Annotated in this window: 51 protein-coding genes and 1 riboswitch (2 of these 52 running past the window's edge); of the genes, 29 read left to right on the top strand and 22 right to left on the bottom strand. The window is 56.9% G+C overall.

Features of this window, described 5'->3' with window-relative positions; genetic code table 11:
- Positions 1-581: the 5' portion of a ketopantoate/pantoate/pantothenate transporter PanS gene (gene panS / locus KHQ24_RS14680; RefSeq protein ID WP_017900130.1), read on the bottom strand. Its footprint begins 349 nt before the window's first position; 581 of the gene's 930 nt are visible here — the first part of the coding sequence; the start codon lies at positions 579-581; its stop codon lies off the left edge, out of view.
- Between the two features lie 138 nt (positions 582-719).
- On the bottom strand, positions 720-2069 hold the full coding sequence (gene lysC / locus KHQ24_RS14675) for a lysine-sensitive aspartokinase 3 (RefSeq protein ID WP_048293997.1): 1350 nt from the start codon (positions 2067-2069) through the stop codon (positions 720-722).
- Positions 2070-2248: 179 nt separating this feature from the next.
- Positions 2249-2484, bottom strand: a riboswitch (Lysine riboswitch).
- Between the two features lie 348 nt (positions 2485-2832).
- On the opposite strand from lysC, the gene pgi reads away from it, so the two are divergent.
- Complete coding sequence (gene pgi / locus KHQ24_RS14670; RefSeq protein WP_004206271.1) at positions 2833-4482, top strand: glucose-6-phosphate isomerase; 1650 nt, start codon at positions 2833-2835, stop codon at positions 4480-4482.
- Between the two features lie 47 nt (positions 4483-4529).
- On the opposite strand, the gene KHQ24_RS14665 is transcribed toward pgi, so the two are convergent.
- From KHQ24_RS14665 to KHQ24_RS14640, 6 genes are all read right to left on the bottom strand, one after another.
- Positions 4530-4985 carry an acyltransferase gene (locus tag KHQ24_RS14665; RefSeq protein ID WP_032454553.1) on the bottom strand — a complete coding sequence of 152 codons (456 nt, stop codon included), beginning with the start codon at positions 4983-4985 and terminating at the stop codon, positions 4530-4532.
- A gap of 8 nt (positions 4986-4993) precedes the next feature.
- The gene (locus KHQ24_RS14660) at positions 4994-5503 is read right to left on the bottom strand and encodes a GNAT family N-acetyltransferase (RefSeq protein ID WP_044525125.1); all 510 of its coding nucleotides are present in this window, start codon (positions 5501-5503) and stop codon (positions 4994-4996) included.
- Between the two features lie 108 nt (positions 5504-5611).
- Positions 5612-5992: a RidA family protein gene (locus tag KHQ24_RS14655; protein ID WP_043519204.1), complete on the bottom strand. Its 381-nt coding sequence runs from the start codon at positions 5990-5992 to the stop codon at positions 5612-5614.
- Between the two features lie 19 nt (positions 5993-6011).
- Entirely contained in the window at positions 6012-6332 is a 321-nt protein-coding gene (locus tag KHQ24_RS14650) for an AzlD domain-containing protein (RefSeq protein WP_004206276.1), read from the bottom strand.
- Positions 6325-7065 carry an AzlC family ABC transporter permease gene (locus KHQ24_RS14645; RefSeq protein WP_004206277.1) on the bottom strand — a complete coding sequence of 247 codons (741 nt, stop codon included), beginning with the start codon at positions 7063-7065 and terminating at the stop codon, positions 6325-6327. The genes KHQ24_RS14650 and KHQ24_RS14645 overlap by 8 nt, the downstream gene beginning before the upstream one ends.
- A gap of 62 nt (positions 7066-7127) precedes the next feature.
- The gene (locus tag KHQ24_RS14640) at positions 7128-8405 is read right to left on the bottom strand and encodes a serine dehydratase subunit alpha family protein (protein WP_004206279.1); all 1278 of its coding nucleotides are present in this window, start codon (positions 8403-8405) and stop codon (positions 7128-7130) included.
- A 370-nt stretch (positions 8406-8775) separates the two neighbouring features.
- On the opposite strand from KHQ24_RS14640, the gene psiE reads away from it, so the two are divergent.
- Positions 8776-9186, top strand: coding sequence for a phosphate-starvation-inducible protein PsiE (gene psiE / locus KHQ24_RS14635; protein WP_004206282.1), 411 nt, complete (start codon positions 8776-8778; stop codon positions 9184-9186).
- A 191-nt stretch (positions 9187-9377) separates the two neighbouring features.
- Here psiE and malG read toward each other — a convergent pair whose 3' ends face one another.
- From malG to malE, 3 genes are all read right to left on the bottom strand, one after another.
- A complete protein-coding gene (malG, locus tag KHQ24_RS14630) occupies positions 9378-10268 on the bottom strand; it encodes a maltose ABC transporter permease MalG (protein WP_002884725.1) in 891 nt (296 codons plus the stop codon).
- A gap of 156 nt (positions 10269-10424) precedes the next feature.
- Positions 10425-11969, bottom strand: coding sequence for a maltose ABC transporter permease MalF (gene malF / locus KHQ24_RS14625; RefSeq protein ID WP_017900124.1), 1545 nt, complete (start codon positions 11967-11969; stop codon positions 10425-10427).
- A gap of 117 nt (positions 11970-12086) precedes the next feature.
- Complete coding sequence (gene malE / locus KHQ24_RS14620; protein WP_085841368.1) at positions 12087-13277, bottom strand: maltose/maltodextrin ABC transporter substrate-binding protein MalE; 1191 nt, start codon at positions 13275-13277, stop codon at positions 12087-12089.
- A 370-nt stretch (positions 13278-13647) separates the two neighbouring features.
- Between malE and malK the strand changes: the two genes are divergently transcribed.
- The 5 genes from malK to ubiA all read left to right on the top strand — a co-directional run bounded on the left by malK (position 13648) and on the right by ubiA (position 18740).
- A complete protein-coding gene (gene malK / locus KHQ24_RS14615; protein ID WP_002884743.1) occupies positions 13648-14757 on the top strand; it encodes a maltose/maltodextrin ABC transporter ATP-binding protein MalK in 1110 nt (369 codons plus the stop codon).
- Positions 14758-14842: 85 nt separating this feature from the next.
- The gene (locus KHQ24_RS14610) at positions 14843-16132 is read left to right on the top strand and encodes a maltoporin (RefSeq protein ID WP_002884747.1); all 1290 of its coding nucleotides are present in this window, start codon (positions 14843-14845) and stop codon (positions 16130-16132) included.
- Positions 16133-16246: 114 nt separating this feature from the next.
- On the top strand, positions 16247-17176 hold the full coding sequence (gene malM, locus KHQ24_RS14605) for a maltose operon protein MalM (protein ID WP_004206287.1): 930 nt from the start codon (positions 16247-16249) through the stop codon (positions 17174-17176).
- Positions 17177-17363: 187 nt separating this feature from the next.
- A complete protein-coding gene (gene ubiC / locus KHQ24_RS14600; protein WP_017900123.1) occupies positions 17364-17861 on the top strand; it encodes a chorismate lyase in 498 nt (165 codons plus the stop codon).
- A 12-nt stretch (positions 17862-17873) separates the two neighbouring features.
- Positions 17874-18740 carry a 4-hydroxybenzoate octaprenyltransferase gene (gene ubiA, locus KHQ24_RS14595; protein ID WP_002884808.1) on the top strand — a complete coding sequence of 289 codons (867 nt, stop codon included), beginning with the start codon at positions 17874-17876 and terminating at the stop codon, positions 18738-18740.
- A gap of 58 nt (positions 18741-18798) precedes the next feature.
- On the opposite strand, the gene plsB is transcribed toward ubiA, so the two are convergent.
- Positions 18799-21222 (bottom strand): glycerol-3-phosphate 1-O-acyltransferase PlsB, encoded by a 2424-nt coding sequence (gene plsB / locus KHQ24_RS14590; RefSeq protein ID WP_004206289.1) that lies wholly within the window; start codon positions 21220-21222, stop codon positions 18799-18801.
- 129 nt (positions 21223-21351) lie between these two features.
- On the opposite strand from plsB, the gene KHQ24_RS14585 reads away from it, so the two are divergent.
- The 4 genes from KHQ24_RS14585 to KHQ24_RS14570 all read left to right on the top strand — a co-directional run bounded on the left by KHQ24_RS14585 (position 21352) and on the right by KHQ24_RS14570 (position 24282).
- A complete protein-coding gene (locus tag KHQ24_RS14585) occupies positions 21352-21720 on the top strand; it encodes a diacylglycerol kinase (RefSeq protein ID WP_004206290.1) in 369 nt (122 codons plus the stop codon).
- 122 nt (positions 21721-21842) lie between these two features.
- The gene (lexA, locus tag KHQ24_RS14580) at positions 21843-22451 is read left to right on the top strand and encodes a transcriptional repressor LexA (RefSeq protein ID WP_004206291.1); all 609 of its coding nucleotides are present in this window, start codon (positions 21843-21845) and stop codon (positions 22449-22451) included.
- A 69-nt stretch (positions 22452-22520) separates the two neighbouring features.
- Positions 22521-23837 (top strand): MATE family efflux transporter DinF, encoded by a 1317-nt coding sequence (dinF, locus tag KHQ24_RS14575; protein ID WP_004206292.1) that lies wholly within the window; start codon positions 22521-22523, stop codon positions 23835-23837.
- A 235-nt stretch (positions 23838-24072) separates the two neighbouring features.
- Positions 24073-24282: a CsbD family protein gene (locus KHQ24_RS14570; protein WP_032456811.1), complete on the top strand. Its 210-nt coding sequence runs from the start codon at positions 24073-24075 to the stop codon at positions 24280-24282.
- Positions 24283-24377: 95 nt separating this feature from the next.
- On the opposite strand, the gene zur is transcribed toward KHQ24_RS14570, so the two are convergent.
- Positions 24378-24893 carry a zinc uptake transcriptional repressor Zur gene (gene zur / locus KHQ24_RS14565; protein ID WP_004206294.1) on the bottom strand — a complete coding sequence of 172 codons (516 nt, stop codon included), beginning with the start codon at positions 24891-24893 and terminating at the stop codon, positions 24378-24380.
- A 248-nt stretch (positions 24894-25141) separates the two neighbouring features.
- Here zur and KHQ24_RS14560 point away from each other — a divergent pair, with 248 nt between their 5' ends.
- From KHQ24_RS14560 to pspG, 3 genes are all read left to right on the top strand, one after another.
- Entirely contained in the window at positions 25142-25630 is a 489-nt protein-coding gene (locus KHQ24_RS14560; protein WP_004206295.1) for a cupin domain-containing protein, read from the top strand.
- Between the two features lie 100 nt (positions 25631-25730).
- Entirely contained in the window at positions 25731-26729 is a 999-nt protein-coding gene (gene dusA, locus KHQ24_RS14555) for a tRNA dihydrouridine(20/20a) synthase DusA (RefSeq protein WP_048322675.1), read from the top strand.
- Positions 26730-26869: 140 nt separating this feature from the next.
- Entirely contained in the window at positions 26870-27112 is a 243-nt protein-coding gene (gene pspG, locus KHQ24_RS14550; RefSeq protein ID WP_017900119.1) for an envelope stress response protein PspG, read from the top strand.
- A 173-nt stretch (positions 27113-27285) separates the two neighbouring features.
- On the opposite strand, the gene KHQ24_RS14545 is transcribed toward pspG, so the two are convergent.
- On the bottom strand, positions 27286-28269 hold the full coding sequence (locus KHQ24_RS14545) for a quinone oxidoreductase (protein WP_043519214.1): 984 nt from the start codon (positions 28267-28269) through the stop codon (positions 27286-27288).
- Between the two features lie 169 nt (positions 28270-28438).
- Between KHQ24_RS14545 and dnaB the strand changes: the two genes are divergently transcribed.
- The 6 genes from dnaB to KHQ24_RS14515 all read left to right on the top strand — a co-directional run bounded on the left by dnaB (position 28439) and on the right by KHQ24_RS14515 (position 34149).
- Positions 28439-29854, top strand: a complete 1416-nt coding sequence (dnaB, locus tag KHQ24_RS14540; protein ID WP_002884942.1) for a replicative DNA helicase — start codon at positions 28439-28441, stop codon at positions 29852-29854.
- 31 nt (positions 29855-29885) lie between these two features.
- On the top strand, positions 29886-30965 hold the full coding sequence (alr, locus tag KHQ24_RS14535) for an alanine racemase (protein WP_048294005.1): 1080 nt from the start codon (positions 29886-29888) through the stop codon (positions 30963-30965).
- A gap of 177 nt (positions 30966-31142) precedes the next feature.
- On the top strand, positions 31143-32336 hold the full coding sequence (tyrB, locus tag KHQ24_RS14530) for an aromatic amino acid transaminase (protein ID WP_043519217.1): 1194 nt from the start codon (positions 31143-31145) through the stop codon (positions 32334-32336).
- Between the two features lie 191 nt (positions 32337-32527).
- Positions 32528-33241 (top strand): acid phosphatase AphA, encoded by a 714-nt coding sequence (aphA, locus tag KHQ24_RS14525; protein ID WP_004206302.1) that lies wholly within the window; start codon positions 32528-32530, stop codon positions 33239-33241.
- 131 nt (positions 33242-33372) lie between these two features.
- Positions 33373-33789 (top strand): secondary thiamine-phosphate synthase enzyme YjbQ, encoded by a 417-nt coding sequence (locus KHQ24_RS14520; RefSeq protein ID WP_004206303.1) that lies wholly within the window; start codon positions 33373-33375, stop codon positions 33787-33789.
- A 3-nt stretch (positions 33790-33792) separates the two neighbouring features.
- On the top strand, positions 33793-34149 hold the full coding sequence (locus KHQ24_RS14515) for an MmcQ/YjbR family DNA-binding protein (protein ID WP_211777336.1): 357 nt from the start codon (positions 33793-33795) through the stop codon (positions 34147-34149).
- Here the strand turns inward: KHQ24_RS14515 and uvrA are convergent, their stop codons facing one another.
- Positions 34150-36975 (bottom strand): excinuclease ABC subunit UvrA, encoded by a 2826-nt coding sequence (gene uvrA / locus KHQ24_RS14510; RefSeq protein ID WP_023291635.1) that lies wholly within the window; start codon positions 36973-36975, stop codon positions 34150-34152.
- A gap of 251 nt (positions 36976-37226) precedes the next feature.
- Here uvrA and ssb1 point away from each other — a divergent pair, with 251 nt between their 5' ends.
- The gene (gene ssb1, locus KHQ24_RS14505) at positions 37227-37751 is read left to right on the top strand and encodes a single-stranded DNA-binding protein SSB1 (protein WP_004151744.1); all 525 of its coding nucleotides are present in this window, start codon (positions 37227-37229) and stop codon (positions 37749-37751) included.
- Positions 37752-37872: 121 nt separating this feature from the next.
- Here the strand turns inward: ssb1 and KHQ24_RS14500 are convergent, their stop codons facing one another.
- Complete coding sequence (locus tag KHQ24_RS14500) at positions 37873-39453, bottom strand: lytic transglycosylase F (RefSeq protein WP_211777335.1); 1581 nt, start codon at positions 39451-39453, stop codon at positions 37873-37875.
- Between the two features lie 588 nt (positions 39454-40041).
- Here KHQ24_RS14500 and KHQ24_RS14495 point away from each other — a divergent pair.
- Positions 40042-42300 carry a TonB-dependent siderophore receptor gene (locus KHQ24_RS14495; RefSeq protein WP_043519224.1) on the top strand — a complete coding sequence of 753 codons (2259 nt, stop codon included), beginning with the start codon at positions 40042-40044 and terminating at the stop codon, positions 42298-42300.
- A 264-nt stretch (positions 42301-42564) separates the two neighbouring features.
- Here KHQ24_RS14495 and KHQ24_RS14490 read toward each other — a convergent pair whose 3' ends face one another.
- Complete coding sequence (locus KHQ24_RS14490) at positions 42565-42933, bottom strand: helix-turn-helix transcriptional regulator (protein ID WP_017900112.1); 369 nt, start codon at positions 42931-42933, stop codon at positions 42565-42567.
- Between the two features lie 33 nt (positions 42934-42966).
- The gene (locus tag KHQ24_RS14485) at positions 42967-44727 is read right to left on the bottom strand and encodes a tannase/feruloyl esterase family alpha/beta hydrolase (protein ID WP_064151096.1); all 1761 of its coding nucleotides are present in this window, start codon (positions 44725-44727) and stop codon (positions 42967-42969) included.
- Between the two features lie 624 nt (positions 44728-45351).
- Between KHQ24_RS14485 and bamA the strand changes: the two genes are divergently transcribed.
- Positions 45352-47775: an outer membrane protein assembly factor BamA gene (bamA, locus tag KHQ24_RS14480; RefSeq protein ID WP_064151097.1), complete on the top strand. Its 2424-nt coding sequence runs from the start codon at positions 45352-45354 to the stop codon at positions 47773-47775.
- A 510-nt stretch (positions 47776-48285) separates the two neighbouring features.
- Positions 48286-48639 (top strand): anti-adapter protein IraM, encoded by a 354-nt coding sequence (iraM, locus tag KHQ24_RS14475; RefSeq protein ID WP_004206315.1) that lies wholly within the window; start codon positions 48286-48288, stop codon positions 48637-48639.
- 38 nt (positions 48640-48677) lie between these two features.
- Here iraM and KHQ24_RS14470 read toward each other — a convergent pair whose 3' ends face one another.
- The 3 genes from KHQ24_RS14470 to KHQ24_RS14460 are packed head-to-tail and all read right to left on the bottom strand — an operon-like array spanning position 48678 to position 51236.
- Positions 48678-49439 carry an inositol monophosphatase family protein gene (locus KHQ24_RS14470; protein ID WP_211777334.1) on the bottom strand — a complete coding sequence of 254 codons (762 nt, stop codon included), beginning with the start codon at positions 49437-49439 and terminating at the stop codon, positions 48678-48680.
- Between the two features lie 10 nt (positions 49440-49449).
- Positions 49450-50469 carry a LacI family DNA-binding transcriptional regulator gene (locus tag KHQ24_RS14465; protein WP_043519228.1) on the bottom strand — a complete coding sequence of 340 codons (1020 nt, stop codon included), beginning with the start codon at positions 50467-50469 and terminating at the stop codon, positions 49450-49452.
- Positions 50466-51236, bottom strand: coding sequence for an MBL fold metallo-hydrolase (locus KHQ24_RS14460; RefSeq protein ID WP_004206319.1), 771 nt, complete (start codon positions 51234-51236; stop codon positions 50466-50468). The genes KHQ24_RS14465 and KHQ24_RS14460 overlap by 4 nt, the downstream gene beginning before the upstream one ends.
- Before the next feature lie 162 nt (positions 51237-51398).
- On the opposite strand from KHQ24_RS14460, the gene KHQ24_RS14455 reads away from it, so the two are divergent.
- From KHQ24_RS14455 to KHQ24_RS14440, 4 genes are read left to right on the top strand one after another with little or no spacing between them, the layout of a single operon-like run.
- Positions 51399-52430, top strand: coding sequence for an ABC transporter ATP-binding protein (locus KHQ24_RS14455; protein ID WP_211777333.1), 1032 nt, complete (start codon positions 51399-51401; stop codon positions 52428-52430).
- 29 nt (positions 52431-52459) lie between these two features.
- A complete protein-coding gene (locus tag KHQ24_RS14450; protein ID WP_043519229.1) occupies positions 52460-53599 on the top strand; it encodes an extracellular solute-binding protein in 1140 nt (379 codons plus the stop codon).
- 60 nt (positions 53600-53659) lie between these two features.
- On the top strand, positions 53660-54490 hold the full coding sequence (locus tag KHQ24_RS14445) for an ABC transporter permease (protein ID WP_004206325.1): 831 nt from the start codon (positions 53660-53662) through the stop codon (positions 54488-54490).
- Positions 54490-55347, top strand: coding sequence for an ABC transporter permease (locus KHQ24_RS14440; RefSeq protein WP_053810870.1), 858 nt, complete (start codon positions 54490-54492; stop codon positions 55345-55347). The genes KHQ24_RS14445 and KHQ24_RS14440 overlap by 1 nt, the downstream gene beginning before the upstream one ends.
- Before the next feature lie 46 nt (positions 55348-55393).
- Here the strand turns inward: KHQ24_RS14440 and KHQ24_RS14435 are convergent, their stop codons facing one another.
- Complete coding sequence (locus KHQ24_RS14435; protein ID WP_002885064.1) at positions 55394-55675, bottom strand: YjcB family protein; 282 nt, start codon at positions 55673-55675, stop codon at positions 55394-55396.
- 509 nt (positions 55676-56184) lie between these two features.
- Here KHQ24_RS14435 and KHQ24_RS14430 point away from each other — a divergent pair.
- Positions 56185-57671: the 5' portion of an EAL domain-containing protein gene (locus KHQ24_RS14430; RefSeq protein WP_017900108.1), read on the top strand. Its footprint extends 118 nt past the window's final position; only the first 1487 of its 1605 coding nucleotides appear in the window; its start codon is at positions 56185-56187; its stop codon lies off the right edge, out of view.

Below are 57671 nucleotides of genomic sequence, written 5' to 3'. Positions count from 1 at the left end.
ATCGAGAAAGCGGGGAGGAACGGTTCCACCGCTTTCACCACCTTCGGCAGCAGATGATGGACAATCAGCCCCAGGGCGATGGGAATGACCACAATCTGCAGAATGCTCAGCAACATCCCCATGACGTCGACCTGAATGTGCGCGTCGACGTACAGACGGGTCAGCAGCGGCGTCGCGATGACGCCGACCAGGGTGGAGACCGAGGAGATAGTCACCGACAGCGCCACGTCCCCTTTGGCCAGAAAGATCATCACGTTGGAGGCCGTCCCGCTGGCGACGCTGCCCACCAGCACCATCCCGGCGGAGAGCTCCGGCGGCATATGAAACAGCAGCGCCAGCAGCCAGGCGGCGAGCGGCATCACCAGATAGTGCAGAAATATCCCTGCAGCGACCGGCGCCGGACGCGACAGGACGCGTTTGAAATCCGCCAGCTTTAGATGTACCCCCATACCGAACATAATCAGCATCAGCAGGGTGGTAACCCACGGGCCGATCGGGGTGAAAGTGGTGGGGGTGTAATAGGCCAGAACGGAGAGCAGCAGTGCCCATAACGGGAACAGCCGCGTCAGAGTTGCGAGCATGTTGTGTTCCTTGCGATACGCAAACCGGCCGCGCCGAACCGGTAGGGCGGCGAGCTGGTCAGCTGGTTGTGTTGATGTTGTTATAAAAAAGCCGGGTTCGAGCCCGGCTATAGGTATTGTTTATCGTGCTAAGGAATTTTATTCAAACAAATTATGATGCAACGTCTGCACCACCTTCTCCGCATCGGCGCCAGGGACCAGGAAGCAGAGGTTGTGGCTGGATGCGCCATAGCAGATCATGCGGATGTTAAACGGATCAAGGACGCCAAACACCTCTTTGCCGACGCCGCAGGCTTTCGACAGCTCGTTGCCGATCAGGGCAACCAGCGCCAGGTCTTCTTCCACTTCCACGCGACACAGCGAGGAGAGCTCGGTCAGCAGCGCCTGGGTCAACAGGGTATCGCCCGCAGAGGTTGAGCCAGTGGTGTCCATGGTCAGGGCCACGCTCACTTCGGAGGTGGTGATCAAATCGACGGAGATGTTATGGCGCGCCAGAATACCGAACACTTCGGCGAGGAAGCCGCGGGAGTGCAGCATATTCAGGCTATGTAGCGTCAGCAGCGTCTGGCGGCGACGCAGCGCCAGCGCGCGGAACAGCGGCGGGTTCTCGGTGGTTTTACACACCAGCGTACCGCCCGCTTTCGGTTCTTTACTGGAGCCGACAAATACCGGGATATCGCTGCGCACGGCAGGCAGCAGGGTCGCCGGGTGCAGCACTTTGGCGCCAAAGGTGGCCATTTCCGCCGCCTCTTCAAAGGCGATGACGTCGATGCGTTTCGCCGCTGGCGCGACGCGCGGGTCGGTCGTATAGATCCCGGGCACATCGGTCCAGATATCGACGCGGGTGGCATTCAGCGCTTCGCCGAGCAGAGCGGCGGTATAATCGCTGCCGCCGCGGCCGAGGGTGGTGGTGCGGCCCTTCGCTTCGCTGCCGATAAAGCCCTGCGTCACCACCAGGCCTTCCGCCAGACGCGGCGTCAGCTGCTGCTGGGTCAGTTCGGCGACAGCGGCGATATCCGGTTCGGCGCGGCCAAAGCGATCGTTAGTGCGCAGCACTTTACGGGCGTCAAACCATTGCGCCTGAATTCCGCGTTCACGCAGAATCTCCACAAACAGCAGGGTGGACATCAGTTCGCCATGGCTGACCAGTTCGTCAGTCAGCGCGCTAGAGGAGGCGAGCGCGGCGGCTTCTGCCAGCGTGGTGATATTTTCCAGCAGGCGCTCAATCTCTTCGCGGATCACGTTGGGATAGCGCAAACGCTCCAGAATATTGAACTGGATCTGGCGCAGAGCGTCCAGCTGGGAAAAACGTTCGGCGGGTTCCAGCCCTTCCGCTAAGGCCACCAGAATGTTGGTCACGCCGGCAGAGGCGGAGAGCACAACAATACGGGTATTGGCATCAAGCAGCGCCACATCAATGCTGCGGTTCATCGCGTCAAAATCAGCAACGCTGGTGCCGCCAAATTTGGCGACGACTAAATCTGTCATAACAACCTCGTGTCAGGGGGCCTGACTTATTAAAACGATTCCTGAACACCGATCCTGGCAGGGGCTGGATGCCGCCGGATCGCAACAAAATGTCTTAATAAGCCAGGCCAAATTATTCAGCCATGGCACAAGGGAAGAGCGATAAACAGGGTGGCGCAGAATGATAAACAACTACGATGTCACCCAGAAGTGCTCCACCTTGTAGACCCGACTCACCGCTCTGGGCGCTGAAGTGTTCGGGTATGAAACGCCCGACTGCGAACGTTTCTGGTGACAACCCAGGGGATTCAGCCCCTGTGGCCGGTGAGGAGCGTAACCAGACGCTCTTTCACCTCGGCGTTGCTCCCCCTCACGTATTTTCGCCGGACTGGTTCCTCCAATACGGTTACCTGGGCAACGCACCTCTTCTGGCAATTACCGACGTCTTTCACCTGGCCGGGGGAATAAGGACATTATATCCCCCGCGAATACCCTTTCGCTGTAGCGTGAAATGCGCGAGCAATAGATACTTACAATACGTAAGCACTGCGGATATATAAAGGCTTAACGCCAGCTATGTCAACGCTGCGGTTATGCGGATTTTTCATGCCCCTGCGGCTAACAGAAAAAAGCCTTATGATAGCTATACTAATGGGGCTTTTTACTCCGTTTTGACCCGATTCCTGACCGGCGTCAGGGACAAGTCACAAAAATCATCACAATTTTCCGTCACCGGCGCTACAATCGACCGAAGTCACAATCTCAAATCAGAAGAGTATTGCTAATGAAAAACATCAACCCAACGCAGACCTCTGCCTGGCAGGCATTACAGAAACACTTCGACGAAATGAAAGATGTCACTATCAGCGAGCTGTTCGCCAAAGATAGCGACCGTTTTTCTAAGTTTTCCGCGACGTTTGACGATCTGATGCTGGTGGACTTCTCCAAAAACCGCATCACCGAAGAGACGCTGGCTAAACTGCAGGATCTGGCGAAAGAGACCGACCTGGCGGGCGCCATCAAGTCGATGTTCTCCGGTGAAAAGATCAACCGCACCGAAGATCGCGCGGTACTCCACGTCGCGCTGCGCAACCGCAGCAACACGCCGATTGTGGTTGATGGCAAAGATGTGATGCCGGAAGTGAACGCTGTGCTGGAGAAGATGAAAACCTTCTCTGAAGCGATTATCTCCGGTAGCTGGAAAGGCTACACCGGCAAACCGATCACCGACGTGGTCAACATTGGTATTGGCGGTTCCGATCTCGGTCCGTTCATGGTCACCGAAGCGCTGCGCCCGTATAAAAACCACCTCAACATGCACTTTGTCTCCAACGTCGATGGCACCCACATTGCCGAAGTGCTGAAGAGCGTCAATCCGGAAACCACCCTGTTCCTGGTCGCGTCCAAAACCTTCACCACCCAGGAGACCATGACCAACGCCCACAGCGCGCGCGACTGGTTCCTGGCGACCGCGGGCGACGACAAGCACGTGGCTAAACACTTCGCGGCGCTCTCCACCAACGCGAAAGCGGTTGGCGAGTTCGGCATCGACACCGCCAACATGTTCGAATTCTGGGACTGGGTTGGCGGCCGTTACTCCCTGTGGTCGGCGATTGGCCTGTCCATCATTCTCTCCGTGGGCTTCGACAACTTCGTTGAGCTGCTGTCCGGCGCGCATGCGATGGATAAACACTTCTCCACCACCCCGGCGGAGAAAAACCTGCCGGTACTGCTGGCGCTGATCGGTATCTGGTACAACAACTTCTTCGGGGCAGAAACCGAAGCGATTCTGCCGTACGACCAGTACATGCACCGTTTTGCCGCCTACTTCCAGCAGGGCAACATGGAGTCCAATGGTAAGTATGTTGACCGTAATGGCCACGCCGTGGACTACCAGACGGGTCCGATCATCTGGGGCGAGCCGGGCACCAACGGTCAGCACGCGTTCTACCAGCTGATCCATCAGGGCACCAAAATGGTACCGTGCGATTTCATCGCCCCGGCTATCACCCACAACCCGCTCTCCGATCATCATCCGAAGCTGCTGTCCAACTTCTTCGCCCAGACCGAAGCCCTGGCCTTCGGTAAATCCCGTGAAGTGGTGGAGCAGGAATATCGCGATCAGGGTAAAGATCCGGCGACCCTGGAGCACGTGGTGCCGTTCAAAGTGTTCGAAGGCAACCGCCCGACTAACTCCATCCTGCTGCGTGAGATCACCCCGTTCAGCCTCGGGGCGCTGATTGCTCTGTACGAGCACAAAATCTTCACCCAGGGCGCGATCCTTAACATCTTCACTTTCGACCAGTGGGGCGTTGAGCTGGGCAAACAGCTGGCTAACCGCATCCTGCCGGAGCTGAAAGACGGCAGCGAAGTCAGCAGCCACGACAGCTCCACTAACGGTCTGATTAACCGTTATAAAGCCTGGCGCGCATAACGCTTGCGCCGTTAAGACGAAATGCCGACCTTATGGTCGGCATTTTTTTACAGCCTCCGCAGCAGGCGGGCTGGGTTTCCCGCCCACACGCCTTTCTCGGTGATGGACTTCGTCACCACGCTGCCCGCGCCAATCACCACGCCGTCGCAGATGCTGACGGCCAGAATCGTGGCGCCGCTACCGATCGACACGTCATCGCCAATCTCAATCCGCCCCCAGCTGGCGCGGTCGGCGTTTGGTTTGCCGTCGCGAAACAGGTCGTTGGCGAACATCACCCCGTGACCGATAAAACAGCGCCGGCCAATGGTGACGTACTCGCAGATAAAGGTATGCGACTGGATTTTACTCTCCGCGCCGATGCGGGTATTCCCCTGGATCTCAACGAACGGTCCAACGAAGACGTTATCACCCAGCGTGCAGTCGTACAGGTTGGCGGGCTGGTAAATAACGACATTTTTCCCACAGACGACGTTACGTACGCCGGTATCACGAAGCTCAGGCATAGTTCCTCTCATAGCGGTTTGGCCAGAATATGCAAGGTGCTTTGCTGGCTGGCGGAATGGAAAGTCGTGTCTCTGATGTGCTGCATCCCCTGGCGTTCGTAAAAACGGCGCGCGGCGGGATTCGCGGCGAGTACTTCCAGCCACAGCCAGCGTTCGCCGGCCGTTTTTGCTCGCGTCTCGATGGCGTGAAAAATCTGCTCGCCGTAGCGGTGGCCAGTCTCCCCCGGCATCAGGTAGAGCTTATGCAGCAGCGTACCCATCGTGCCATCTTCAGCCATTCGCTGCTGATAGCTATATTTAGCGAAACCAACGGGGGAAGCGGCTTCGGCGATGAGCCAATGATGGTTGGCATCGGTCAGACTCCGACGTAGCGCATCTTCGGCATATTCTTGCTTAAGAAATAACGCCAGTTCATCGGCATTGCGCCAGAGATGGGCGAAGTGGTGCTGGTAACTGGCATAACCCATCGCGCTCAGTTGTGGCGCGTCCTCGGGCAATGCCTTTCGGATAGTCAACATGCTGCGTTCCTCGGGTCGTTCAGTGGCTATAGTGCCTGTAATATGAACAACGTGGAACGACAAAAATCGGTGGGGAAGGGGCTGGAGGTTCTTCCTCCAGCCGGGGGGTTAACGGGCGAAAGCGATCGCTTCGATTTCGACGCCAGCGTCTTTCGGTAACCTGGCCACTTCCACGCAGGAGCGCGCCGGAAAGGCCGCCTGATGTTCGGTAAAGAAGGCCTCGTAGGCGGCATTGATGGCGGCAAAATCCGCCAGGTCTTTCACAAACACCGTGGTTTTGACGATCTGACCAACGCTGAGGCCGGCGGCTTCGACGATGGCTTTCACGTTCTCCAGCGACTGGCGCGCCTGTTCGGCAATGTCGTCGGGCATGGTGCCGTCCTGCGGATTAATGGGCAGCTGGCCGGAGGTGATGGTCATCGCGCCGAGATTGACGCCCTGAACGTACGGACCAATCGCGGCGGGCGCGTCAGCGGTAGTAATAATCATGGGGTTACCCTTCAAACAGTTACAGAAAATAATTCAACAGCACCAGTGAGCCGACGCCGCTGACCACCACCCACACCAGACCCAAACGGAAGCTGGCGAGCGTACAGATAATAGCGGCGATCACCTTCGGGTTTTTTAAGTCGAACTCCATGCTGGAATTCACGCTCAGGATCTGAATGGTGATGATGGCCGGCAGGACGGTGACCGGCACGAAGCGCAATGTTTTGGTCACCCGCTCAGACATCTGGATCTTGCCGGCCAGGCCGATAAACGAGAAACGAATAAGAAAAGTGACCGCGGCCATGCCCAGCGTCAGGGCGATAAAGTAGCTATTACTCATTTTCCAGCGCCTCCACTAACGGCATATCGGATTCGGTTGTTGCCCTCTGCTTGCGCTCTTCCGCCAGGTCGACGCACAGGCCGGCGAGGACGCCGAGCACGGAGGCGACGACGATACCCAGCGAGTAGGGCAGGACCACTAACAGCACGCCGGAAACGGCGGCCACTACCGCGGCGACGGTGCAGGCCTGGCTTTTAATTTGCGGCACCACGATGGCGATAAAGGCGGCGACCATGGCGAAATCGAGACCGTATTTTTCAATGTGGGGAAACGAGGCGCCGACCAGCGCGCCAAGAAAATCGGCCAGCACCCAAATCGCCCAGAAGGTGATCATCGCCGAGCCATAAAACAGATATTTTTCCTTTTTATTTCCTTCCATCTCTTTAACGGTGGTGGCATACACCTCGTCGGTGAGCGCATAGGACATAAAGCATTTTTTAAAGAATGAGGCTTCGCGCACGGTACCGGAAATAGAGGCGCTATACAGCACGTGGCGAAGATTAATAATTAATGTGGTGAAAATAATCACGCCGAGCGTGGCGCCGGTTTTTAACATATTCAGTGCCAGCATCTGCGCCGAGCCGGCAATCACAATCGCCGACCACGCGGTACTTTGCCAGACGCTCATTCCGGCGCTGACGCTTAACGCGCCAACAATGAACGAGAAAGGAAAGTCCCCGATGCACAGGGGCATAATGGCGCTGGCGCCGCGTAATATGACTTTTTTATTCATCGTAAAATACCTGTTGGTGCAGGCAATAAATCATTATTGCGTAGGGTACAAAAGGGCTGGTCTTATTTGCTGACCATAATGCGAATGATCTCTTTATCAGTTTGCGCCATAGGCTTAATCACGAGGCGGCACAGGTTATTAATCGACTGTTCGACGTCGGCGCAGACAATGCCGTCGTTGGCGCTGGCGCAGCGGTTTTGCATCGCCATCAATACAGATTTAAAGGCGCTGGAGACCACCGAGGACACCTTCATCGCGCAGCTGTTGGAGGCGCCATCACAAATCATGCCGGTAACATCGCTAATCATATTGATGATGGCGGTGTTGATGGTTTCGATATTGCGGGTAAACAGCCATGCCATACCGGCGGCGGCGCCCATGGCGGCGGTGGAGGCCGCGCACAGTGCGGACAGGCGGGTATAGCGCGAATGGATGGAAATGGCCGTCAGATGCGAGAGCGCCAGCGCGCGAGCGAGCGTCTCTTCATCGGCATTCAGATGCTCGGCGACGGTTACCACCGGCATGGTCGCCGCGATCCCCTGGTTGCCAGAGCCGAAGTTCGACATAGCCACCACCGGGGCGCCGCCCATACGCGCATCGGAAGCCGCGACGGTGTTGATAATGACCTCACTCATTAAGTCATTGCTTAACAAACCATTTTTAACGGCTTCAGAGAATGTTCCGTTAATATTCAACCCATACTTTTTCGATTTTCCTTCTGCAGCCAGTGCGCTATTGAGGCGGGCGGCTTCCAGAATAAACGTAATATTCTCAACCGGGGTGGAGATAATAAAGTCATACGCTTCCTGGAGAGAGAAAGTTGGCAGTTCGGCCTGTGCTGTGGCGCTATTTTCCCCGGCGTGTAATGGCTGCTGTTCGCCATTAATATATAACTCGACCACATTGGTATGCGTGCCTTTTACCACGACGCGACAGGTCTGGTCACCGGCGCTGAGGGTGAGATCGAGATGAATAAAGTCAGGCGTGTCCTGGACGTCAATATTAACGTGGCCGGCGTCCACCAGCGCTTGTGCCTGTTCCACATGCTGTGAAGTAATGCCTGCCAGGGTCTGTAATCCCTTATCGGCATCGCCGCCAAAGGCGCCGATGGCGGCGGCCAGCGCGACGCCATTCACTGTCGTGCCGGGAATCGTGACGCCCGTGGCGTTTTTATACAGGTTGGCAGAAATAAAACCGCTAATTTTTTCGCAGGGTATCGCTAAATGTTTCGCGGCGTAAGCGGTGGTAAATGAAATAGCAACGGGTTCAGTGCAACCTAATGCTGGTGCGACTTCTCGCTGTAGCCAGCGAATAAAAAGAGAGGATGTTTGGTCAGACATTATTATGATTCCTGGACGTAAGATGATGAGGAAATATGCTAAGGGAATCGGCAGAAAAAAACTTTCTCAAATAACCCTTTATTTATTAAGGTCTGGAGAAAAGTTTTATTTTTAGCTATATCTAAACATGCAGTCTTGTATGTAAATTAAGCTATTGATTAACAATGGTTGTATAAGCAAATTTTTATGCAAATCATGGGAATCAGTTATGTCGATCACACGCCGTTAAGGAGAGCATTTTTCTCTTTTGCCGAAATCCTGCCCTGAGGGCGCAAAAATTTAAAGCCCACGCTGTGAGGGGTAACTGTAGATCTGGATCACACTTTTGCGCTATACCGGACGCAGCAAGGACTGATTATGAGGTGTGAATATGTCGTCGGTTTATCGCCCACTGGTGAATTTTATCGCCACTGCGATGCAAACGGTTTTGAATCTTGGGCTGCTGTGCCTGGGGATTATCCTGATCGTCTTCCTCGGTAAAGAGACGCTGCATCTGGCCGATGTCCTCTTTACCCCGGAGCCGACCAGTAAGTACCGGCTGGTGGAAGGTTTGGTGGTCTACTTTCTCTACTTCGAGTTTATCGCGCTGATCGTCAAGTATTTTCAGTCGGGGTTCCATTTCCCGCTGCGCTATTTTGTCTATATCGGCATCACCGCGATTGTGCGTCTGATCATCATCGACCATGAGTCGCCGATGGCGGTACTTATTTATTCCGCCGCGATCCTGATCCTGGTGATTACGCTCTGGCTGTGTAACTCTAATCGCCTGAAACGCGAATAAAAAAAAGCGGCCTCCAGGGCCGCTGACCAACAGTCACAAATAGAATTTATGTAGGGTCCAGTTGAGGATAGCAGTGGCATTGGCCTTACTTTTTCAGCTGAGGGCGACGGCGACAATACCCGGTTGGGGTCGTGTATTGCGGCTAGACCGTCGGCCCTCCTCTGAAATTTGGGGCCGGTGTTACAAAAAACTTAACCTTTCACCCCGCCCGCCGTCAGGCCGTTCACCAGCCAGCGCTGCGCCAGCAGGAACACGACCGTAATCGGGATGGCGGAGAGTACCGCCGCGGCGGCAAAGTCGCCCCACAGATAGTTCTGCGGGTTGAGATACTGTTGCATACCTACCGCCAGGGTATAGCTGTTCACATCGCGCAGCAGCAGCGAGGCGACCGGCACTTCGGTGATAGCCGCGATGAACGACAGAATAAAGACCACCGCCAGAATCGGCACCGACAGCGGCAGCAGTACGAGGCGGAACGCCTGCCATGGGGTCGCGCCATCCAGCGCCGCCGCTTCTTCCAGCGAGCCATCGATGGTTTCGAAGTAGCCTTTGATGGTCCAGACGTGCAGGGCGATACCGCCCATGTAGGCAAAGATCACGCCGCCGTGGGTGTTGAGGCCGACGAACGGGATGTACTGGCCCAGGCGGTCAAACAACGCGTACAGCGCCACCAGCGACAGCACCGCCGGGAACATCTGGAAAATCAACATCCCTTTCAGCAGTGTCGCTTTCCCCGGGAAGCGCATACGGGCAAAAGCGTAGGCGCAGGTGGTGGAGAGGGCGACGATACCGATCGCGGTGATCCCGGCGACCTTAATCGAGTTCCACAGCCACAGAAGGACCGGGAACGGCGGCGGCGTGACGCGGCCATCCGCGTGTTCGACGCTGAAGCCTAACGCCAGACGCCAGTGCTCCCAGGAGATGGTATCCGGGATCAGGCTGCCGGTGGCGAAGTTACCCTCGCGCAGCGAGATGGCGATAACCATCAGCAGCGGAAACATAATCGCCGCGATAAAAATCAGTAGCAGGAGATGCGTGGTAAATAAACGTAGCTTCTGCGATTTGGGTTGGACCATAGCCATTGTAATTTTACTCCCCTTGACTTCGCACCAGGCTATTTTGCTTGCCATTTTGAACTCGGGCAGTGCTCAGAATCCTCACGTACTACGTGTACGCTCCGGTTCTTCCGCGCTGGCCGAGTCCAAACTGCCCGCGCCAATAACGCCTGGTTATTCCAATTAATCAAACTTCATGCGTGTGGCTTTCAGGTTCACAATCGCTAACGCGCCAACCAGCAGGAAGATAAGCGTTGCGATAGCCGCCGCCAGGCCGAAGTCCTGACCGCCGCCGCCTTCAAAGGCGATACGGTAGGTGTAGCTCACCAGCAGGTCGGTATAACCGGCCGGGGTGGTGGTGCCGAGACGGTCCGGACCGCCGTTGGTCAACAGTTGAATCAGGACGAAGTTGTTAAAGTTAAAGGCGAAGCTGGCGATCATCAGCGGCGTCAGCGGCTTAATCAGCAGCGGGAAGGTAATTTTAAAGAAGTTCTGGAACGGGCCGGCGCCATCCATTGCCGACGCTTCGTACAGATCGTCCGGAATCGCCTTCAGCAGCCCCATGCACAGGATCATCATGTACGGGTAGCCCAGCCAGGTGTTGACGATGATGATCATGGTGCGCGCGGTGGTCGGGTCGCTAAACCACGCCGGCTTAATGCCGAACAGCGTGCTGAGCATCATGTTGATTTCACCAAAGCTCTGGTTGAACAGACCTTTGAAAATCAGAATCGAAATAAATGACGGTACGGCATACGGCAGAATCAGCAGGACGCGGTAAATCGCTTTGCCTTTCAGTGCTTCCCACTGCACCAGGCAGGCAAGGATCATCCCCACCGCGACGGTCAGCACCACGGTCAGCACCGAGAACACCACCGTCCAGACGAAGATCGCGAAGAACGGTTTCTGGATGCCTTCATCGTGGAAGACGCGGGTAAAGTTGTCCCAGCCGATAGTCACGGTGTAGCCCGGGCTCAGCTTTTCTGTGCCCCAGCTACCGTCGGCGTTGATGGCCTGGTAGAAACCAACGTCGTTGTTCGGGCGGTATTTGACGTGGGTTTGATTGTTGGTCAGCACGCCGTTTTCGCCAAGCGTATACAGCGGTTGGGTGCCGGAGAACTGGCGCAGCGAGCTCATGATCACTTTGCTGTCGTCAGGCAGCACGGCGGTCAGCTGGTTCAGCGCGGTGCGGTTCTGGGTAATGACGCGCAGGTTGGCGCGCTCGCCTTCCGGCAGGGCGTCGGTTTCTTTTAACGCCAGCTTCTGCTCGCCGCCGAATTTAAAGGCGTCGGAAAGGTAGTTTTTACCGCTCTCACCGTCGGTCAGGGCCAGCTTCCACTCGTCGCCTGCCGGGATCAGCGTGAAGTTATAGGCTTTGCCGGCCTGGAAGGAGCGATCCATCAGCACCTGCTGCGCGCGCTCAAAGGTCAGCTGGTTGGTGCTGCTGTAGTTGGTGAACGCGATAGCGATAGTACAGATCAGCGGAAACAGGACAAACAGGCCCATGCCGGCGAGGCCGGGATAGACATAGCGCCAGGCATAAGCCTTGCGGTTAGCGAAAATATACAGGCCAACTGAGCTTAAAATCAGCGTCATGATGGCGAACAGGTACTCCCCCTGGGCGTACATCAAAACAACAAGGTAACCCACCAGCAGGCACAGTAAGCCAATCACAGACCATGTGAGTTGCGGACTTTGCCACCAGTGTTTCTTTTTAACGGCATCCATGGGGATCATCCTCTACAGCGGTGAAAGCTTATTTGTCAGGTGGCGCTTCGCTTACCTGACCTACGGTCCGAGCCGTAGTGGTAGGGCGGGTAAGCGCAAGCGCCACCCGCCGTTTTCTTACTTGGTGATACGGCTCTGGGCATCCTTCAGCGCAGCATCGACAGTCTGACGACCGCTGGCGGCGTTGATAACCGCGGTACGAACGGCATACCAGAAGGCAGACATCTGTGGGATGTTAGGCATGATTTCGCCTTTCTGGGCGTTCGCCATGGTGGCGGCGATGCGCGGATCTTTTTCCAGTTTTTCCTGGAAGGATTTCAGCGCCACGGCACCCAGCGGTTTGTCGTTGTTAACCGATTCCAGACCCTGATCGGTCATCAGGTAGTTTTCGAGGAACTCTTTCGCCAGCTCTTTATTCGGGCTGGCGGCGTTGATCCCCGCGCTCAGCACGCCAACGAACGGTTTCGATGGTTTGCCTTTAAAGGTCGGCAGCAGGGTCACGCCGTAGTTAACCTTGCTCTTATCGATGTTAGACCACGCCCACGGACCGTTGATGGTCATCGCGGTTTCACCTTTGTTGAAGGCCGCTTCCGCGATGGAGTAATCGGTATCGGCATTCATGTGCTTGTTCTTGATCAGGTCAACCAGGAAGGTCAGGCCCGCTTTCGCGCCTGCGCTGTCCACGCCGACGTCTTTCACATCGTACTTGCCGTTTTCAAACTTGAACGCGTATCCGCCGTCGGCAGCGATCAGCGGCCAGGTGAAGTACGGTTCCTGCAGGTTGAACATCAGCGCGCTCTTACCTTTCGCTTTCAGTTCTTTATCCAGCGCCGGGATCTCTTCCCAGGTCTTCGGCGGGTTCGGCACCAGGTCTTTGTTGTAAATCAGGGACAGCGCTTCCACCGCGATCGGGTAGGCGATCAGTTTGCCGTTATAGCGAACGGCATCCCAGGTGAACGGATAGAGTTTGTCCTGGAACGCTTTGTCCGGGGCGATTTCCGCCAGCAGGCCGGACTGCGCGTAGCCGCCGAAACGGTCATGCGCCCAGAAGATGATGTCCGGGCCGTCGCCGGTCGCCGCAACCTGCGGGAATTTCTCTTCCAGCTTATCCGGGTGTTCTACGGAAACTTTAATGCCGGTGTCTTTTTCAAACTTTTTACCCACTTCAGCGAGGCCGTTGTAGCCTTTGTCGCCGTTAATCCAGATAACCAGCTTACCTTCTTCAATTTTCGCGAGGGCAGAGGCGGAAAACATCATCGTGGTCAGTGCCGACAGCGCGAGGATGCGAGCGCCAGTTTTGATTTTCATATACCCGTCCTTTTTGGTGTTGTACTCGTGGATACACTTCGGTGGCTTAACGATGATGAGTTTCCTTTTTTAACAACCCCTTTCCATCCTCCCCAGGTCTACGCCCCACCCGCTGGTTGTGTGATCTCCATTGCAAAAACGGCCGTATTGCGTCCTGGAGCACAGAAAAAAGCGCCCAATTTTGTCGCCTCCATCACGAAATCACGCGCCGCCCGCCATCCCCCGCGGCGAGAGCCAATCTCTCATCCTCCCATCTCCTCCCCCATAAAAAAGCCGGGGGGTGGAGGATTTGCCCGGCTAATGAATGCCGCATAGTCGACCCATCTTGAATGTGACTGTTAGTGACAGGTTGTAACGAAGGGAGAAGGGCATGGCGAGCGTACAGCTGCGAAATGTAACGAAAGCCTGGGGTGACGTGGTGGTATCGAAAGATATCAATCTCGATATCCACGAAGGGGAATTCGTCGTGTTTGTCGGGCCATCGGGCTGCGGCAAATCTACCCTGCTGCGTATGATTGCCGGGTTAGAAACTATTACCAGCGGGGACCTGTTTATCGGGGACACCCGCATGAACGAGATCCCACCGGCAGAACGCGGCGTTGGGATGGTATTCCAGTCTTATGCGCTCTATCCCCACCTTTCCGTTGCGGAAAATATGTCGTTTGGCCTGAAGCTGGCCGGCGCGAAAAAAGATCTGATTAACCAGCGGGTGACCCAGGTTGCGGAAGTGCTGCAGCTGGCCCATCTGCTGGAGCGTAAACCGAAAGCCCTCTCCGGCGGTCAGCGCCAGCGCGTGGCGATTGGTCGTACCCTGGTGGCTGAGCCGAGCGTCTTCCTGCTGGATGAGCCGCTTTCCAACCTCGATGCCGCCCTGCGCGTCCAGATGCGTATTGAAATCTCCCGTCTGCATAAGCGACTGGGCCGCACCATGATCTATGTCACCCACGATCAGGTGGAAGCGATGACCCTCGCGGACAAGATCGTGGTCCTCGACGCTGGCCGGGTGGCGCAGGTCGGGAAACCGCTGGAACTCTATCACTATCCGGCTGACCGCTTCGTCGCCGGCTTTATCGGTTCACCGAAGATGAACTTCCTGCCGGTTAAAGTCACCGCGACGGCTATCGATCAGGTGCAGGTTGAACTGCCGAACCGTCAGCAAATCTGGCTGCCGGTGGACAGCGCCAACGTTCAGGCGGGCGCCAACATGTCCTTAGGTATCCGCCCGGAGCATTTACTGCCCAGCGATATCGCCGATGTGACCCTCGAAGGCGAGGTTCAGGTCGTCGAGCAGTTAGGTCACGAAACGCAAATTCATATCCAGATCCCCGCCATCCGTCAGAACCTGGTTTACCGCCAGAACGACGTGGTGTTGGTAGAAGAGGGAGCCACATTCGCCATCGGTTTGCCGCCAGAACGTTGCCATTTATTCCGTGAGGATGGCACCGCTTGTCGTCGGCTGCATAAAGAGCCGGGCGTGTAAGGCTTCCCATTAAAAAAAGGCGCGAACCCGGCTGGCGGTACACCGGCGAAGCGTGCAAAGAAAAGCAATGATCTCAGGAGATAGAATGATGATTACTCTGCGCAAACTTCCACTGGCGGTCGCCGTCGCGGCAGGCGTTATGTCTGCTCAGGCGCTGGCTGTCGATTTCCATGGCTACGCGCGTTCCGGCATTGGCTGGACCGGCAGCGGCGGCGAGCAACAGTGCTTCAAAGCGACCGGCGCTCAAAGTAAATACCGTCTTGGTAACGAATGTGAAACCTATGCGGAACTGAAGCTGGGCCAGGAGCTGTGGAAGGAAGGGGATAAGAGTTTTTATTTCGATACTAACGTTGCCTATTCCGTGAATCAGGAAGATGACTGGGAAAGCACCTCTCCGGCGTTCCGTGAAGCCAACATCCAGGGTAAAAACCTGATCGACTGGCTGCCGGGCTCCACGCTGTGGGCGGGTAAACGCTTCTATCAGCGTCATGACGTTCACATGATCGACTTCTACTACTGGGATATCTCCGGCCCGGGTGCAGGTCTGGAAAACGTTGACCTTGGCTTCGGTAAGCTCTCTCTGGCCGCTACTCGTAACTCAGAAAGCGGCGGCTCTTATACTTTCTCCAGCGATGACACCAAAAAATATGCTGCGAAAACTGCCAACGACGTCTTTGACATCCGTCTGGCGGGCCTGGAAACCAACCCAGGCGGCGTGCTGGAGTTAGGCGTCGATTACGGCCGTGCTAACCCGCAGGATGACTACCGTCTGGAAGACGGCGCGTCGAAAGACGGCTGGATGTGGACCGGTGAACATACTCAGTCCATCTGGGGCGGCTTCAACAAGTTTGTCGTTCAGTACGCCACTGACGCAATGACCTCCTGGAACAGCGGCCACTCTCAAGGGACCAGCATCGATAACAACGGCAGCATGATCCGCGTTCTGGATCACGGCGCGATGGACTTCAACGATGACTGGGGCCTGATGTACGTTGCGATGTACCAGGACGTGGATCTGGACAGCAAAAACGGCTCCACCTGGTACACCGTGGGTGTTCGTCCGATGTACAAATGGACGCCGATCATGAGCACCCAGCTGGAAATCGGTTACGACAACGTGAAATCCCAGCGTACCAGCGAAAACAACAACCAGTACAAAATTACTCTGGCTCAGCAATGGCAGGCAGGGAACAGCGTCTGGTCTCGTCCGGCTATCCGTATCTTCGCAACCTACGCGAAGTGGGATGAAAACTGGGGCTACAGCAACACCTCCGGTCTGCAGACGAAAGACAGCAGCGGAAGCGGCGCTTTCACCTCCAGCCGCGGTGACGACAGCGAAGTTACCTTCGGTGCCCAGATGGAAGTGTGGTGGTAATACCGTCCGCAGGACGGGTGTAACCTGGGAGGGGCATCGGCCCCTCCTGACTATTCAGGGTTAGCGCGCTATTGCCTGGCTACCGCTAAACCGATGCTATCCAAGGTGAGAAGAATGAAAATGAAGAAAACTCTCGTCGCTCTGTGTTTATCCGCAGGGATGTTGGCATGCGTGCCGGGGATGAGCCTTGCCGATGTTAACTTTGTACCCCAGAACACCAGCGCCGCGCCGTCTATTCCAGCCAGTGCGCTGCAGCAGCTGATCTGGACGCCTGCCGATCAATCGAAGACGCAGAGCGTAGATTTAACCACCGGCGGTCAACGCCTGGATGTACCGGGGATCGTCGGACCGGTCGCCGCCTGGAGCGTGCCGGCCAATATCGGTGAGCTGACCCTGACCCTCGACAGCGAGCTGAACAAACATAAGCAGATTTTTGCGCCGAACGTGCTGATTCTCGACCAGAACATGACGCCAGCGGCGTTCTTCCCCAGCAACTACTTCACCTATCAGCAGCCGGGCGTGATGACTGCCGATCGCCTGGGCGGCGTGATGCGCCTGACCCCGGCGCTGGGCCAGCAGAAGCTCTATGTGCTGGTATTTACCACTGAAAAAGATCTCCAGCAGACCACCACCCTGCTGGATCCGGCGAAAGCCTATGCCAAAGGCGCAGGCAATGCGGCGCCGGACATTCCGGATCCCATTGCCAAACATACCACCGATGGCGTGCTGAAGCTGAAAGTGAAAACCAACAGCACCTCCAGCGTGCTGGTGGGGCCGCTGTTCGGCTCCTCCGGCCCGGGCCCGGTCACCGTCGGTAACACCGCGGCGCCGGTAGCCGCGCCAGCCGCCGCAGCCGCTACGGCGCCGGCCGCTAAAAGCGAACCGATGCTCAGCGATACCGAAACCTACTTCAATAACGGTATTAAGCAGGCGGTGAAACAAGGTGACATCGACAAAGCCCTGAAATTGATGAACGAAGCTGAGCGCCTCGGCTCGAAATCCGCTCGTTCCACCTTTATCAGCAGTGTAAAAGGCAAGGGGTAATCGTCTCCCCACAATGCTGATGTTTAGGCACAGCCTTTAGGTGCATCCTCCGGGATGCACCTTTTTTTGCACGCGCGGCGGTCTGTTGCATGGCTGTTGCGTGAATGATCGTATATTGACGTTTGCCCGCCACCAACCGCCTATTCTGCGATACAATGCTTGCACGTTATGTACCGGAGAATCAGGCATGTCCCATCCTGCGCTTACGCGACTGCGTGCGCTGCGCTATTTTGCCGTTATGCCGCCCCTGGCGCCGCCTCTGAGTGACTGGCTGCTGCTGGAGGACTCAATGACCCAGCGTTTTGAGCAACAAGGAAAGCAGGTCACCGTCACCCTGGTTAACGAAGGGTATATCGGGCGTGAGGCGCTGGCTGACGAAGCGGCGCTGTTGCCCGACGAGCCGCGCTACTGGCTGCGGGAGATTATACTCAATGCCGACGGTGAGCCCTGGCTGGCCGGGCGCACGGTGGTGCCGGAGTCGACGTTGTGTGGGCCGGAGCTGGCGCTACAGCAGCTCGGGCAGACCCCGCTGGGGCGATACCTGTTCACGTCGTCGACGTTAACCCGCGATTTTATTGAAATTGGTCGCGATGCAGCGCTGTGGGGGCGTCGTTCCCGCCTGCGGCTGAGCGGCAAACCCCTGCTGCTGACCGAGCTGTTTTTGCCTGCGTCGCCGTTGTACTAAGAGGAAGAAAAAATGGAGTGGAGTCTGTCGCAGAATAAGCTGTTGGCGTTTCATCGCCTGATGCGCACTGACAAACCGATCGGCGCCTTGCTGCTGCTGTGGCCGACGCTGTGGGCGCTATGGGTGGCCTCGCCGGGCGTCCCGCCGCTGTGGATCCTGGCGGTGTTTGTCGCCGGCGTCTGGCTGATGCGCGCCGCCGGCTGCGTGGTGAATGACTATGCCGATCGAAAATTTGATGGTCACGTAAAGCGTACCGCCCGCCGTCCGCTGCCGAGCGGCGACGTCACCGAGAAAGAGGCGCGAACGCTGTTTATCGTTCTGGTGCTGCTCTCCTTCCTGCTGGTGCTTACCCTCAACACCATGACGATTTTGCTGTCGGTGGCGGCGCTGGCGCTGGCGTGGGTCTATCCGTTTATGAAGCGCTACACCCATCTGCCGCAGGTGGTGCTGGGGGCGGCCTTTGGCTGGTCGATCCCGATGGCCTTCTCGGCCGTCAGTGAATCGCTGCCGCTGAGCTGCTGGCTGATGTTCCTCGCCAACATTCTGTGGGCGGTGGCCTACGATACCCAGTATGCGATGGTGGATCGCGATGACGACGTCAAGATCGGCATTAAATCGACGGCGATCCTGTTCGGCGAAAACGATCGTCTGATTATCGGTATCCTGCAGGTGGCCGTGCTGGCGCTGATGGGCGCGGTGGGCTGGCTGAATGGGCTGGGCTGGGAATACTACTGGTCGCTGTTCGTGGCGGCGGGTCTGTTTGGCTGGCAGCAGAAGCTTATCTTCAATCGCGACCGCGATAACTGCTTTAAAGCGTTTATGAACAACAACTACGTCGGGCTGGTGCTGTTCCTCGGCCTGGCGATGAGCTACCTGTAAAACCCCTGTCCCCATCCCCCCGGTTTACCGGGGGGCGGTGAGAACGGCAAACGCCGCGTTACGCGTCGTCCTGCGTGACGCTTTCGATCGTCAGACGTACATCCGACGTAATCAAATCCGCCAGCATCCGGTAGACCTTCAGGGTCTCTTCCGGCTCGGCATCGCCCGTATCGCTGATATAGCCTTCATCGCGCAGGGTCAACACCAGGGTACTGAACACTGCTTTGTCGAAGAACTCCGGCGCGTTGATGCCATGCAGCACCGACAGGCGCTGCGCCACGGTACGGCTCTCTTTCTCCAGCGAGCTGCGGTTGATCGACGGGTTAGCGCTCAGCAGCCAGAAGGTGATGGCGTAGCGCTGCAGCGTCTCGCGGGCGCCTGCGGCCAACAGCTGCAGGGAGCGAGAGTGCGACGGGTTAAGGCTCATCACATCGCCATCGATGACGATCAGCTCCTGACGCAGCATCTCGGCAATCAGCGCATCCATTACTCCGGCCAGCTCCGCTTTCTCCCAGCGCAGGAACAGCTCGGCTTTGAGGAACGGGTAGAGCGTTTCCACATGGCGCAGCACTTCGGCGCGGCTGAGATGACGATGCTGAGTCACCAGGGCGGCTAACAGCGACGGCATCACCAGCATATGGGCGATGTTGTTGCGATAGTAGGTCATCAGCACCGCCTGCTCGCGCGGCAGAATGATGATGTCGCCAATGGTGTCCTTTTCAACTTCGAACTTATTCATCTGCAGTGCATGATCGATGAGCTCGCTGGCCGAAGCGGACGGCGCGGTGGCATCCGGCGAATAGGGCACATTGCGCAGCAGCGCGAGGTAACACTCCAGCTGCTGGGTGAGCTGCTCACGGGTCAGCGAACGCTGGCGGGAGGCCAGCAGCGCCGTACAGCACAGGTTCATGGCGTTGGCCGCGCCGGCGTTGTTGATGCGTACCATCAGGTCAGCGGCGATGTTATTCACCGTCGGCGTCAGCCAGGAGGGGCGGACCGCTTCGATTGGGTCAATTGCTTCCCGCCACTCTGGCACATGGTGGTTCAGGTAGGTCATCAGCGGCAGCGGTTCGCCGAAGTTAACGTAGCCCTGGCCAAGGTTGCGCAGCTTGCTTAAGCCGCGCAGCATCTGCGGCAGACTCTCTTTCTCTTTGGTGGCGCCGCGCAGCTCTTTGGCATAGGTCCCCACCTCCATCACGTGCTCGTAGCCGATATAGATCGGCACCAGAGTGATCGGCCGGGTGCCGCCGCGCAGCATCGCCTGGATGGTCATCGACAGCGTACCGGTCTTCGGATCGAGCAGACGGCCGGTACGGGAGCGGCCGCCTTCGACGAAATACTCCACGGAATAGCCGCGGCTGAACAGTTCACCAAGGTACTCGCGGAACACCGTGGAGTAGAGCTTGTTGCCCTTAAAGGTGCGGCGAATAAAGAACGCGCCGAGGCGGCGGAAGATTGGCCCGGCCGGCCAGAAGTTAAGGTTGATACCCGCCGCGATGTGCGGTGGCACCAGCCCCTGGTGATACAGGACGTAAGAGAGCAGCAGATAGTCCATGTGGCTGCGGTGGCAGGGGACATAGACAATCTCATGGCCGTCGTGCGCCAGCTGGCGTACGCGCTCGGCGTTATGCACGTTGATGCCCTGATACAGGCGGTTCCAGGTGAAGCCGAGAATGCGGTCGGTCAGGCGGATCATCTCGTAAGAGAAGTTCGCGGCAATCTCTTCCATCAGTGCAATCGCGTTCTGCTGGGCCTTCTCGTGGGAAATTTTCTTGCTGCGCGCTTCGTCTTCCACCGCACGGGCAATGGCCTTCGACGCCAGCAGCTTGTTAAACAGATCCTGGCGGGCCGGCAGACGCGGGCCGACGGCGGCCAGGCGCTGGCGGGCAAAATGCATCCGCGCGACGCGAGCCAGTTTCTGGGCGATGATCTTATCAGTACCGTGCTCATCGGCCATGCGACGCAGCGATACGGAAGGCGAGAAGCGCACGAAGCTGTCGCGGCCGAGCCAGGAGACGGCGAAAAATTTCTGAATGCCGTTAAGCATCCGCAGCGGCGGATTGACTTCCCCTTTCTCACGACCCGGCGAGCGGCCGAACATCACCGACACCGGCACCATTTGCACATCGAGATCCGGATGGTTGCGGTGCAGATCGAGGTAGTCGTGGAACAGCTTGATGGACTCTTCTTTTGGCGTGTAATAGGTGAATACGCGCGGCCCGCCGTGGATGAATACGTAGCGCGGCAGCAGGGCGCCGTCGATTTCCAGCGGTTCTAGCGGGTCAGGTAAATCATGCGCCAGGCATTGGGCGCGCAGCGTCAGCAGGTCCGCCTTGGAGTTATAGGGCAGGACGTACATGACCGGACGCGAGGTATCGAGTCCTAATTCCTGAGCAGGCTCTGCCGGAATAGACTTGCTTTTTACCAGCACCCGTAATGGTAAATTCAGTAATTTATAGTAAATTCGTTGCCAGCCGGACATAAACGATGTGAAGCCTCTGGTTAATCATGCAAATGCGCGGCAAGAATAACAGAAAGCGGGCAAAATTTCCGTTACCGCGCGGCAAACGCGTACACTCATCGACGTCATTTACATAAAAAAGGTTTTGTGATGGCCAATAATACCACCGGGTTAACCCGAATCATTAAGGCGGCAGGTTACTCCTGGAAAGGATTTCGCGCGGCGTGGATCAACGAGGCCGCGTTTCGTCAGGAAGGCGTCGCCGCCATTGTGGCCGTCGCAATAGCCTGCTGGCTGGACGTCGACGCCATCACCCGCGTATTGCTGATTGGCTCGGTCCTGCTAGTGATGATAGTCGAAATTCTCAACAGCGCGATTGAGGCGGTCGTGGACCGTATTGGCTCGGATTATCATGAGCTTTCAGGGCGCGCCAAAGACATGGGGTCGGCGGCTGTCCTGCTGGCGATTATCATCGCGCTGATCACCTGGGGAACGCTGCTGTGGAGCCATTATCACTAACGTTCTTCGCTAACCCTCGCAAAATATAAACAATCTGCCGATTTTTGTGTGCCATGTGGTTCCAAAATCACCGTTAGCTGTATATACTCACAGCATAACTGTATATACACCCAGGGGGCGGAATGAAAGCGTTAACGACCAGGCAGCAAGAGGTGTTTGATCTCATTCGGGATCATATCAGCCAGACGGGCATGCCGCCGACGCGTGCGGAGATTGCTCAGCGCTTGGGGTTCCGTTCCCCAAACGCGGCGGAAGAACACCTGAAAGCGCTGGCGCGTAAAGGCGCAATCGAGATCGTCTCCGGCGCCTCGCGCGGTATCCGCCTGCTGACGGAAGAAGAGCACGGCCTGCCGCTGATCGGCCGCGTCGCCGCCGGTGAGCCGCTGCTGGCGCAGCAGCATATTGAAGGCCACTATCAGGTCGACCCGTCGATGTTCAAGCCCAACGCCGATTTTCTGCTGCGCGTCAGCGGGATGTCGATGAAAGACATCGGTATTCTGGATGGCGATCTGCTGGCGGTCCACAAAACCCAGGATGTGCGCAATGGCCAGGTGGTGGTAGCGCGCATTGACGATGAAGTGACGGTCAAGCGCCTGAAAAAGCAGGGCAACGTCGTCGAACTGCTGCCGGAAAACAGCGAGTTTACCCCTATCGTTGTCGATCTGCGTCAGCAGAGTTTTACCATTGAGGGTCTGGCCGTTGGCGTGATCCGTAATGGAGAATGGCTGTAACGCCTGCCCCTGCGCAGCGTCATCTGATGCATGGCGCTGCGACGTTTGTCCTCAATCAGGTCCCTGAACATGCTGCTCAACGCTGCCGATAAAGCGCTGTGGCGCCTTGCACTCCCCATGATTTTCTCCAATATCACCGTCCCGCTGCTGGGGCTGGTGGATACCGCAGTGATCGGCCACCTTGACAGCCCGGTATACCTCGGCGGCGTCGCGGTTGGAGCAACGGCCACCAGTTTCCTGTTTATGCTGCTGCTGTTTCTGCGCATGAGCACCACCGGGCTGACCGCTCAGGCCTGGGGGGCCAAAGATCCGCTGCGACTGGCGCGGGCGCTGGTGCAGCCGCTGGTCCTGGCGCTGGGCGCCGGGGTGGTGATTATCCTGTTTCGCCTGCCGCTGATTAACCTCGCCCTGCATATCGTCGGCGGCAGCGAGGCGGTTCTCGAGCAGGCGAGACGGTTTCTCGAAATCCGCTGGCTCAGCGCGCCCGCCTCGCTGGCCAACCTGGTGCTGCTCGGCTGGCTGCTGGGGGTCCAGTACGCCCGGGCGCCGGTGATTTTGCTGGTGGTCGGTAATCTGTTGAATATTGTGCTCGACCTGTGGCTGGTGATGGGCCTGCGGATGAACGTCCAGGGGGCGGCGCTGGCCACGGTCACCGCGGAGTACGCGACCCTGATTATCGGCCTGATGATGGCGAAGCGGGTGCTGACGCTGCGCGGCGTGTCGCTGGCGATGCTGAAAAACGCCTGGCGCGGAGACATGCGCCGTCTGCTGGCGTTGAATCGCGACATCATGCTGCGCTCCCTCCTGCTGCAGCTGTGCTTTGGCGCGCTGACCGTCTTCGGCGCCCGGCTGGGCAGCGATATCGTGGCGGTCAACGCCGTACTGATGACCATGCTGACTTTTACCGCCTACGCGCTGGATGGCTTTGCCTATGCCGTGGAGGCCCACTCCGGCCAGGCCTACGGCGCGCGCGACGGCAGCCAGCTGCTGGAGGTGTGGCGGGCGGCCTGCCGGCAGTCCGGTATGGTGGCGCTGGCGTTTGCCCTGGTTTACAGCCTGGCGGGGGGGCACATCATCGCGCTGTTAACCTCGCTGCCTTCCCTGCAGCAGCTGGCCGATCGCTATCTGATCTGGCAGACGATCCTGCCGGTGGTCGGGGTCTGGTGCTATCTGCTGGACGGCATGTTTATCGGCGCGACGCGCGGCGCGGAGATGCGGAACAGCATGGCGGTCGCCGCGGCCGGCTTCGCCGTGACGCTGCTTACGGTCCCGGTGCTCGGCAATCACGGCCTGTGGCTGGCGCTGGCCGTGTTTCTCGCCCTGCGCGGCCTGTCGCTGGCGCTGATCTGGCGCCGCCACTGGCGACGCGGCACCTGGTTTAGCTAGTTATTGCCGTTCATAACGGCTATCCATGAATTCCCGCGGTTGCGCGCCGCTTACCGGGGCAACTCAGTAGCCCGGCTCAGCGTAGCGCAAGCCGGGGAAATCTCCTCAGCCTTATCCATCGGTATGGTGGTTAAAAATTCCGAATAACGAATCGGCGCCAGCATTCTCATCTATAGTTAATACCATGTCCGGCACAAAACGGGCTGTAAACCCACCGAATGATGAGGACGTTATCATGAATAAAGACGAAATCGGCGGTAACTGGAAACAGTTGAAAGGTAAAGCCAAGGAACAGTGGGGCAAACTTACCGATGATGATATGACCGTAATCGAAGGGAAGCGCGACCAGCTGGTCGGCAAAATTCAGGAGCGTTACGGCTATGCGAAAGATGAGGCTGAGAAAGAAGTCTCAGACTGGGAGCATAAGAACGACTATCGCTGGTAGCGTTCCTTGATCCGAAGAAAGAAGCATTTGTGTTAGTGCCTGTCTGAATGGCGCAGGGACGCGCCGTTAACCCTTTTTCCCGCTGCGGCTGCCGCTCAGCGGGCTTTCTTTTTGAGCTGAATAGTATGATCGTGGTGGCAGTGTCCCGGCGTGCTGCAGGCTTCTACTTCCACGCAGCTCGCGCAGAGGCCGTGGGCTTCAATCACGTTGTGGCGCAGGGCGAAGCCCATTCTGGCCGCCAGCGTATGCATGATATCTTCCACCCCTTCAGCCGCCTCTTCCTTCACCACGCCGCAGCGGTCGCAGATAAACATGGCCGAGCTGTGGGTCGGCTGGTCAAAAAGATGACACAGCACATAGCTGTTGGTCGATTCCACCTTGTGGACAAAACCCTGCTCGAGTAAGAACTCCAGCGCGCGGTAGACCGTCGGCGGCTTCGCCTGCGGCTCTTTCTCGCGCAGCAGATCCAGCAGGTCGTAGGCGCTGATTGCCCCTTGCTGCAGGCTCATCAGGCGCAACACTTCCAGACGCTGTGGGGTCAGGCGTACGCCGCGTTGCGCACACAGCTTTTCAGCATGCGCTAACATCTCTTGCGAAGGGGTCTTATCCATGAGCATCCTCAGGTTGCGTGAAATTGAATCTGTTACTTTATCACGTTCCGCGGAAAACGCCGAGACCCGACGGGTGATGCGGGTCATACTTCAGATTGTCGGTGCCTGCGCCAGTTCCGGGGGCTGGCCGCTGACGCTCGTGGAGGCTGCGCCTTAGCCGGCCGCTAAAACCGTCATGCCCGATTTAATCGCAACACGCCTGACCCAGGTATGCTATATCTGAAGTGTCTCATTTTCGGGAGAAAACGATGAAACGACCTGATTGCATTCGCCACTGGCGCGAACTGGAAGGGCCCGACGATGCCACTTATCCCGACAGCCCGGAGCGTTTTTCCATTGGCGCGCCGCTGGGGCGCGGTTTACGCCTCAACCGGCTGGGGATCCACCACGAGAGACTGCCGCCCGGGCGGCGCACCTCTTACCCGCACGCGGAGAGCGATGAGGAAGAGTTCATCTATGTGCTGGAGGGCTATCCGGAAGTGTGGATAAACGGCTATCTCTGGAAACTGGAGCCGGGGGACAGCGTGGGTTTTCCCGCTGGTACCGGCATCTGCCACACTTTTCTCAATAACACCGAGCAGGAGGTTCGTCTGTTGGTGGTGGGTGAGGCCAACAAAAAGTACAACCGAATTTACTACCCGCTCAATCCTGGCTATGCCGCGACGCGCCAGGATCGCTGGGTTGACCATCCGCCGCAGTTCTTTGGCCCACATGACGGCAAACCGCGGATAAAGTAATCGACACCGGGAAGGGGCGAAGCGCGGCGCACTACGCGCCTGTGATTTATCTTTATGCTATAGTAGCGCCCCTTTTTACCCGGATGCTTATTTATTCGCCATGATGCCTGAATCAACGTCACCTGTTTTCCCTGCTCATCGCTTCTCCATCGCGCCGATGCTCGACTGGACTGACCGACATTGCCGCTACTTCCTGCGGCTGCTGTCGCGGCATACGCTGCTGTATACCGAAATGGTGACCACCGGGGCGATTATTCATGGCAAAGGCGACTACCTGGCGTATAGCGAAGAAGAGCACCCGGTCGCTCTGCAGCTCGGCGGCAGCGACCCGCAGGCCCTGGCGCAGTGCGCGAAGCTGGCCGAGGCGCGCGGCTATGACGAGATCAATCTCAACGTCGGCTGCCCCTCCGATCGCGTGCAGAACGGGATGTTTGGCGCCTGCCTGATGGGTAACGCGCCGCTGGTGGCCGACTGTATCAAAGCGATGCGCGATGTGGTGTCGATCCCGGTCACGGTGAAGACCCGTATCGGCATCGACGACCAGGATAGCTATGAATTCCTCTGTGATTTCATTGAGACGGTCTCCGGCAAGGGCGAATGTGAGATGTTTATTATTCACGCCCGCAAAGCCTGGCTCTCCGGTCTGAGCCCGAAAGAGAACCGCGAGATCCCGCCGCTGGATTACCCCCGCGTCTGGCAGCTGAAGCGTGACTTCCCCCACCTGACGATGGCGATTAACGGCGGTATCAAATCGCTGGATGAAGCCAGAATGCAGCTTGAGCATATGGATGGGGTGATGGTCGGGCGTGAGGCCTATCAGAATCCGGGTATTCTGGCTTCGGTCGACCGGGAGATTTTCGGCGTCGCCGGCGCGGATGCCGATCCGGTGGCCGTCGTGCGGGCCATGTACCCGTATATTGAGCGCGAGCTCAGCAAGGGCACCTATCTGGGCCATATCACCCGTCATATGCTGGGACTGTTTCAGGGTATCCCAGGCGCCCGCCAGTGGCGTCGCTACCTGAGCGAAAATGCGCATAAAGCCGGCGCCGACATTGCGGTGCTGGAGCAGGCCCTGAAGCTGGTGGCCGATAAGCGTTAGTTTCTCACCAAAACCTGGTGAAATTGACCACGCCTCGCGCGCCAGCACGGGGCGTTTTCTATTAAATTCAGATGGTTATTGTTGGCATGTTTTTTGTAATACCTGCAGAGCGACATATTAATGACTGTGGGGAGAGAGCCATGCTGGAACTGTTATTTGTCATCGGATTTTTTGTCATGCTGCTGGTCACCGGCGTATCGCTGTTGGGGATTATCGCCGCCATCGTGGTGGCTACGGCGCTGATGTTCGTCGGCGGTTTGTTTGCTTTAATGATCAAATTGCTGCCGTGGCTGCTGTTGGCGGTGGTGGTGGTGTGGGTTATTCGGGCGCTGAAAACCCCGGAGGGAAACGCTTTTCGCGACAATAACCGTTGGCGTTACTAAGGTATTGAGGGGTGTGTCACAACCTGAACAATTTTGCACAGAACCGCGTAGGCATCGCTACGCAAATCTGTCACTATTAGCGCGTTAACGAATTCATCGCGCTGTACCCTACATACAGCCGAACTAAAAAAAAGTAAGGGCTTCCCAGGTGGAAGCCCTAAACTTTTGTCCGCTTACGGCAGCAGCAGACTCGACCCCTGTGTCACCCGGCTCTCCAGAACTTCATGCGCCTGTCGCGCTTCGGTCAGCGGATAGGTCTGACTCTCGGGCACGTCCACTTTGATTACTCCACTGGCGATCAGCGAAAACAGCTCACTGCAGGCTTCAGCCAGCTCTTCCCGGTTGGTGATATAGCCCTGCAGCGATGGGCGGGTGACGTACAGAGAACCTTTCTGATTCAGGATCCCCAGATTAACGCCGGTCACCGGGCCGGAGGAGTTGCCAAAGCTGACCATCAGGCCGCGGCGCTGCAGACAGTCCAGAGAGGCTTCCCAGGTATCTTTCCCTACCGAGTCATAGACTACGGCGACTTTCTTACCGTCGGTGAGCGCTTTGAGCCGCTCCGCGATAGGTTCTTCGCGATAGTTAATCACCTGCCAGGCGCCCGCCGCTTTGGCGCGCTGCGCCTTCTGCGCGCTGCCGACGGTGCCGATAAGTTTCGCCCCCAGCGCTTTCGCCCACTGACAGGCAATCAGCCCCACGCCGCCGGCGGCGGCATGAAACAGGAACATCTCATCAGGCTTAATTTCGTAAGTTTTACGCAACAGATACCAGACCGTTAATCCTTTGAGGAACGACGCGGCGGCCTGTTCGAAAGAGATGGCGTCCGGCAGGACCGCCGCTTTATCGGCCAGCACATTGTGCACCGTGCTGTAGGCGCCGAGCGCCGACTGGGCGTACACCACCCGATCGCCTGCCTTAATGTGCGTCACCCCATGGCCGACTTTACTGACGATGCCGGCCGCCTCGGTGCCCAGACCGCTCGGCAGCGACGGCGGCGGATAGAGGCCGCTGCGAACATAGGTGTCGATATAATTGATACCGATAGCTTTGTTTTCGACCTGAATTTCATGCTCCGCAGGATCGCGAGGGGTAAACTCAACCGCCTGAAGCACCTCCGGCCCCCCGTGTTTTGAAAATTCGATGCGTGTTGCCATGTTCGCTCCTGTGTTGTTCTGAGATTATCCAGTAAGCTTAACAGCCTGCGGCGGCAGCGACGGATTTTCTTACCCGCCTCAGGCCAGCCACGCTTAATGGGTTCTTTAGCGGCAATGGCTTTCTCGCTATACTGTCACGCTCTTTTCCGTATCGGTGAAATGTTAGGCTATGGCAGGAAATAAACCCTTCAACAAACCACAGACAGAAACCCGCGAACGCGATCCGCAGCTCGCCGGGCTGAAAGTCCCGCCGCACTCGATTGAAGCGGAGCAGTCGGTGTTGGGCGGTTTAATGCTGGATAACGAGCGCTGGGACGACGTTGCCGAACGCGTCGTTGCCGACGACTTTTATACCCGTCCGCATCGTCATATTTTTACCGAGATGGCGCGCCTGCAGGAGTCGGGCAGCCCGATTGACCTGATCACCCTTGCGGAGTCGCTGGAGCGTCAGGGACAGCTGGACAGCGTCGGCGGCTTTGCCTATCTGGCGGAACTGTCCAAAAATACCCCCAGCGCGGCGAACATCAGCGCCTATGCCGACATCGTGCGCGAACGCGCGGTCGTGCGCGAGATGATCTCGGTGGCCAATGAGATCGCCGAGGCCGGCTTCGACCCGCAGGGGCGAACCAGCGAAGATCTGCTCGATCTCGCCGAGTCCCGCGTCTTTAAAATCGCTGAAAGCCGGGCCAATAAAGACGAAGGGCCGAAAAACATCGCCGATGTCCTCGACGCCACCGTCGCCCGTATCGAACAGCTGTTCCAGCAGCCGCATGACGGCGTTACCGGGGTCAACACCGGCTACGACGACCTCAACAAAAAGACCGCCGGCCTGCAGCCGTCGGATCTGATTATCGTCGCCGCCCGTCCGTCGATGGGTAAAACGACCTTCGCGATGAACCTCGTGGAAAACGCAGCGATGCTGCAGGACAAACCGGTACTCATCTTCAGTCTCGAGATGCCCTCCGAGCAGATCATGATGCGTTCTCTGGCCTCGCTGTCGCGCGTCGATCAGACCCGCATTCGTACCGGTCAGCTGGACGATGAAGACTGGGCGCGGATCTCCGGCACCATGGGCATTCTGCTGGAAAAACGTAACATCTATATCGATGACTCCTCCGGCCTGACGCCGACGGAAGTGCGTTCCCGCGCGCGGCGTATCGCCCGCGAGCATGGCGGCATCGGGCTGATTATGATCGACTACCTGCAGCTGATGCGCGTGCCGTCGCTCTCTGACAACCGTACCCTGGAGATCGCCGAAATCTCCCGCTCGCTGAAGGCGCTGGCCAAAGAGCTACAGGTGCCGGTGGTGGCGCTGTCGCAGCTGAACCGCTCACTGGAACAACGTGCCGATAAACGTCCGGTCAACTCCGACCTGCGTGAGTCCGGCTCTATCGAACAGGATGCCGACTTAATCATGTTCATTTACCGTGATGAGGTCTATCACGAGAACAGCGATCTTAAGGGCATCGCGGAAATTATCATTGGTAAACAACGTAACGGCCCGATCGGCACCGTGCGACTGACCTTCAACGGTCAGTGGTCGCGTTTCGATAATTATGCCGGTCCTCAGTATGATGATGAGTAACCCTTCCTCCTTCTTTTATTAAGGAATTCAAATGCAAGCGGCAACTGTAGTTATCAACCGCCGCGCTCTGCGACACAACCTGCAACGTCTGCGTGAACTGGCGCCTGCCAGCAAACTGGTTGCGGTGGTGAAAGCGAACGCCTACGGACACGGTCTTCTTGAGACCGCGCGAACGCTGACCGACGCCGACGCTTTTGGCGTCGCCCGCCTGGAAGAGGCGCTGCGCCTGCGAGCGGGGGGGATCGCGCAGCCGATCCTCCTGCTGGAAGGCTTTTTTGCGGCGGAAGACCTGGCGGTGATCGCCGCTCAGCGTCTGCATACCGCGGTGCATAGCCCCGAACAGCTGGCGGCCCTGGAGCAAGCCGATCTCCCCGAGCCGGTGACCGTGTGGATGAAGCTGGATACCGGCATGCATCGCTTAGGGGTGCGCCCGGAGGAAGCCGAGGCGTTTTATCAGCGTCTGAGCCAGTGCAAAAACGTCCGCCAGCCGGTTAACGTGGTGAGCCACTTCGCCCGCGCCGATGAGCCGACCTGCGGCGCCACCGAACGCCAGCTGGATATCTTCACCACCTTTACCGAAGGCAAGCCGGGATTGCGCTCTATCGCCGCTTCGGGCGGTATCCTGCTGTGGCCGCAGTCGCATTATGACTGGGTGCGTCCGGGCATTATCCTGTATGGCGTGTCGCCGCTGGACGATCGCTCCACCGGGAAAGATTTTGGCTGTCAGCCGGTGATGACCCTGACGTCCAGCCTGATTGCCGTGCGCGAGCATAAAGCAGGGGAGCCCGTCGGCTACGGCGGCACCTGGGTCAGCGAACGCGACACGCGTCTCGGCGTGGTCGCGATGGGCTATGGCGACGGTTATCCGCGCGCCGCGCCGTCGGGCACCCCGGTGCTGGTCAATGGCCGCGAAGTGCCGATTGTCGGCCGGGTGGCGATGGATATGATCTGCGTTGACCTCGGCCCGCAGGCCCAGGATAAAGCCGGCGACGCGGTGGTGCTGTGGGGAGAGGGACTCCCGGTAGAGCGCATCGCCGAGATCACGAAAGTGAGTGCTTACGAACTTATTACGCGACTGACCTCCCGCGTCGCCATGAAATACCTCGACTAAGCCTTGTTCGTACCGGATAGCTCAGACACTTATCCGGTACGCTATCGGTATAGCCGCGGACAAAAAAGCGGTTTATACCGCTGCGCGGTCACTTTCCCCTCAACATCCTCTCGACCTGCCGTCATATCCGGTTTATTGTGTAAGAACCTGCCCCATGTAAACCTGGAGATACATCGCGTGTTTCAAAAAGTTGACGCCTACGCCGGCGACCCTATTCTTTCTCTGATGGAACGCTTCAAAGAAGACCCGCGAAGCGACAAAGTCAACCTGAGTATCGGGCTGTATTACAACGATGACGGCATTATCCCGCAGCTGCAGGCGGTGGCGGAAGCGGAAGCGCGCCTGAACGCCGAGCCGCACGGCGCCTCGCTGTATCTGCCGATGGAAGGGCTGAGCGGCTACCGCCAGGCAATTGCGCCGCTGCTGTTTGGCGCGGAGCATAGCGCGCTTAAGCAAAACCGCATCGCCTCCATTCAGACGGTCGGCGGTTCGGGCGCGCTGAAGGTCGGGGCCGACTTCCTCAAACGCTACTTTCCTGAGTCTCATGTCTGGGTCAGCGACCCGACCTGGGAAAACCACATTGCCATATTTGAAGGGGCTGGCTTCGAAGTAAGTACTTACCCCTGGTTTGATAAAGCCACCAACGGCGTGCGCTTTGAAGCGCTGCTGGCGACGCTGCAAACGCTGCCGGCGCGCGACATTGTGCTGCTGCACCCCTGCTGCCACAACCCGACCGGCGCCGACCTGACGCCGGAACAGTGGGATCGTGTGGTGGAGATCCTGAAAGCGCGTCAGCTGATCCCGTTCCTCGACATCGCCTACCAGGGCTTTGGCGCAGGGCTGGAAGAGGATGCCTACGCCATTCGCGCCATCGCCAGCGCCGGGATGCCGATGCTGGTCAGCAACTCGTTCTCCAAAATTTTCTCCCTGTACGGGGAGCGCGTCGGCGGCCTGTCGGTGGTCTGTGAAGACAGTGAAACCGCAGGCCGCGTGCTTGGCCAACTGAAGGCCACCGTGCGCCGCAACTACTCCAGCCCGCCGAGCTTTGGCGCGCAGGTGGTGGCGACGGTGCTGAACGATGCCGGGCTGAAATCCACCTGGCAGGCGGAAGTGGACGCCATGCGCGCGCATATCCTGACTATGCGTCAGGCGCTGGTCGACGCGCTGCAGCAGGTTGCCCCGGGCAGCGATGTGGATTACCTGCTCAAGCAGCGCGGGATGTTCAGCTACACCGGCTTCAGTGCGGCGCAGGTGGATCGCCTGCGCGACGAGTTTGGCGTCTACCTGATTGCCAGCGGACGCATGTGCGTGGCGGGGTTAAACTCACGTAATGTTCAGCAGGTCGCGAAAGCCTTTGCCGCGGTAATGTAAGCCGCTCTCCAGCAGGTTGTCTCTGCCGGTCAACGGGCAGGGGCAACCCCCTCTGATTGTGATCATCCTCTTTTTCTATGACATCTACGCGAAAAAGGCTTTTCATCCCTGTCGCCTGCGGGTAAGGTCGGGGCGTTACTAAGCATGCACATTATTGAAAACAATAATGATTGATAGATTTAGGGATAAATATGCGCAAACTTACTCTCGCCCTTGCGGCGGCTTCTCTCCTGTTCACGCTGAACAGCGCCGTAGTAGCGCGCGCCTCCACGCCACAGCCGCTGTGGGTCGGCACCAACGTGGCCCAGTTGGCCGAGCAGGCGCCGATCCACTGGGTTTCGGTGGCGCAAATTGAGAACAGCCTGCTGGGGCGTCCGCCGATGGCCGTCGGCTTTGATATCGATGACACCGTTCTCTTCTCCAGTCCTGGTTTCTGGCGCGGGCAAAAAACCTTCTCTCCCGGCAGTGAGGATTACCTGAAAAACCCGCAGTTCTGGGAAAAAATGAACAACGGCTGGGACGAATTCAGCATGCCAAAAGAGGTGGCGCGCCAGCTGATTGCCATGCATGTGAAGCGTGGCGACAGCATCTGGTTCGTCACCGGCCGCAGCCAGACCAAAACAGAAACCGTTTCTAAAACCCTGCAGGATGATTTTCTTATCCCCGCCGCCAATATGAACCCGGTGATTTTCGCTGGCGATAAGCCGGGTCAGAATACCAAGACCCAGTGGCTGCAGACGAAGCAGATAAAGGTTTTCTATGGCGACTCGGATAACGATATTACCGCCGCCCGCGAGGCGGGCGCCCGCGGGATCCGCGTGCTGCGTGCCGCCAACTCCTCCTATAAGCCGCTGCCGATGGCCGGCGCGCTGGGCGAAGAAGTGATCGTCAATTCCGAATACTGACAGGCGTCAGAACGTGATAAACGGCAGCGGTGACGCTGCCGTTTTTTTATGCAAAATCCGTGGTGGAAGGTTTTACCTTTTCACGTATTGCTGCACACTTAGAGGGATTCATTCGCAAAAAGGAGTCGATGATGTGGTATCAGCAAACCCTGACGCTTGGGCCTAAATCCCGTGGTTTTCATCTGGTCACCGACGAAATCCTCGGCCAGATCCGCGGGCTGTCCGGGGTGAAGGTCGGCCTGCTACACCTCCTGCTCCAGCATACTTCCGCTTCCCTGACGCTCAACGAAAACTGCGATCCCACCGTCCGGTATGACATGGAGCAGTATTTTCTTAACGCCGTGCCGGACAATGCGCCGTACGAACATGATTATGAAGGCCCTGACGATATGCCGTCGCACATCAAATCATCGATGCTTGGCGTGTCGCTGATGCTGCCGGTTGAGGACGGACGCGTCAGGCTGGGGACCTGGCAGGGCATCTGGCTGGGGGAGCATCGGATACACGGCGGTTCGCGGCACATCGTTGCGACGCTCATGGGGGAATAAAAGATGACAATTTCGGAGTTATTGCAGTACTGCATGGCGAAGCCGGGAGCAGAGCAGAGCGTCCACAGCGACTGGGAAGCCACGCAGATTAAGGTCTCGGACGTGCTGTTTGCCATGGTGAAGGAGGTCGAAGACCAGCGGCCGGCGGTTGCGCTGAAGGCGAGCCCGGAGCTGGCGGAGCTGTTACGGCAGCAGCATCGCGACGTCCGGCCCAGCCAGCATCTCAATAAAGCGCACTGGAGCACCGTCTTTCTGGATGGCTCGCTGCCGGATTCGCAAATCTACTATCTGGTCGATGCGTCTTATCAGCAGGCGGTGAAAATGCTGCCGGAGCCGGTCCGGCAGCAGCTTTCTCGCTAATTATTTTAGCATCGGCTTCAGGAAGCGCGCGGTGTGCGAGGCTTCGCACTCGGCGACGGTTTCCGGGGTACCGGAAACCAGAATTTCGCCGCCGCCGCTGCCGCCTTCCGGGCCGAGATCGACAATCCAGTCGGCCGTTTTTATCACGTCGAGATTGTGCTCAATCACCACGATGGTATTGCCCTGATCGCGCAGCTGGTGCAGCACTTCCAGCAGCTGCTGGATATCGGCGAAGTGCAGACCGGTGGTCGGCTCATCGAGGATATACAGCGTCTGGCCGGTACCGCGCTTGGACAGCTCGCGCGCCAGCTTGACGCGCTGCGCCTCGCCGCCGGACAGGGTCGTCGCCGACTGGCCGAGACGGATATAGGTCAGACCCACGTCCATCAGGGTTTGCAGTTTACGCGCCAGCGCCGGTACGGCATCAAAGAACTCGCGCGCTTCTTCGATAGTCATATCCAGCACTTCGTGGATGGTTTTGCCTTTGTACTTAATCTCCAGCGTTTCGCGGTTATAGCGCTTACCTTTGCACTGGTCGCACGGTACGTAGATATCCGGCAGGAAGTGCATTTCGACCTTGATCACCCCGTCGCCCTGGCAGGCTTCGCAGCGACCGCCGCGGACGTTAAAACTGAAACGGCCCGGCGTATAGCCGCGGGAACGTGATTCCGGCACCCCGGCGAACAGCTCGCGCACCGGCGTAAACACCCCGGTATAGGTCGCGGGGTTGGAGCGCGGCGTGCGGCCGATCGGGCTCTGGTCGATATCGATGACTTTATCGAAGTGCTCCAGCCCCTGAATATCGCGATACGGCGCCGGTTCGGCGATGGTCGCGCCGTTAAGCTGACGCTGGGCAATGGGGAACAGGGTGTCGTTGATCAGCGTGGATTTACCCGAGCCGGAGACGCCGGTGATGCAGGTAAACAGGCCCACCGGCAGGGTCAGCGTCACGTCTTTCAGGTTGTTGCCGCGCGCGCCGGTTAGCTTGAGGACTTTCTCCGGATCGGCGGGCACGCGCTGCTTCGGCACTTCAATTTTGCGCTTACCGCTCATGAACTGGCCGGTCAGGGATTCCGGTACCGCCATAATGGCCTCCAGCGGCCCTTCCGCCACCACCTGGCCGCCGTGGACCCCGGCCCCGGGGCCGATATCGATCACATGGTCGGCGGCGCGAATGGCGTCTTCGTCATGCTCAACCACGATCACCGTGTTGCCTAAATTACGCAGGTGGATCAGGGTCCCGAGCAGGCGCTCGTTATCGCGCTGGTGCAGGCCGATGGAGGGCTCATCCAGGACGTACATCACGCCAACCAGTCCGGCGCCAATCTGGCTCGCCAGACGGATACGCTGGGCCTCGCCGCCGGAGAGCGTTTCCGCCGAGCGGGAGAGCGTCAGGTAGTTGAGGCCGACGTTGACGAGGAACTTCAGGCGATCGCCAATCTCTTTCAGCACTTTTTCGGCGATTTTTGCCCGCTGGCCGGAGAGCTTCAGATTGTTAAAGAAGTCCATCGCGTGGCCGATGCTCATATCGGAAATGGTCGGCAGCGGGGTGTTTTCCACAAACACGTGGCGCGCCTCACGGCGCAGACGCGTACCGTCGCAGCTGGCGCACGGGCGATTGCTGATGAACTTCGCCAGCTCTTCGCGCACCGCGCTGGATTCCGTCTCTTTGTAGCGGCGCTCCATGTTATGCAGCACGCCTTCGAACGGATGGCGGCGCACCGAGGTGTCGCCGCGGTCGTTCATGTATTTGAATTCAATATTCTCTTTACCGGAACCGTACAGGACCACTTTCTGCACGCTGGCGCTGAGGGTGCCCCACGGCGCTTCAACGTCAAACTTATAGTGCTCCGCCAGCGACTTCAGCATCTGGAAGTAGTAGAAGTTACGCCGATCCCAGCCGCGGATGGCGCCGCCCGCCAGCGACAGCTCCGGATTTTGCACCACGCGATCGGGGTCGAAATATTGCTGCACGCCGAGACCGTCGCAGGTCGGGCAGGCACCCGCCGGGTTGTTGAAGGAGAACAGGCGCGGCTCCAGCTCGCGCATGCTGTAGCCGCAGATCGGGCAGGCGAAGTTGGCGGAAAACAGCAGCTCTTCCGCTTTCTCATCATCCATATTGGCCACGATGGCGGTACCGCCGGAGAGCTCCAGCGCGGTTTCAAACGACTCGGCCAGACGTTGCGCCAGATCGTCGCGGACCTTGAAGCGGTCGATGACCACCTCGATGGTGTGTTTCTTCTGCAGCTCCAGCTTCGGCGGATCCGAGAGATCGCAGACTTCGCCGTCGATCCGTGCGCGGATATAGCCCTGGCTGGCGAGGTTTTCCAGGGTTTTGGTGTGCTCGCCTTTACGCTCTTTAATAATGGGCGCCAGCAGCATCAGACGCAGGCCTTCCGGCTGGGCGAGGACGTTATCGACCATCTGGCTGACGGTCTGCGCCGCCAGCGGCACGTCGTGGTCCGGACAGCGCGGCTCGCCGACGCGGGCGTACAGCAGACGCAGGTAGTCGTGAATTTCGGTAATAGTACCCACCGTCGAGCGGGGGTTGTGAGAGGTTGATTTCTGTTCGATGGAAATCGCCGGCGACAGCCCTTCGATATGGTCGACGTCCGGCTTCTCCATCAGCGACAGGAACTGTCGCGCATAGGCGGAGAGCGATTCGACGTAGCGACGCTGGCCTTCGGCATACAGGGTGTCGAAAGCCAGTGAAGATTTGCCAGACCCGGAAAGCCCGGTGACGACAATGAGTTTGTCGCGCGGGATAACGAGGTTGATGTTTTTGAGATTATGGGTGCGGGCGCCCCGAACTTCGATCTTATCCATTCACCTTTCCCGGTAGGTAGATACACGGATTGCCTGGTTTGCTTGAAGGACAAACGGCAGAAACGGCTAATTATGACACAATTTAACCTGAATGAATATACAGTATCGGAATGCAAATTCAGGTCGAGTGTGCAACAATGTCGTAGCCGGGTACTATCTCTGGAATCAGCCTCGCAGCTATTAAAATGCTACGTGGAAATGGTACACTCGCGCGTTTACACTATTAAGAAACGTATTCAGGAGACACGAACATGGCCAGCAGAGGCGTAAACAAGGTGATTCTCGTCGGTAATCTGGGGCAGGACCCGGAAGTACGCTACATGCCAAGTGGCGGCGCAGTCGCCAACTTCACGCTGGCAACTTCCGAATCCTGGCGTGACAAGCAGACCGGCGAAATGAAAGAGCAGACTGAATGGCACCGCGTTGTGCTGTTCGGCAAACTGGCTGAAGTCGCTGGTGAGTATCTGCGTAAAGGCTCTCAGGTGTACATTGAAGGCCAACTGCGTACCCGCAAGTGGACCGATCAATCCGGTCAGGACAAATACACCACTGAAGTGGTGGTAAACGTTGGCGGCACCATGCAGATGCTGGGCGGCCGTCAGGGCGGCGGCGCACCGGCAGGCGGCGGACAGCAGCAGGGCGGTTGGGGTCAGCCTCAACAGCCGCAGGGCGGCAACCAGTTCAGCGGCGGCGCGCAGTCCCGTCCGCAGCAGCAGGCTCCGGCAGCGCCTTCCAACGAACCGCCGATGGACTTCGACGACGATATCCCGTTCTAAGGCCTGCCTTAAACGCGATATCCGCGTAGTTAACACAGAAAGCCCCGGTTTCGCCGGGGCTTTTTTTATGATTATTTCACCACCGCCTCAGAAGTGGTTTTGACCGCTGGCCGCAAGCGCTTCAGGCCGTGGGCACCTGAGCGGTCGCGGGCATCGCCACGCTGGGCTGCGGTTTGGCTGGCGGCGCCACCGGCTCCTGCCGCGGCGCCGCCGTCGCTTTCTGTTTGCGGGCCATGTCATCGACGATCAGCCGATAGGCGATGTAATACTTATAGATATTGCTGACGTAGGTCACCGTTTCCGCGCCGATTTTTTCTGCCGCCAGATTTTCGACGTTACCGAACCAGACGTTTGGATCAAACCCGCGCTGTTTGGTCATGGTGCGCAGGCGGGCGATACGCGCCGGACCGGCGTTGTAGGAGGCAAAGGCAAATAGCGCTTTATCCAGCCGGGTCATGGGCTCATCAGCATAGTAACGATCTATCATCCAGCGCATATATTTCACGCCAGCATGAATATTGGGATCCAGCTGTTTAATATCGCCCACCTTCAGCTCTTTTCCGGTGCGGGGCATCACCTGCATCACTCCGACGGCGCCAACGTGGCTTCGAACCGACTGGTTCAGCCGCGACTCCTGGTATCCCTGGGCCGCCATCAGCAGCCAGTCGACATCATAGCGATCGCCATATTTACGGAAGACGTCCACCATGGCGAGGAACTTGCGCCGTTCCTTACTCGCTGCGGCATTTTTAACATATTGGGCATTTTTCAGGTAACGCAGCATCAGGGTATTACCCAGCGTGGTGCCCTGACGATTCTTTTTCACGAAGTTGTTCAGCAGCGCCAGCAGCTGCGGGCTGTCCTGGCGTACCGCCCACGCAATGTTGCCGCCGTCGCGCAGCACCACGTTGTCATGGACCTGGATTTTCGGAAATACCTGTTTCCAGAAAACCGCTTTATGCTGATCGACGACGATCAACGGCACCAGCCCGGCGTTGAGCATTTCCAGCAGATCTTCATCCTCCAGCGCTTCCGGCGCCGCTTCCAGGGTAACCGGCGGTCGTGACTCGCTGGCAAATCGGGCGTTCAGCGCTTGCAGACTTTCGTAATAGCTGGAGGAGCGGCGAACAAAGACCGTTTGACCGGAGAGCTGCTCCAGACTGTCGACCTTCGGCGATGCCGGGCCGGAGATCAGTAATTCTTTCACGTTGCTGTAGAGCGGTTGGGCGAAATCGACCTGGGCTTCCCGCGAGGGCGTGATAGTCAGGTTGGCGGCGGCGATATCCCCTTTACCTTCATTAAGCGCGGTAAAGAGATTATCCCGACTGACCGGCACAAAAACGATGTGCAGCTTCAGGTGGCGCTGTTTTAGCTTTTTATCTTTCGCCAGCTGTTTATTCAGATCGTTTTCCAGCGCGATAAAAATGTCGTGCGTTGCCCCGCGCTGGGTGCCTTTATCAATAAAAAAGAAGGTCTTGCTGTAGGTGGTTAATACCCGGATGGTGCGCCGATCGAGCATGCCAGGCAGATCGCCTTTCCACGGCTGCAGCATATCGTCGATATGGATCGACAGCGTGTTGTCTTCGGTTGCCACCGGCGGCGCGATTTCCGCCTCCGCCGCCGGCAGAAAAGGGGCGAATAACAGCGTCGCGAGGCAGGTAAGCCAGGCGATAAACAGGCGTGATAGCGAATTGGCGTTCATGGAGGAGCACTCCGCAGGGGGATGTGTTTATTTTAGCAGAACGGCCGCCGTTAGCTGGGTAGGACATGGGGGAAAAGGTGTAACGATACCGACAAAGAGTCTTTCGCAAATAGTATTACTTACTATTAATGTGCTTTTGTCTTTAATTTAACTATGGAGATAATATGATAAAAATATGTTTTTTTAATGATGAATAGAAAGTGATGATTTTATTTTTACTTTATTCTCTTCCGTTTGTTTTTTGGTAACCAGCTGATTGGTAAATGTTATTTTATTTTTCTCTGATATTGATTATTATCATCTTGATAATGAATCTCATTTTTATTACCGTAACACGGCACATTACTCTAATGACACGCTGTCTGGATTACGCTATCAAAGAATAGCGCGCAGCGCTTTTTCTCTAATGATGAAACAGGGCACTTAATTTTATTATGCCTCACGCTGTCTTCTTATTCCCATTAATGCCGGGAAGGCGCTGGCCTGCGCCAAAATCTGGCGAGGCGCTGAGGCAAGTATTTTATCCCATTGTTTTTTCAATTGGGGAAGGCGTTATGCCCGACAGCAACAGAAAACAGGGCATATTCTATGAAATACACGTCTCTCTTCCCGCTGGGGATCGCCATTCCTCTGTTTGCCTGTAGCGTGCCGCTGCAGGCGACAGAGAGCGTTATCGAACCATCGACGTCTGACGAGAGCACCCCCACTGCTGAAAATCACGAGGAAACGATGGTGGTGACTGCCGCCAGGCAGAACCTGCAGGCGCCGGGCGTGTCGACCATTACTGCGGACGAGATTCGCAAACATCCCCCCGCCCGCGATGTGTCGGAGTTAATTCGCACGCAACCCGGAGTCAATCTGACCGGTAACTCCACCAGCGGTCAGCGAGGCAACAACCGGCAAATTGATATCCGTGGGATGGGACCAGAGAACACTCTGGTGCTGGTCGATGGAAAACCGGTCACCAGCCGTAACTCGGTGCGGTATGGCTGGCGCGGCGATCGTGATTCCCGTGGCGATACCAACTGGGTGCCGGCAGAGATGATCGATCATATCGATGTGATCCGCGGCCCGGCGGCGGCGCGCTATGGTAATGGCGCGATGGGCGGGGTCGTCAACATCGTGACCAAACCGACCACGCCTGAATGGCATGGGTCGTGGAATACCTATATGAATGCTCCGCAGCATCGTAAAGAAGGGTCGACGAAACGTACCAACTTTAGCCTCAATGGTCCGCTGTCAGACAGTGTCAGCTTCAATCTCTGGGGTAATCTGAGTAAAACCCAGGCCGATGCTCAGGACATTAACGCCGGGCATGAAGCCGAGCGTACAGGCTCCTACGCGGGCTCTTATCCTGCCGGACGTGAAGGGGTGGTGAACAAAGATATTCACAGTAAGCTGCGCTGGGAGTTCGCCCCGATGCAGGCCCTGGAGTTTGAGGCCGGCTACAGCCGACAGGGCAACCTCTATGCCGGCGACACACAAAACACCAATACCAGTACGCTGGTGAAGAGCATGTACGGGAAAGAGACTAACCGTCTCTACCGGCAAACTTATGGCGTGACATGGACCGGCGGCTGGGATAATGGCGTGACCAGCAACAGCTATGCTCAGTACGAACACACCCGCAACTCGCGAATGAATGAAGGGCTGGCGGGGGGGACGGAAGGGATCTTCTCCAGTAGCGAGTTTTCAGATATCGATCTGGCCGATGTTCTGCTACATAGCGAAGTGAATATTCCGTTTACGCTGGGGGTCGATCAGAATCTGACGCTGGGGACAGAATGGAATCAGCAGCGGATGAAAGATGGCGTATCGACAACCCAGGCGCTCTCTTACGGAACTATCGATGGCGTATCGGCTACTGGTCGTAGCCCGTACTCCAGCGCCGAGATCTTCTCGCTGTTTACCGAAGATAATATGGCGCTAACGGACAGCACCATGCTGACACCCGCTCTGCGCTTCGACCACCACAGCATCGTCGGCAATAACTGGAGCCCCTCGCTGAACCTGTCCCAGGAGCTGACGGACGACTGGACGCTGAAGCTGGGCATTGCCCGCGCTTACAAGGCGCCTAACCTCTACCAGTTGAACCCGAACTATATTCTCTACAGCAACGGTCAAGGCTGTTACGCCAGTAGTTCCGCCTGCTATCTGATGGGGAATAGCGACCTGAAAGCGGAGACCAGCGTTAATAAAGAGATTGGTCTTGAGTATAAGCATGAGGGCTATCAGGCGGGAATCACCTGGTTCCGTAACGACTATCACAACAAGATTGAGTCAGGGTACGCGGCGGTGGGCACTGCCAGCAACGGCACCACCAATATCTATCAGTGGGAAAACGTACCAAAGGCGTTAGTGGAAGGCCTGGAAGGAACGTTGAATCTTCCGATGGGGGAGACGGTTAACTGGAGCAATAACCTGACATGGATGCTGCAGAGCAAGAATAAGACGACAGGCGACCGACTGTCAGTGATCCCGCAGTTTACCCTGAACTCGACTTTGAGCTGGCAGGTCCGTGAAGATCTCTCTCTGCAGAGCACCTTTACCTGGTATGGCCGACAGAAACCAAAACGCTTTAATTATAAGGGCGAGGCGGTCAGCGGCAGCGAATTAAACGAAGTCAGCCCATACAGTATTGTCGGTCTCAGTGCGACCTGGGATGTGAACAAAAACCTGAGCTTCACCAGCGGGATAGATAACCTGTTTGATATCCGCCACTATCGGGCAGGGAATGCGCAAACGACCGGCAACGCGACGACGGGAGCTTATCTGTATGGCGCGGGTGCCGAGACCTATAACGAATCGGGGCGGACCTTCTTTGTGAGCGTAAATACTCACTTCTGATGGTGCTGGTGAGAATGAAACCGGGTGCAGCGCGGCCCGGTTTTTTTATTTCAGATGAGAGCGGTGGAGACAATTATAAATGGTGACAAAATCTTCACGCCCTCTACATTATTAGCTCAAAATATCCTTTTATACTGATTTCCGTCGCGCAAGGTCGTTGATCCCGACCGGGCTCGATAATAGCATCCTGCTATTTCCCTTCTGCGATACCCCCTGTCCCCCTTCCATTCCCAACCGCAGCGATGCGGAGGAGGGGGACCTTCCTTATTTTTGCCGGGTGACCTGATGACGATATTGAGTGGGGGTGAGCGCATGATATTTTTTGAAGGTACGATTAAACGCACTGAGATCGTCATAACCAACCATAATACAAATATCGACAATACGGTAACCAGGCGTCGTCAGCAATAAACGGCGACAGAGCGACATGCGCTGCTGGCGGATATATTCCATCGGCGATCGATCAAAATAATGACGGAAGAGCCGAAACAAATGCCAGGGGGAATAACCAGAGATATCGCTCAGATCGTCGACGGTCAGTTTCTTATCCAGATTATTATCGATCCACAAGAGCAGGTCGCTTAATACCGATTGCTGGAGCGTTTTGCTATGCATGATTGAGGCCAATCCCAAAAACGAAGGGCTCCTCAATGAGGAGCCCTGGATTTATTGAACGGTGAGCTCGCCGTGGCGAACCTGATAATTTTTTTGGTTATCAGGGCCAATATAGTCGCTGGCGGGTTTTGCCACCTGCAGATGACCAAACGCGGTTGATTGCTCTGCATGATAATTTTCGCCGTCATTCACGTTGCCGTGCCCGTTATAACGGGCAATGGCCGGGAAAGGATACACCGGACGCGTTGCGATAACGGCTGGAGCGGCGTCAGCGTAAGGCTGACTGACTTTCTGCACGCCGTGAAACTGCGTTTGGGCATCTGGTTTTTCTGTCATCGGCGGCAGCCTGGCGGCGGCTGGCGCCCGTTTGCCGGCCATAATCTCTTGCGGCGCGATGCCTTCCTCGGTCCAGCGCATCAGCGGGGTAAGGAGATCAATTTGATCGTAACCTTCGCCATTACCGCAATGTGCTACCCCAGGCAGCAGGAATAACCGCAGGAAGGAATCCGTTGCGGCATGGCCCATCTCTGCTTCTACGCCGCGGTAATAGGCGATAGAAAAGGCTGGGCTGACGGAGTCATCGGCCAGACCGTGCCAGAGGATAAGCTTGCCGCCGCGCTGCTGATAGGCATGAAGATTGGTATTTACCGCATTATAGAGCGGTGCCAGTTGAGCGACGGCGTCAAAATTCTGCTGATTAAGTGGGAAATCCCGCATCGATTGGATCTTCTGTTTTCCTCCCGGCAGGAGCACGGATTGCAGAGCCGGTAGTACCATCATTTCCGACATTGAGTGGCCGGTCGGCGTCTCCGGCACCGGCCAGCGTAGCTCGGAGCCCAGCGGAAGACCGCCAGCGACGAACTGGGCGCCGTGGCTGTCGTAAGCGCCGCGGTAGAGCTTTTTCACTACCTCAATCTCTTCCTGTGTCAGGCAGGCGGAACGGTCCTGAGCGTTGGCAGGACAGCGGGGGAGCCAAGTCTCAGAGAACTGACAGGCATAGGGGTTTTGCAGGATGCCGTCCTGCACGCCGGAAAGCGTCGGGCAATGAGCCAGTATGGCCTGGTGAATCAAAGGTAAGCGATCTTTCAACAAGATAGCGGTACCGTCCGGACGCTGATTGGCGGCCACATTCCAGCCGTGGAAGAAGGAGTTCTGAAACTGGAAAAAGGCCGCTGGCGCGCCAGCGCTGATACCGTCAAAATCCTGCGGAAAGCGCTGCGCTTCCATCAATGCTTCGCGACCGCCGTCTGAGCAGCCCATAAAGTACGCGTACTTTGGCGGCTGGCGGTAAAGCGTCTGCATCACCGCTTTAGCCAACACTGCGGTCAGGTGGTTGGCGCGCCAGGCAAAATCGATGCGCTTTTGCGGATCTTCGGCCCATGACGCATCCATCATACTGCCATGGTGCCCCATATCGGTTGCTGCCACCACAAACTCGCCGTTCATTGCCGGCAGGCAGCCGCTGGCATTCGACAGACTCAGGTTAATACTCCCGCACAGTCCGCCGCAGCCGACCTGCAAGAAACGTTGACTCCAGCGCTGGGTCGGCAGGGCAATCTGCACGCCAATCTGGGGGGCGATAGTGGCGCTCACCTTGCACCAGCTTCCCTGCGCGGAGGTCTGCATTTCAGTGTGGTTGATCGTGACCTTTGCGCCAACGGCGGCGCTGAAGTCGGTAGCGCTTAGCGCATCGCATGTTAGCGCGGGGAGAACAATCGGCAGACTGGAGGCCGCCTGCGTGGGTGAAGCGAACGATAACCCAACGAGGGTGCAGAGAATGATAGGTAACATCGTTTTAAGTAAGCGTGTCATACGCGATTCCCTGTGATTGATGATGGGAGGCGGCAGGATGGTGAAGCCTATGCCTCACCTTCCCTGGCGAGGCGCCACTGCTTGGCTATTGTAGATAACGATAGATTTTCCTTGATGCCTTGATAAGGCGTCCCTACTGTATTCTGCTATTTTGAGGAAAATATGGAGATGTTCGCCATCGGCGTCTGGCGGTGAATACAAGATAGAATGTTGTGATGTCGATTGCATAATTTATTCAATTTCTCTTCATTATATTTGCTGGCTTTAAGAATATGATTGTGCCTGTTCCTGGTGATTCCAGAGAACAACATTCCTAACGAGATCCTTCCCCCTTTCCATTAGCAAGAAAGGGGGCTTTTTCAATAAAGACCGTTCAGAAAAATCTAAATATAGCTCTGGTGTTGGCCATTAGAACCACGGCGTTCAGGAAAAGTTCCATCATTAAATATATTTTTAAAGATGATTTAACATCCTTTTTTTCTCCATTTTGTCGCCATAATTGCATGTAATTCTGCGCCTCGCTCAGGTTATTTCTGTCGCATATCTTAGATACGCATCCTGAACAAATAAGCTCAACGCCAGCAGATAACTGCTATTGCTCATTATCTCGTAGACGACACATTCATGTTAAAAAAGACTCATATCATCAGCGGATTATTGATTACCCCTTTAACGTTGTACGCCGCAACCTCATATCAAGTTGATGATATCCGTTTTGAAGGGCTGCAGCGCGTGACCGTCGGGGCGGCGCTATTAAGTATGCCGTTGCACGCGGGAGAAGCGGTGACGGCAGAGGAAGTCAGCGAGGCAGTGCGCGCGCTGTATGCGAGCGGCAATTTCGAGAATGTGCAGATCCTGCGCGATGGGAAAACGCTGGTGGTGCAGGTTAAGGAGAGGCCCACTATTGCCAGCATCAGTTTTTCCGGGAATAAGTCGGTGAAGGATGATGCGTTAAAGGAAAATCTCACCGCGACAGGTATTTCAGCAGGTAGCGCACTGGATCGAAATTCGCTTAGCGAAATAGAAAAGGGGTTGCAGGATTTCTATTACAGCGCGGGGAAATACAGCGCGCAGGTTCACGCTGTGGTGACACCGTTACCGCGTAATCGCGTTGACTTAACGTTCGTCTTTCAGGAAGGCGTATCGGCGAAAATCGCACAAATAAACATTATCGGTAATCAGGCGTTTCGGGAAGAGACGCTCCTGGACCAGCTTCAGCTACGCGATAATGTGCCGTGGTGGAATGTGGTAGCGGATAAAAAATATCAGAAACAGAAGCTGGAAGCCGATCTGGAAACGCTGCGCAGTTTTTATCTCGATCGCGGCTATGCGCGCTTTGCGATCCAGTCCACGCAGGTCAGTATGACGCCAGATAAAAAATCCCTGTATATCACCATCACCCTCAATGAAGGCGAACGTTATCGGGTCGACCGAACTCAGGTGACAGGCGACCTGGCGCAGCATGGACCGGAGATCGAGGCCCTTGCCCAGCCGCTGGCGGGGGCATGGTATAGCGGGGCGCAAGTCACCACGGTTGAAAATGAGATCAAAAAGCGTTTTGGTAAGTATGGTTATGCCTGGCCGCAGGTGACGACCACGCCGGAAATCGATGACGCGCATCATCGTGTGACGCTGCATATTCAGGTCAACGCCGGCCGCCGTTACTCGGTACGCCAGATCCGCTTTTCCGGTAACGACACCTCCCGGGACGCGGTGTTACGTCGTGAAATGCGCCAAATGGAAGGGGCGTGGCTCAACAACGAAAAAGTCGAGCAAGGGAAAGTACGTCTTGATCGAACGGGTTTTTTTGAGAACGTTGAACAGCAGATCGTTCCGGTCAATGGAACGGCAGATCAGGTCGATGTGGTCTACAAGGTGAAGGAGCGCAACACCGGCTCATTCAACGTGGGCCTGGGATTTGGTACGGATAGCGGCGTGAGCTATCAGCTTGGCGTGACGCAGGATAACTGGCTGGGTACGGGCAATAGCGTGAGCTTCAATGGGACGCGCAACAGCTATCAGTCTTATCTTGAACTGGGGGCGACGAACCCGTGGTTTACCGTTGATGGCATCAGCCTGGGCGGAAAGATTTTTTATAACAGCTATGATGCTTCCGATGCGGATGCCGGGAGCTATAACCAGCAGAGCTATGGCTTAGGCAGTACGCTAGGGTTTCCCATTAGCGAAAATAACTCCCTGAACCTGGGGCTGGATTATGTCCATAATCGCCTGACCAATATGGATCCGGAGCTGACGACCTGGCGCTACCTCAGCTCTCGGGGAATCGAGCCCAGCGTGGTGACGAAAGATGGCGACAGTGGCGCAAAATATAGCGCCAACGATTATTTTTTGAGTCTTGGATGGGGCTACAACGATCTCGATCGCGGCTTCTTCCCGCGTGCGGGAAACAAGAGCAGCCTGAGCGGTAAAGTGACGCTCCCTGGTTCGGATAATAGCTACTACAAACTCTCTTTTGACACCGCCCAGTATCTGCCGCTGAGCGAAAACAAGCGCTGGGTCTGGATGGAACGCCTGCGCGCAGGCTATGCTGGCGGGTTAGACGGCAAAAGTGTGCCGTTCTACGATAACTTTTACGCTGGCGGTTCGTCGTCGGTGCGCGGCTTCTCTTCTAACACCATTGGGCCTAAAGCGGCCTATTACCGCTGCAATGGTAGCGAAAGCAGCTATAGCGCCTGCCCGCTGGACGCCTCGTCTGATGCGGTCGGCGGGAATGCCATGGCGGTGCTGAACAGCGAATTTATCATTCCAACCCCCTTTGTGAATGACAAATACGCCGATAGTCTGCGAACCTCGCTGTTTGTTGACGCGGGGACGGTCTGGAGCACCTCCTGGCACAACACCACGCAGACGCTGGCGGCAGGTATCCCTGACTACGGCGATCCGAGTCATATTCGTCTCTCCGCGGGGATTGCCGTGCAGTGGATGTCTCCCCTTGGTCCACTGGTCTTCTCCTGGGCAGAGCCGTTTAAAAAGTACGATGGTGATAAAGCAGAACAGTTTCAGTTTAATATCGGCAAAACCTGGTAGGGCCTCAGCGGGGCTTGTTAAACCGGCGTGGCAATATTCTGTGGACTGTCTTCCGACATAGCGCTAAGGAATGCGATCTGGCGGGACTCCCGCGACATTTACCCGAGCGCGGTCTGAGGGCCTCGCGGAGCTGGTGACGTACGACGAGGTAACCGCGCAATAAATAGCTGCCTGCTACGGTCCTCTTTTCTTGCCAACCGCGGGTAATGCTCAGTGCTGCATCATCTAATACCAATGACTGAGGCCTCATCCAGAGGGACTAAGACGTATTGTCAATTAAGTTTATATTATCTTATTTTTTATTATATTTTCTTTTTTAAGGTTAATTTGGCTGTTTTTTATCAAGCCTAATCATAAATTTCGAGAGGGAAATGAAACGTTACTAATAATGGGTTGTGTTGTTAGGAATTGTCTTAAGTCACATAATTGTCAGGGACGCTTGCGGTTTATAATAATGAATGCTATCACTATATACGGTAACAATTTGTAGCATCTGTATAAGGAAGGAATATGAAATGGACTATTCTTAATACTCTGATCTGCCCGCAATCCGGCATCGCCTTTTCGGCAATATCCAGTCTGCGTTTCTTAAAATTTATCATGTGGTACGAGGCCGATGTGATCCTGCTGCCCGGCGAGTCGATGAAGCTCTATTCCTCGAGAGTTTTAATTAATGACCAGTATCATTCATTAAAAATCTACAATATTACGGTGTACGATGAGGCGCAATGGGAAAAATTACGTGAGCGGCCATCTTGCCCATACCATGCCGGCGGCGAGCGGTCTGACTCCTGTTTTTACCAGTCCTTTTGCGCAATTAAGCGCTGTCCGAATAATATTCCCCGCAGCGAACCCTGGCGGTAGTTAGTCCACGCCGCCGGCCAGCCGCCGGCGGCGTGGCGTTATTTCGCCAGCAGGGCCGCCAGCCGCGGCTGGACGCTTGCGCAGCCCGCCAGCACGAGGTTGCCTCTCCGCAGACCCTCATTGGCGAGAAACGCATTGCACTTTCCACCCGCCTCCTCAATCAACAGCATGCCTGCCAGCGCGTCCCAGCTGTTCATATGCGCTTCATAATAGGCATGGAGCTGGCCGGCGGCGACATGCGCCAGCATCAGGGCCCCCGCGCCGAAGCGGCGATATTCCAGGCCGACGTCGAGCAGGGTCGCGATGGCCCGGGCGTAGTCGCTGGCCGGGGCGCGGCTGGAACGGCCCATACCCACCACCACCGCATCCGGATCCGGTTCGCGTAGCGTCAGACGCTGGTCGTTGAGATACGCGCCTTCGCCGCGGCCAGCGAAGAAAAACTCATCGCGATCGGGAGCGTAGATAATGCCAAGCGTCAGCTCGCCCTGGCATACTCGCGCCAGCGAGATACACCAGTAATCCATACCGAGGATAAAGTTGGTGGTGCCATCGACAGGGTCGAGCACCCAGACGGTCTGTTCATCGCCAGCAAAACCGCTCTCCTCGCCGAGGAAACCCTCCTGGGGAAAATGGGCCTGCAGCCAGCCTTTAATCTGTTGTTCTACCGCGAGATCCGCCTGCGACACAAAGTCCTGGCGCGATTTTTTATCGACCTGTAATCCCGCATCGCGCAGCGCCTGGGCGTGGGCGCCAGCCTGGCGAATCAAGTCGCATAATGATTCTCGTTGTGCTTCCGTCATAGTCCTGCTCTCAGATAACAAAGGGCGACGTGCGCCGGTGAATTAACGTCACCTCCACCCAGGTGGTGCGTGAAGGTTGTAAAGGGTCGGCGGCGCGCTCCTGCAGCCGGGTAAGCGCCTGGCGGGAAATCGCCGCCACATCCTGATGTAGGGTGGTGAGCTGGTAGCTATATTGCGCGGTCGGCGGCGTGTTATCAAAACCAATCAGCTGGTAATCCTCAGGCGCCTGTTTGCCGCGCTGGCGCATTCCATCGAGAAAGCCACAGGCAAGCTGGGCATTGGCGCAAAAGATCCCCTCAGGCACCTCGCCAGCGAGCGCCGCGGCCTGCTCACCGCCGACGTAGCCCTCTTCCGGACAGGCGAGGTGCGCCAGGTCGCGTTCGATGTTCACTCCGCGCGTCTGTAGCGCCCGGCTGAACGCTTCCCCGCGCATGCGTCCGGCCCAGGTGGAAGGGTGAGTATTGAGCCAGCCGAAGCGCCGACAGCCGCTGCGCAACAGCTGGTCGGCGGCCAGCTCGGCGCCAGCGGCGTTATCAGAGCAGACATAATCCACCCCGGGGATCGTCGGTTGACGGTTAATGCCCACCACCGGAATATGCTGGTGAACGCACTCGTTCACCAGCGCTTCCGGCGGCTGGCCGGAGGTAACGATAACTCCGGAGACGCGAAACTGAGCGAAACGGCGCAGGGTGTGCGCCAGATCCTGCTCGCTATGGATCTCGCTCACCAGCGCCTGAAAGCCCTGGCGTTGGATCTCGTTGAGCAGGGCATCAAGCAGGGCGCTGCGAAAAGGATCGCTGATGCGCGAGACGATCACGCCGATTAAGTGGCTGCGCTGGCGGTTCAGCCCCTGGGCGAGGAAATTAACCTGATACCCCAGCTCTTCGGCGGCGCGCAACACCCGCGCCCGGGCATCGGGAGAGATGCTGCCGTTGCTGCTCAACGCCCGGGACACCACCGCCCGGGAGACGCCCGCTCGCCGGGCAACGTCCTGGGCAGTGACGCTGGGTTTACGGGGTGCAGGGCTCATAGGATATGCGCCTCGTCGTTAAACGTGGGACGCGGCAACGTTAAGGCGAGCCCATCCCGGGAAACGAATAAACCCGGCCACGGCTGGCAGGCCTGCTTCAGCGCCGGCAGGGAAGCGTCCTCGCAGTGATAGAGCCCCAGCGCCGGGAGCTGCAGCGTTCTGAACAGCATCAGGCAAGAGGGGAAATCGCCATGAGAGGCGTCATCGTCCAGAGCCGCCACCGAGGCACACTCCTGAAACGCCAGCCCGGCGCCGGCCATCAGGGCCATCGAGTCGGCGGTCGGCCGGCCATCGCCGCTGTAAAACAGCGTCTGCCCGGCAATGGTGATACGGATGGCGCGATTACTCAGCTCATGCTGGGTGGGGGCAGTACGGATCTGCCAGTCCTGCCACGTCCAGGCGTCGCGACACGCTTGCCAGTCGAGGGTGAAGCCAAGCTCCGCCTGCGGCCAGTTCGCCAGCGCGGCCAGCTGCTTGAGCACCGGCTGCTGCGCCGGCTGGCAGTAGATAATCAACGGCTTCTGGCGGGAGCCGCTTTTCCAGTAATTCAGCAGCGCCGTCAGACCGGTGCAGTGGTCCGGATGAACGTGGGTGAAGTAGATCGCGTCGATATCGTTGACCCCGCCGCCGCGCTGCCAGAGCGCGCGGGGAACGGTGGGGCCGCAGTCGATTAACCACTGTTTGTTGTCCGCGTCGATTACCCGCAACGCGGAAGTATTTTGCGTGCAGGAAAAGGCGCTCCCGCAGCCAAGCACATCTATTTTCATTTACCCTCGCCAAAAATTTTTGCCGCTTAATTAAATTGTCATAAATACCCGACAAAGTAGGCTCACATCATGTCGAGTCAACGTTGCATTTTTTTTACAGCTAAATGAACACGTGTTCATACCAATAAAAAATGCCCGCAACAGCGCTTTCAGGTAGCGAATATGAGTTATTTAAAGATCTCTGGCCTTAAAATTAGTTATGGCGATAAAGTGGTTTTACATAATATCGATCTGGCGGTCGAGCAGGGGGAGATGATCGCCCTGCTCGGCCCTTCGGGATGTGGAAAAACCACCCTGCTGAATGCCCTCTGCGGTTTTATTCCGGTGGAAAGCGGGGAGATCGCCATCGCCAGCCGATCGATCACCCATCAGGCGCCGGAGCAGCGCAATATCACCATGGTGTTTCAAAGCTACGCCCTGTGGCCGCACCTGACGGTGGCGCGCAATATTGGCTATGGCCTGAAGCTGCGCAAATGGCGCGGGGCGGATATCACACGGCGAGTGGCGGAGCTGCTACGGATCGTCAATCTCGACGGGCTGGCTGACGTGAAGGTGACCGAACTCTCGGGCGGCCAGCGGCAGCGGGTGGCACTGGCGAGGGCGCTGGCGATAGAGCCTCAGGTGCTGGTGCTGGATGAGCCGTTATCTAATCTGGATGCCAAAGTGCGGCTCAATGTGCGCCATGAAATTAAATCTCTGCAAAAGAAACTCGGCTTTACGTCATTAATTGTCACCCACGATCAGCAGGAGGCATTAGTGATGGCGGACCGAATTGCGGTATTAAACCAGGGGCGAATTGAGCAAACCGGCACGCCGGAACAAATATATCAGCGACCCGCGACACCCTTCGTCGCTGATTTTATGGGCGCCGATAATAAAATAACCTCTGATGAAATATCCGCTGCCGCAATATCCGGTTTATCGGCTGCTCAGCAGGGTGAAAAAGTCATTTATTTTCGCAGCGCCGATGCCACGCTCGCTGAATTAACGCAGCCCGCGCCGCAGGAGGGGCTCGCCCTGGAGGGGATGGTGGAGCAGAGCGCGTTTCTGGGCAATCTGTATCGCCACAGCGTGCGCTGCCATGACCGCCTGCTGCAGGCCGACTCCGCTCAGTGCTGGCCGACGAAAAGCCGCGTCAGGCTCCATGTGCCCATGCCGGCCCTCCATATTTTTCCTTTACCACCATCACAGTGATATCAGCGTGTTCATTCTGGGGACAATCCATGTTTACTAAGACGAAAGCAGCGATCTTAACGACCCTCTGCCTGAGCGTTAGCGCCCAGGCCGACACCTTTCTTAACGTCGCCACCGCGGGCGATCAGAATATGGTGGATTACGTGAAAACCTGGCTGGGGCCAAAATTTGAAGCCGCTCATCCCGGCGTCAAGGTGCGGGTGATCGGTACCGGCCCAGGCGACGCCGGGTCGAATAAAATTAGCGAGAAGCTGAGCGCCCAGCAGGAGAGCGGCGCGCAGCAATGGGATATCGACGTCGCCGTGGTGCATCAGAAGGCGGGCGGGGAGCAGGTGGAAAAGGGATTGCTGCAAAAATATCGTCAGGATATTCAGACCGGCGGCATGGTGAGCTCGCCGAGCGTCACCCAGGCGCTGGGCGTTAACGTCGACGGATACGTCATGCCGATGTTCTTAAGCCAGACCGCTATCGCGTGGAACAGCGATCTCGTCAATACGCCACCGGCGTCGTATGACGAGCTGGTGGCCTGGACGCAGAAACATCCTCAGGCTTTTGGCTATAACGGCATCAAGAACGGCATGTCCGGCGTTAGCTTTGTGGTGGGCTGGATCTACGCCTACGGGACCGACGCCGAGCGCCTCTCCTCCGCGCCTTATGATAAAAGCGTTGAAAAGGGCTGGCAGCAAGCCTATGAGAAACTGAAGGCGTTCAATAAAAATGTCACTTTCACTCCGGGCAACGCTGGAACGCTCGACATGCTAAGTCGGGGAGAGATTGCCATGGGCCCGGTATGGGTCGACATGTTCTATAGCTGGAAAGATCAGGGCAAGCTGCCGCCATCGATTAAGCTCGCTTTACTGGCCCCGGGCATGCCGGGTCAGCCGATGTATTACGTCATTCCGGCGAAAGCGGCGAATCCGCAGCTGGCGCGCGACTTTATCGCGCTGGCCACCAGCCCGGAAGTGCAGGCGCAGGGGATCGTTAAGCAGTTCAACTGGTATCCGGGCATCGACGCCGGGCAGGTGAAGCCGAAGCTGGATGCAGCGACCTGGCAAAAGCTGTTTGCCGAAATCTCGCCAGAAGCGTTGGCGAAGTATGGCAAAAGCTTCCCGATCGCCCCCTACTTTGACGATATCAAAGAGGGTTACGAAAGCCAGGTGGCCAATTAACCCTTTTTCCAGCCCGGGTCGCCGACCCGGGCGCTTGCTTGTGCCAACGCCAGGTTCTTTATGTCCAGTTCATTAAAATATTTGCTGCTGGTTGCCCCGGCCGCGCTGATGGTCGCGATCCTGTTTTTGTATCCGCTGGGGTTTTCGCTGGTCTCGGCGTTTACCGCGCCGGGACAGCCGTTCACCCTCGATCATTTTCGCAAGGTCTACGCGCTTTACGCCAACGATGTGCTCTTTTCGCTGCTTATCGTGCTGATCTCGGTGGCGTTGTTAGCGCTGATCGCCATTACCCTGTCGGCAGTGATTGCGCTGTCGCCTTGCCGGCCCGTTGTTCGCCTGCTGGGTTTTTTGTATCGCCTGCCGCTGTTTATTCCTTTTATCGTCGTCGCTCAGATGATGCGCACTTTTCTCGCCAAAAATGGCCTGATGAACAATGCGCTGGTGGCGGCCGATCTGGTCAGGCCGCTGGAGACCCTCTCCTGGCTGGGATGGAAGGGAATTGTCATTACCTTTGTCTGGAAGCAGCTGGCCTTTGCTACGCTGTTGATCTGCGGAGCGATGGCGGCGCTGGAGCCGTCGCAGATCCTCGCCGCACGTAACCTTGGCGCCTCCCGGCCGCGGCTGCTGTTCGATATTATGCTGCCGCAGGTCCTGCCGACCATCGGCGTGGCGCTGGTGCTGTCGACGGTAACCATGATGTCGGTGCTGTCGGTACCGCTGATGATCGGCGTGGGGACACCGACGATGCTGACCGTGGATATGGCGTTTCGCGTCAATTCCTATGGTGATTACGCGGTGGCGAATGCGCTTGGCGTGGTGTCGCTGGCGATCTGCGGCGCGCTGTCGTGGTTTTACCTGCGCCATAGCCTGCAGCAAAAAGGCGGTGAATGATGAAAGCGCTGAATCTTGCTTCCTCTCCGTCATGGTGGGTAAGAGGACGCCGTAAAGTGAACGCCAGCCCGGTGCTGCAGAGCCTGCTGCTGCTGTTTATGCTGCTGGCGATGTTTGGCCCGCTTCTGAACCTGTTGATCTGGACCGTAGCGGAAAGCTGGTATTTTCCCCATTCGCTGCCCAGCCAGTGGGGCCTGAAGTACTGGTATCAGGTTTTCAATCCGTACAGCGATGTCTCCAGCTCGCTGTTAACCAGCATACTGATCGCCCTGCTGTCGGTGGGGGTCTGTTTGCTGATTTCCGTTCCCGCCGGCTATGCGCTTTCCCGGCGGAAAATGCCGCTGCGGGTGCTGTTTATGCTGCTGTTTCTCCTCCCGCAGGCCTTTCCCAACCTGACGGTATACATGAATATTGCTCGTCTGTTTTACCAGTGGGGCTTGAACGGAACTATCGCGGGGGTGGTGCTGGTGCATAGCGTCCATGGTCTGATGTACTCGGTGTGGATCTGTGTGGCCGCGTTTTCAGCCATCGACCCGCTGCTGGCGCGGGCATCGCGTAACCTGGGCGCCGGACCGGTGTATACCTTCTGGCACATCGTGCTGCCGCAGGCGGCGCCAGGGATCGTTGCCGCCTGCATCTTTGTTTTTCTGGAGTCGTTGGATGAGTTTACCGGCACCTTCTTCGTCGGGGCGCCGGATATCACTACGCTGCCGCTGCTGCTCTATAACGCCAGCATGTCGGGTAACTATCAGGTCTCGTCGATTACCGCGCTGATTTTGCTGGTGCCATCGCTGCTCTTTATGGTGGTGATCCATAAATTTATGCGTCCGGAGATGATGGCGAAATTGGGGAAATAAGAGCTGCAGAAAACGAAAAAGCTTCCCGTCGGGAAGCTTTTTAACCTCAGGTCATCATCATTGGCCATTCTGGCGGCGTCTGACTCATGACTTCAATCATCACATCTTTGATATTGCCCCAGATTTTGGCAATATCGAGCAGGGTGATGCCGAGCAAACCGGTGGCGAACCAGCAGGCGGCGGCAAGGCCGAGGCAGCTGCAGATCACCGCCAGACCGGCGTAATCGCTTTTGCGAAGCTGAATATTCAGTGAGCTGGCGAGAAACATGAGTACTGCGCTCACCAGGGGCCAGCGCAACAACACGACACTGGTAGTAATGGAAGCCATTAACCTATCCTCAAAGAAAGTCGGGGAGCCATGGACGACCTGGCGCGACTGACGATGGCATAGCGCTCTGGTCTCAACTGGCGTACTAGAGAGTGATGAAACGCCATTTCTGTTTCATCAACTTGTGTGAACTATATCACACTTGGCGCTTTCTTCACCAGTCAAAAAATGAGCTTTCGCTGCGTTTAATAGCAATGTTATTTGTGTGGATATTAGTGAGCAACCCCCGCTGATCTTATTTTCATTGCCTTGCTAATGATTATTATTCTGCGGGTTTTATTACCTGTTCTTGTTTATTACACGGAGAAACCGAGTCAGATACGCGTCTATTCTTAATCTTGGCGGAATATCTTCCGAATACCTGATAAATAAGTATTATTCTTCACCATCAGGGGTAAAGCTGACGCCCGTGAGGGCTGGCAGAAAATCTGCTGATGTCTATCGCAGTCGCGATTGCTAACGTGTTTGGTCTACCTTAATTAAGGCATATCGCATGGATGTAAGCGTAAATGGGTGACAGTGCGCCGCATAAGGCGCTAAGGCTCATCGGAACGGGTTTGGTTATTTTATTGCCAGTGGTACTGGCATTGTGGTTTGCCCAGCTGCGGGCGAAAGCCGAAACCATTGATCAATTACACTCATTTTCGCAGCTGGCGCTGCAAAAAACGGAAATGGTCATCCGCGAAGCGGATCAGGCCCGGGCGAAAGCCAGCCAGTATCGCGGGGAGCTATGCTCAGCGGACCATCAGCGTTATTTATTGCATATCGTTCGTGGCCTGCTGTATGTGGAAGATCTGATCTACGCTAACGGCCAGCGCTTTATCTGTTCAACGTCCGTTCATCAGCAAACCGGCTGGCGGATGCCGGCGGCCAATTACACCAAAAAGCCGGATGTCGCGATTTACTATTACCGGGACACGCCGTTTTATCCGGGCTTTGCCATGAATTATATGCAGAAGGGGCCCTATGTGGTGGTGGTCAATCCCTTCTCGTACAGCTCGGTAATCGCCAGCGATCGCGATTTAGCCTATGGCGTGTTCGATACCAAAACCAACCTCTTTTTCTCGGTGAGTAACAATGTCGAGCCCGCGGAGCTCCATGCGTTAATTCGCGAAGGCGATACCTTTTTTAATCAGAATGGCCGGGTGTATACGATAGCCCGCTCCGCTATCCGGCCGATCGCCGTCATTATGTCCACCTCGCGGGCCAGCTATTATCACAACTTTTGTGACCAGGCCAGCCTGACGCTGCCGCTGGGGATCATCTGCAGTATTTTACTGGTGCTGGTGTGGTCGCGCACCCGCCGTCAGTATCACTCGCCGCGCAATATGCTGCAGCGGGCTCTGAGCTGCCGCCAGCTGCGCCTGCACTACCAGCCGATTATCGATATTAAAAATAACCGCTGCGTCGGGGCGGAAGCGCTGCTGCGCTGGCCAGGGTTTGACGGCCCGGTGATGAACCCGGCGGAGTTTATACCGCTGGCGGAAAATGAAGGCATGATTGCCCAGGTGACGGACTACGTGGTGGATGAGCTGTTTTACGAAATGGGCGAGTTTCTTGCCAGCCATCCGCAGCTGTACGTGGCGATCAATCTCTCTGCGTCGGACTTCCACTCGGCGCGGCTGATTTCACAGATCAGTGAGAAAGCGCGCAGCTATGCGGTCTGTATCGGGCAGATCAAAATCGAAGTAACCGAGCGGGGGTTTATCGACGTACCGAAGACCACGCCGGTGATTCAGGCGTTCCGCGAAGCGGGCTATGAAATTGCCATCGATGATTTCGGTACCGGCTATTCGAATCTGCATAATCTGCACGCCCTGAACGTCGATATCCTTAAAATCGATAAAACCTTCGTTGATACGCTGACCACCAACAACACCAGCCACCTGATTGCCGAACACATCATCGAGATGGCGCGCGGGTTACGTCTAAAGACTATCGCGGAAGGCGTGGAGACGCCTGAGCAGGTAAGCTGGCTCTACAAGCGCGGCGTGCA

It is taken from the genome of Klebsiella sp. 54 (assembly GCF_018223875.1).
Lineage (GTDB): Bacteria > Pseudomonadota > Gammaproteobacteria > Enterobacterales > Enterobacteriaceae > Klebsiella > Klebsiella quasipneumoniae.
Note: the sequence above shows the minus strand (reverse complement) of the source record. Positions and strands in the feature narration are given on the sequence as shown.

Excerpts from the sequence above, each read along its gene's own strand:
- pspG (WP_017900119.1), top strand. The coding sequence starts at position 26,870 with ATGCTGGAACTGTTATTTGTCATCGGATTTTTTGTCATGCTGCTGGTC.
- KHQ24_RS14520 (WP_004206303.1), top strand. The coding sequence starts at position 33,373 with ATGTGGTATCAGCAAACCCTGACGCTTGGGCCTAAATCCCGTGGTTTT.
- KHQ24_RS14610 (WP_002884747.1), top strand. The coding sequence starts at position 14,843 with ATGATGATTACTCTGCGCAAACTTCCACTGGCGGTCGCCGTCGCGGCA.
- malF (WP_017900124.1), bottom strand. The coding sequence starts at position 11,969 with ATGGATGCCGTTAAAAAGAAACACTGGTGGCAAAGTCCGCAACTCACA.
- ssb1 (WP_004151744.1), top strand. The coding sequence starts at position 37,227 with ATGGCCAGCAGAGGCGTAAACAAGGTGATTCTCGTCGGTAATCTGGGG.
- KHQ24_RS14665 (WP_032454553.1), bottom strand. The coding sequence starts at position 4,985 with ATGCCTGAGCTTCGTGATACCGGCGTACGTAACGTCGTCTGTGGGAAA.
- iraM (WP_004206315.1), top strand. The coding sequence starts at position 48,286 with ATGAAATGGACTATTCTTAATACTCTGATCTGCCCGCAATCCGGCATC.
- plsB (WP_004206289.1), bottom strand. The coding sequence starts at position 21,222 with ATGTCCGGCTGGCAACGAATTTACTATAAATTACTGAATTTACCATTA.
- KHQ24_RS14470 (WP_211777334.1), bottom strand. The coding sequence starts at position 49,439 with ATGACGGAAGCACAACGAGAATCATTATGCGACTTGATTCGCCAGGCT.
- psiE (WP_004206282.1), top strand. The coding sequence starts at position 8,776 with ATGTCGTCGGTTTATCGCCCACTGGTGAATTTTATCGCCACTGCGATG.
- KHQ24_RS14570 (WP_032456811.1), top strand. The coding sequence starts at position 24,073 with ATGAATAAAGACGAAATCGGCGGTAACTGGAAACAGTTGAAAGGTAAA.
- malE (WP_085841368.1), bottom strand. The coding sequence starts at position 13,277 with ATGAAAATCAAAACTGGCGCTCGCATCCTCGCGCTGTCGGCACTGACC.
- KHQ24_RS14445 (WP_004206325.1), top strand. The coding sequence starts at position 53,660 with ATGTCCAGTTCATTAAAATATTTGCTGCTGGTTGCCCCGGCCGCGCTG.
- dinF (WP_004206292.1), top strand. The coding sequence starts at position 22,521 with ATGCTGCTCAACGCTGCCGATAAAGCGCTGTGGCGCCTTGCACTCCCC.
- zur (WP_004206294.1), bottom strand. The coding sequence starts at position 24,893 with ATGGATAAGACCCCTTCGCAAGAGATGTTAGCGCATGCTGAAAAGCTG.
- bamA (WP_064151097.1), top strand. The coding sequence starts at position 45,352 with ATGTTAAAAAAGACTCATATCATCAGCGGATTATTGATTACCCCTTTA.
- KHQ24_RS14640 (WP_004206279.1), bottom strand. The coding sequence starts at position 8,405 with ATGTCTGACCAAACATCCTCTCTTTTTATTCGCTGGCTACAGCGAGAA.
- KHQ24_RS14455 (WP_211777333.1), top strand. The coding sequence starts at position 51,399 with ATGAGTTATTTAAAGATCTCTGGCCTTAAAATTAGTTATGGCGATAAA.
- lysC (WP_048293997.1), bottom strand. The coding sequence starts at position 2,069 with ATGACAGATTTAGTCGTCGCCAAATTTGGCGGCACCAGCGTTGCTGAT.
- KHQ24_RS14585 (WP_004206290.1), top strand. The coding sequence starts at position 21,352 with ATGGCCAATAATACCACCGGGTTAACCCGAATCATTAAGGCGGCAGGT.
- KHQ24_RS14450 (WP_043519229.1), top strand. The coding sequence starts at position 52,460 with ATGTTTACTAAGACGAAAGCAGCGATCTTAACGACCCTCTGCCTGAGC.
- malM (WP_004206287.1), top strand. The coding sequence starts at position 16,247 with ATGAAAATGAAGAAAACTCTCGTCGCTCTGTGTTTATCCGCAGGGATG.
- aphA (WP_004206302.1), top strand. The coding sequence starts at position 32,528 with ATGCGCAAACTTACTCTCGCCCTTGCGGCGGCTTCTCTCCTGTTCACG.
- KHQ24_RS14500 (WP_211777335.1), bottom strand. The coding sequence starts at position 39,453 with ATGAACGCCAATTCGCTATCACGCCTGTTTATCGCCTGGCTTACCTGC.
- KHQ24_RS14435 (WP_002885064.1), bottom strand. The coding sequence starts at position 55,675 with ATGGCTTCCATTACTACCAGTGTCGTGTTGTTGCGCTGGCCCCTGGTG.
- dusA (WP_048322675.1), top strand. The coding sequence starts at position 25,731 with ATGATGCCTGAATCAACGTCACCTGTTTTCCCTGCTCATCGCTTCTCC.
- KHQ24_RS14485 (WP_064151096.1), bottom strand. The coding sequence starts at position 44,727 with ATGACACGCTTACTTAAAACGATGTTACCTATCATTCTCTGCACCCTC.
- KHQ24_RS14440 (WP_053810870.1), top strand. The coding sequence starts at position 54,490 with ATGAAAGCGCTGAATCTTGCTTCCTCTCCGTCATGGTGGGTAAGAGGA.
- ubiC (WP_017900123.1), top strand. The coding sequence starts at position 17,364 with ATGTCCCATCCTGCGCTTACGCGACTGCGTGCGCTGCGCTATTTTGCC.
- KHQ24_RS14655 (WP_043519204.1), bottom strand. The coding sequence starts at position 5,992 with ATGATTATTACTACCGCTGACGCGCCCGCCGCGATTGGTCCGTACGTT.
- uvrA (WP_023291635.1), bottom strand. The coding sequence starts at position 36,975 with ATGGATAAGATCGAAGTTCGGGGCGCCCGCACCCATAATCTCAAAAAC.
- malK (WP_002884743.1), top strand. The coding sequence starts at position 13,648 with ATGGCGAGCGTACAGCTGCGAAATGTAACGAAAGCCTGGGGTGACGTG.
- lexA (WP_004206291.1), top strand. The coding sequence starts at position 21,843 with ATGAAAGCGTTAACGACCAGGCAGCAAGAGGTGTTTGATCTCATTCGG.
- dnaB (WP_002884942.1), top strand. The coding sequence starts at position 28,439 with ATGGCAGGAAATAAACCCTTCAACAAACCACAGACAGAAACCCGCGAA.
- KHQ24_RS14650 (WP_004206276.1), bottom strand. The coding sequence starts at position 6,332 with ATGAGTAATAGCTACTTTATCGCCCTGACGCTGGGCATGGCCGCGGTC.
- KHQ24_RS14460 (WP_004206319.1), bottom strand. The coding sequence starts at position 51,236 with ATGAAAATAGATGTGCTTGGCTGCGGGAGCGCCTTTTCCTGCACGCAA.
- KHQ24_RS14645 (WP_004206277.1), bottom strand. The coding sequence starts at position 7,065 with ATGAATAAAAAAGTCATATTACGCGGCGCCAGCGCCATTATGCCCCTG.
- ubiA (WP_002884808.1), top strand. The coding sequence starts at position 17,874 with ATGGAGTGGAGTCTGTCGCAGAATAAGCTGTTGGCGTTTCATCGCCTG.
- KHQ24_RS14560 (WP_004206295.1), top strand. The coding sequence starts at position 25,142 with ATGAAACGACCTGATTGCATTCGCCACTGGCGCGAACTGGAAGGGCCC.
- KHQ24_RS14545 (WP_043519214.1), bottom strand. The coding sequence starts at position 28,269 with ATGGCAACACGCATCGAATTTTCAAAACACGGGGGGCCGGAGGTGCTT.
- malG (WP_002884725.1), bottom strand. The coding sequence starts at position 10,268 with ATGGCTATGGTCCAACCCAAATCGCAGAAGCTACGTTTATTTACCACG.
- alr (WP_048294005.1), top strand. The coding sequence starts at position 29,886 with ATGCAAGCGGCAACTGTAGTTATCAACCGCCGCGCTCTGCGACACAAC.
- KHQ24_RS14495 (WP_043519224.1), top strand. The coding sequence starts at position 40,042 with ATGAAATACACGTCTCTCTTCCCGCTGGGGATCGCCATTCCTCTGTTT.
- pgi (WP_004206271.1), top strand. The coding sequence starts at position 2,833 with ATGAAAAACATCAACCCAACGCAGACCTCTGCCTGGCAGGCATTACAG.
- KHQ24_RS14515 (WP_211777336.1), top strand. The coding sequence starts at position 33,793 with ATGACAATTTCGGAGTTATTGCAGTACTGCATGGCGAAGCCGGGAGCA.
- KHQ24_RS14660 (WP_044525125.1), bottom strand. The coding sequence starts at position 5,503 with ATGTTGACTATCCGAAAGGCATTGCCCGAGGACGCGCCACAACTGAGC.
- KHQ24_RS14465 (WP_043519228.1), bottom strand. The coding sequence starts at position 50,469 with ATGAGCCCTGCACCCCGTAAACCCAGCGTCACTGCCCAGGACGTTGCC.